Source organism: Polyangiaceae bacterium, assembly GCA_016715885.1.
Taxonomy (GTDB): Bacteria; Myxococcota_A; Polyangia; order Polyangiales; family Polyangiaceae; genus Polyangium.
Genome location: JADJXL010000001.1, coordinates 620,686 through 678,356, shown reverse-complemented (window position 1 = coordinate 678,356; position 57,671 = coordinate 620,686). Strand labels below are relative to the sequence as shown.

At 60.6% G+C, this 57,671-nt stretch carries 47 protein-coding genes and 1 pseudogene (2 of these 48 only partly in view); 27 read left to right on the top strand and 21 right to left on the bottom strand.

Features of this window, described 5'->3' with window-relative positions:
• From IPM54_02850 to IPM54_02825, 6 genes are all read right to left on the bottom strand, one after another.
• On the bottom strand, positions 1 to 967 hold the 5' portion of the coding sequence (locus IPM54_02850) for an OmpA family protein (GenBank protein ID MBK9258756.1). Its footprint begins 14 nt before the window's first position; 967 of the gene's 981 nt are visible here — the first part of the coding sequence; the start codon lies at positions 965 to 967; its stop codon lies off the left edge, out of view.
• Between the two features lie 88 nt (positions 968 to 1,055).
• Positions 1,056 to 1,721, bottom strand: a complete 666-nt coding sequence (locus IPM54_02845) for a hypothetical protein (GenBank protein ID MBK9258755.1) — start codon at positions 1,719 to 1,721, stop codon at positions 1,056 to 1,058.
• Positions 1,699 to 2,292 (bottom strand): IgGFc-binding protein, encoded by a 594-nt coding sequence (locus IPM54_02840; GenBank protein ID MBK9258754.1) that lies wholly within the window; start codon positions 2,290 to 2,292, stop codon positions 1,699 to 1,701. Before IPM54_02840 ends, IPM54_02845 begins: the two co-directional genes overlap by 23 nt.
• Positions 2,237 to 3,262 (bottom strand): IgGFc-binding protein, encoded by a 1,026-nt coding sequence (locus IPM54_02835; protein MBK9258753.1) that lies wholly within the window; start codon positions 3,260 to 3,262, stop codon positions 2,237 to 2,239. Before IPM54_02835 ends, IPM54_02840 begins: the two co-directional genes overlap by 56 nt.
• 146 nt (positions 3,263 to 3,408) lie before the next feature.
• On the bottom strand, positions 3,409 to 3,573 hold the full coding sequence (locus tag IPM54_02830) for a rubredoxin (protein MBK9258752.1): 165 nt from the start codon (positions 3,571 to 3,573) through the stop codon (positions 3,409 to 3,411).
• Positions 3,574 to 3,840: 267 nt separating this feature from the next.
• The gene (locus IPM54_02825) at positions 3,841 to 4,245 is read right to left on the bottom strand and encodes a hypothetical protein (protein MBK9258751.1); all 405 of its coding nucleotides are present in this window, start codon (positions 4,243 to 4,245) and stop codon (positions 3,841 to 3,843) included.
• Positions 4,246 to 4,378: 133 nt separating this feature from the next.
• Here IPM54_02825 and cysK point away from each other — a divergent pair, with 133 nt between their 5' ends.
• Positions 4,379 to 5,302 (top strand): cysteine synthase A, encoded by a 924-nt coding sequence (gene cysK, locus IPM54_02820; protein ID MBK9258750.1) that lies wholly within the window; start codon positions 4,379 to 4,381, stop codon positions 5,300 to 5,302.
• Position 5,303: 1 nt separating this feature from the next.
• Here cysK and IPM54_02815 read toward each other — a convergent pair whose 3' ends face one another.
• The 3 genes from IPM54_02815 to mazG are packed head-to-tail and all read right to left on the bottom strand — an operon-like array spanning position 5,304 to position 6,945.
• Positions 5,304 to 5,669, bottom strand: coding sequence for an enoyl-CoA hydratase/isomerase family protein (locus IPM54_02815; protein ID MBK9258749.1), 366 nt, complete (start codon positions 5,667 to 5,669; stop codon positions 5,304 to 5,306).
• A 5-nt stretch (positions 5,670 to 5,674) separates the two neighbouring features.
• On the bottom strand, positions 5,675 to 6,088 hold the full coding sequence (locus IPM54_02810; protein MBK9258748.1) for an enoyl-CoA hydratase/isomerase family protein: 414 nt from the start codon (positions 6,086 to 6,088) through the stop codon (positions 5,675 to 5,677).
• Between the two features lie 5 nt (positions 6,089 to 6,093).
• Positions 6,094 to 6,945, bottom strand: a complete 852-nt coding sequence (gene mazG, locus IPM54_02805) for a nucleoside triphosphate pyrophosphohydrolase (GenBank protein MBK9258747.1) — start codon at positions 6,943 to 6,945, stop codon at positions 6,094 to 6,096.
• Here mazG and IPM54_02800 point away from each other — a divergent pair.
• Positions 6,944 to 7,105 (top strand): hypothetical protein, encoded by a 162-nt coding sequence (locus IPM54_02800; GenBank protein ID MBK9258746.1) that lies wholly within the window; start codon positions 6,944 to 6,946, stop codon positions 7,103 to 7,105. The genes mazG and IPM54_02800 overlap by 2 nt on opposite strands.
• Positions 7,106 to 7,258: 153 nt before the next feature.
• On the opposite strand, the gene IPM54_02795 is transcribed toward IPM54_02800, so the two are convergent.
• Both IPM54_02795 and IPM54_02790 read right to left on the bottom strand, forming a co-directional pair.
• The gene (locus IPM54_02795) at positions 7,259 to 7,933 is read right to left on the bottom strand and encodes an NAD(P)H-dependent oxidoreductase (protein ID MBK9258745.1); all 675 of its coding nucleotides are present in this window, start codon (positions 7,931 to 7,933) and stop codon (positions 7,259 to 7,261) included.
• Positions 7,934 to 8,062: 129 nt separating this feature from the next.
• Entirely contained in the window at positions 8,063 to 8,668 is a 606-nt protein-coding gene (locus IPM54_02790) for a hypothetical protein (GenBank protein ID MBK9258744.1), read from the bottom strand.
• Positions 8,669 to 8,821: 153 nt separating this feature from the next.
• Between IPM54_02790 and rlmN the strand changes: the two are divergent.
• Positions 8,822 to 10,011, top strand: a pseudogene (rlmN, locus tag IPM54_02785) (23S rRNA (adenine(2503)-C(2))-methyltransferase RlmN).
• A 32-nt stretch (positions 10,012 to 10,043) separates the two neighbouring features.
• Complete coding sequence (locus IPM54_02780) at positions 10,044 to 11,435, top strand: ATP-grasp domain-containing protein (protein MBK9258743.1); 1,392 nt, start codon at positions 10,044 to 10,046, stop codon at positions 11,433 to 11,435.
• 10 nt (positions 11,436 to 11,445) lie between these two features.
• Here IPM54_02780 and IPM54_02775 read toward each other — a convergent pair whose 3' ends face one another.
• A complete protein-coding gene (locus tag IPM54_02775; protein MBK9258742.1) occupies positions 11,446 to 12,597 on the bottom strand; it encodes an acyl-CoA dehydrogenase family protein in 1,152 nt (383 codons plus the stop codon).
• Positions 12,598 to 12,947: 350 nt separating this feature from the next.
• Between IPM54_02775 and IPM54_02770 the strand changes: the two genes are divergently transcribed.
• The 4 genes from IPM54_02770 to IPM54_02755 all read left to right on the top strand — a co-directional run bounded on the left by IPM54_02770 (position 12,948) and on the right by IPM54_02755 (position 18,760).
• On the top strand, positions 12,948 to 14,750 hold the full coding sequence (locus IPM54_02770) for a phospho-sugar mutase (GenBank protein ID MBK9258741.1): 1,803 nt from the start codon (positions 12,948 to 12,950) through the stop codon (positions 14,748 to 14,750).
• Between the two features lie 110 nt (positions 14,751 to 14,860).
• On the top strand, positions 14,861 to 16,477 hold the full coding sequence (aceB, locus tag IPM54_02765) for a malate synthase A (GenBank protein MBK9258740.1): 1,617 nt from the start codon (positions 14,861 to 14,863) through the stop codon (positions 16,475 to 16,477).
• A 55-nt stretch (positions 16,478 to 16,532) separates the two neighbouring features.
• On the top strand, positions 16,533 to 17,828 hold the full coding sequence (gene aceA / locus IPM54_02760; GenBank protein ID MBK9258739.1) for an isocitrate lyase: 1,296 nt from the start codon (positions 16,533 to 16,535) through the stop codon (positions 17,826 to 17,828).
• Positions 17,829 to 18,100: 272 nt separating this feature from the next.
• Positions 18,101 to 18,760 carry a Uma2 family endonuclease gene (locus IPM54_02755; GenBank protein ID MBK9258738.1) on the top strand — a complete coding sequence of 220 codons (660 nt, stop codon included), beginning with the start codon at positions 18,101 to 18,103 and terminating at the stop codon, positions 18,758 to 18,760.
• A 14-nt stretch (positions 18,761 to 18,774) separates the two neighbouring features.
• Here the strand turns inward: IPM54_02755 and IPM54_02750 are convergent, their stop codons facing one another.
• A complete protein-coding gene (locus tag IPM54_02750; GenBank protein ID MBK9258737.1) occupies positions 18,775 to 19,608 on the bottom strand; it encodes a glutamate racemase in 834 nt (277 codons plus the stop codon).
• 88 nt (positions 19,609 to 19,696) lie between these two features.
• Here IPM54_02750 and IPM54_02745 point away from each other — a divergent pair, with 88 nt between their 5' ends.
• The 9 genes from IPM54_02745 (at position 19,697) to IPM54_02705 (ending at position 32,232) form a co-directional block, all read left to right on the top strand.
• On the top strand, positions 19,697 to 21,589 hold the full coding sequence (locus IPM54_02745) for a type VI secretion system contractile sheath large subunit (protein ID MBK9258736.1): 1,893 nt from the start codon (positions 19,697 to 19,699) through the stop codon (positions 21,587 to 21,589).
• A gap of 79 nt (positions 21,590 to 21,668) precedes the next feature.
• Positions 21,669 to 22,631, top strand: coding sequence for a hypothetical protein (locus tag IPM54_02740; protein MBK9258735.1), 963 nt, complete (start codon positions 21,669 to 21,671; stop codon positions 22,629 to 22,631).
• A gap of 63 nt (positions 22,632 to 22,694) precedes the next feature.
• Positions 22,695 to 23,402, top strand: a complete 708-nt coding sequence (locus tag IPM54_02735) for a class I SAM-dependent methyltransferase (GenBank protein MBK9258734.1) — start codon at positions 22,695 to 22,697, stop codon at positions 23,400 to 23,402.
• Positions 23,403 to 23,506: 104 nt separating this feature from the next.
• The gene (locus IPM54_02730) at positions 23,507 to 25,141 is read left to right on the top strand and encodes a hypothetical protein (protein MBK9258733.1); all 1,635 of its coding nucleotides are present in this window, start codon (positions 23,507 to 23,509) and stop codon (positions 25,139 to 25,141) included.
• 103 nt (positions 25,142 to 25,244) lie between these two features.
• Complete coding sequence (locus tag IPM54_02725; GenBank protein MBK9258732.1) at positions 25,245 to 28,838, top strand: DUF11 domain-containing protein; 3,594 nt, start codon at positions 25,245 to 25,247, stop codon at positions 28,836 to 28,838.
• A 77-nt stretch (positions 28,839 to 28,915) separates the two neighbouring features.
• Positions 28,916 to 29,449: a GNAT family N-acetyltransferase gene (locus tag IPM54_02720; GenBank protein MBK9258731.1), complete on the top strand. Its 534-nt coding sequence runs from the start codon at positions 28,916 to 28,918 to the stop codon at positions 29,447 to 29,449.
• Positions 29,446 to 30,873 carry a beta-lactamase family protein gene (locus IPM54_02715; GenBank protein MBK9258730.1) on the top strand — a complete coding sequence of 476 codons (1,428 nt, stop codon included), beginning with the start codon at positions 29,446 to 29,448 and terminating at the stop codon, positions 30,871 to 30,873. The genes IPM54_02720 and IPM54_02715 overlap by 4 nt, the downstream gene beginning before the upstream one ends.
• 506 nt (positions 30,874 to 31,379) lie before the next feature.
• Entirely contained in the window at positions 31,380 to 32,033 is a 654-nt protein-coding gene (locus IPM54_02710; GenBank protein ID MBK9258729.1) for a hypothetical protein, read from the top strand.
• A 4-nt stretch (positions 32,034 to 32,037) separates the two neighbouring features.
• Positions 32,038 to 32,232, top strand: coding sequence for a hypothetical protein (locus IPM54_02705; GenBank protein ID MBK9258728.1), 195 nt, complete (start codon positions 32,038 to 32,040; stop codon positions 32,230 to 32,232).
• A gap of 181 nt (positions 32,233 to 32,413) precedes the next feature.
• Here IPM54_02705 and IPM54_02700 read toward each other — a convergent pair whose 3' ends face one another.
• Together IPM54_02700 and IPM54_02695 are read right to left on the bottom strand one after the other, a co-directional pair.
• The gene (locus IPM54_02700) at positions 32,414 to 33,052 is read right to left on the bottom strand and encodes a hypothetical protein (GenBank protein ID MBK9258727.1); all 639 of its coding nucleotides are present in this window, start codon (positions 33,050 to 33,052) and stop codon (positions 32,414 to 32,416) included.
• Positions 33,053 to 33,505: 453 nt separating this feature from the next.
• Positions 33,506 to 34,891: a hypothetical protein gene (locus IPM54_02695; GenBank protein MBK9258726.1), complete on the bottom strand. Its 1,386-nt coding sequence runs from the start codon at positions 34,889 to 34,891 to the stop codon at positions 33,506 to 33,508.
• A gap of 111 nt (positions 34,892 to 35,002) precedes the next feature.
• On the opposite strand from IPM54_02695, the gene IPM54_02690 reads away from it, so the two are divergent.
• A complete protein-coding gene (locus IPM54_02690; GenBank protein MBK9258725.1) occupies positions 35,003 to 35,839 on the top strand; it encodes a DUF3365 domain-containing protein in 837 nt (278 codons plus the stop codon).
• Between the two features lie 157 nt (positions 35,840 to 35,996).
• Complete coding sequence (locus IPM54_02685; GenBank protein ID MBK9258724.1) at positions 35,997 to 37,358, top strand: hypothetical protein; 1,362 nt, start codon at positions 35,997 to 35,999, stop codon at positions 37,356 to 37,358.
• Positions 37,359 to 37,370: 12 nt separating this feature from the next.
• Here IPM54_02685 and IPM54_02680 read toward each other — a convergent pair whose 3' ends face one another.
• The 6 genes from IPM54_02680 to IPM54_02655 form a co-directional block, all read right to left on the bottom strand.
• A complete protein-coding gene (locus IPM54_02680; GenBank protein ID MBK9258723.1) occupies positions 37,371 to 37,985 on the bottom strand; it encodes a hypothetical protein in 615 nt (204 codons plus the stop codon).
• Between the two features lie 15 nt (positions 37,986 to 38,000).
• Positions 38,001 to 38,699 carry an AAA family ATPase gene (locus IPM54_02675; GenBank protein ID MBK9258722.1) on the bottom strand — a complete coding sequence of 233 codons (699 nt, stop codon included), beginning with the start codon at positions 38,697 to 38,699 and terminating at the stop codon, positions 38,001 to 38,003.
• 98 nt (positions 38,700 to 38,797) lie between these two features.
• Entirely contained in the window at positions 38,798 to 39,406 is a 609-nt protein-coding gene (locus IPM54_02670) for a hypothetical protein (GenBank protein ID MBK9258721.1), read from the bottom strand.
• Between the two features lie 173 nt (positions 39,407 to 39,579).
• On the bottom strand, positions 39,580 to 41,943 hold the full coding sequence (locus IPM54_02665) for a VCBS repeat-containing protein (protein ID MBK9258720.1): 2,364 nt from the start codon (positions 41,941 to 41,943) through the stop codon (positions 39,580 to 39,582).
• 151 nt (positions 41,944 to 42,094) lie between these two features.
• Entirely contained in the window at positions 42,095 to 44,266 is a 2,172-nt protein-coding gene (locus IPM54_02660; protein MBK9258719.1) for a hypothetical protein, read from the bottom strand.
• A 442-nt stretch (positions 44,267 to 44,708) separates the two neighbouring features.
• Positions 44,709 to 44,882 (bottom strand): hypothetical protein, encoded by a 174-nt coding sequence (locus IPM54_02655; protein MBK9258718.1) that lies wholly within the window; start codon positions 44,880 to 44,882, stop codon positions 44,709 to 44,711.
• Between the two features lie 147 nt (positions 44,883 to 45,029).
• Here IPM54_02655 and IPM54_02650 point away from each other — a divergent pair, with 147 nt between their 5' ends.
• The 8 genes in view from IPM54_02650 to IPM54_02615 are tightly spaced (at most 27 nt apart) and all read left to right on the top strand, a layout consistent with a single transcriptional unit that may run on beyond the window.
• The gene (locus tag IPM54_02650) at positions 45,030 to 46,658 is read left to right on the top strand and encodes a DUF2169 domain-containing protein (protein MBK9258717.1); all 1,629 of its coding nucleotides are present in this window, start codon (positions 45,030 to 45,032) and stop codon (positions 46,656 to 46,658) included.
• Positions 46,655 to 48,415: a hypothetical protein gene (locus IPM54_02645; protein ID MBK9258716.1), complete on the top strand. Its 1,761-nt coding sequence runs from the start codon at positions 46,655 to 46,657 to the stop codon at positions 48,413 to 48,415. The genes IPM54_02650 and IPM54_02645 overlap by 4 nt, the downstream gene beginning before the upstream one ends.
• A complete protein-coding gene (locus tag IPM54_02640) occupies positions 48,412 to 49,443 on the top strand; it encodes a DUF2169 domain-containing protein (GenBank protein MBK9258715.1) in 1,032 nt (343 codons plus the stop codon). The genes IPM54_02645 and IPM54_02640 overlap by 4 nt, the downstream gene beginning before the upstream one ends.
• A complete protein-coding gene (tssI, locus tag IPM54_02635; GenBank protein ID MBK9258714.1) occupies positions 49,440 to 51,884 on the top strand; it encodes a type VI secretion system tip protein VgrG in 2,445 nt (814 codons plus the stop codon). The genes IPM54_02640 and tssI (IPM54_02635) overlap by 4 nt, the downstream gene beginning before the upstream one ends.
• Positions 51,885 to 51,897: 13 nt before the next feature.
• Positions 51,898 to 54,084 carry a type VI secretion system tip protein VgrG gene (gene tssI, locus IPM54_02630; GenBank protein ID MBK9258713.1) on the top strand — a complete coding sequence of 729 codons (2,187 nt, stop codon included), beginning with the start codon at positions 51,898 to 51,900 and terminating at the stop codon, positions 54,082 to 54,084.
• 8 nt (positions 54,085 to 54,092) lie between these two features.
• On the top strand, positions 54,093 to 56,348 hold the full coding sequence (gene tssI / locus IPM54_02625) for a type VI secretion system tip protein VgrG (GenBank protein MBK9258712.1): 2,256 nt from the start codon (positions 54,093 to 54,095) through the stop codon (positions 56,346 to 56,348).
• Entirely contained in the window at positions 56,345 to 57,097 is a 753-nt protein-coding gene (locus IPM54_02620; GenBank protein ID MBK9258711.1) for a hypothetical protein, read from the top strand. Before tssI (IPM54_02625) ends, IPM54_02620 begins: the two co-directional genes overlap by 4 nt.
• A gap of 27 nt (positions 57,098 to 57,124) precedes the next feature.
• Positions 57,125 to 57,671, top strand: partial view of a hypothetical protein gene (locus IPM54_02615; GenBank protein ID MBK9258710.1) — the 5' end (the start) only. 1,493 nt of this gene lie beyond the right edge of the window; only the first 547 of its 2,040 coding nucleotides appear in the window; the start codon lies at positions 57,125 to 57,127; its stop codon lies off the right edge, out of view.

Below are 57,671 nucleotides of genomic sequence, written 5' to 3'. Positions count from 1 at the left end.
TGGCCTGCGTCACGATGTGGAACTCGACGCGCCGATTCTGCGCACGCCCTTCGTCGGTGTCGTTCGTCGCCTTTGGCTTGCGCGTTCCCCACCCCTTGGACACGAGCCGTTTCGGCGCGATGCCACCGCGGTTGACCAAGTACTGCACGACGGCTTCGGCCCGCATCGCCGAGAGCTTCTCGTTGTACTCGGGGATGCCCACGTTGTCCGTGTGCCCCTCGACGCTCAGCAGCTTGATCTCGGGGTTTGCCTTGAGCAACTTCACGACCTCGTCGAGGATCGGGTAACTCTTCGGCACGATCACCGCCTTGTCGAACTCGAAGTCCACCTGCTTCGTGATTTCGATCTCGCTCGAACCGCTGATGCGCCGGACGTACTGCGGACAGCCGTGCTTCGACGGATCCTCTTCGTTCGCTTCACCCGGCTCTTTCGGACACATGTCCTCGTTGTCCGGGATGCCGTCCTTGTCGGCATCATCCTCGGGACAACCATCGCGATCGTCGATGCCGTCCTTGTCTTCGGCCACGTTCACGCACTTGTCGCCGCCGTCCGGAATGCCGTCGTTGTCCGTGTCGGGCATGTTCGGACACCCGTCGTCGGGATTCGGCGGCTGCTTGTCCTCGGGGTCGAGCACGCACATGTCGATGTAGTCGGGGAAGCCGTCCTTGTCGGTGTCGACATCTTCCCTGAGCACGTACTTGGCTTCGCCTGAATTCGCATCGGTGTCCTTGAACGGGATGGCCCCGCCGAACACGGCAACGATGCGGAAATCGGGCGCATAACCGCCCGTCATGCGCGATCCTCCGGACAAACCGGCGAACATGCGCTTGCGTTTGTCGAGCGCGTAGCGAGCTCCGAGCGACCACTCGAGCGGCAAGGCGTCGAGGTCCCCGATCGTTTCGGGGAGCATGCCTGCGGAGCCGAAAATTTCGGCTCCGATGCGCAAGCGGTCCTCGAGAAGCGGCACGTACCCGCCGATGCCGTACGTGAGCTCGCGGCCCGTGATGAACTCGTGCAGTTGAGCGCGAGGGCGGAAGGTAAAACCACGTTGGCGGTCAGGAAAAACTTGCTGTGCGCGTACTCGGCGGCGACCGAAACATTGCCTCCGGCACTCCATCTCCGGCAAACGAAAACTCGTTTCCGTCGGAAGAAAAACCGCTCCGCGAGCGGCAACTTTGAAGGATTTCGATTCGGTTCAGAAAGAGGACGACGCGCCCATCGAGACGCAGGTCTCCGGGAGCAATGGGCTGCATGTCGACGTACTGAAAGAGCTGCACGTCGTTGTTGCCCGTGGAAAAACCAGACTGGTACGCGACGAGCGGGAACGTGAGCTGGATGCTCGCGCGCTCGAGGATGTCGGCACCGACCGTGAAGTACGTCGAGAAGTGATGCGCAACGGGCGGCCCGTCGAGCGTTTCGGCCTTCGTCAAGTCATCGACGTGATTGTCCGCGCGGAAGGCGTTGTTGGAGTAGCCGAAGCCAACCTGCCCGTAGACGCGCGAGACGCCCACGTCGGGACGCCAAATCGCCACACCGTCGATGGGACCACCGGCAATCATGAGGCGATCGAGGGAAAAGGTCTTGTCCTGCGCATGCACGATGTTCGGCACGAGCAGAGACAAACCCAACCCGAGACTCGCCAAGAGCGGCTTGCAGTGCGCTTCATGCGAGGTGGCAGAAACGAAGTTCGTCGAAGCATCACGTTGTGCACCCTGTAGCATCAAAGCGACGTAGCAAGCGAGAGCCAAGCGTGAAGCGTGCGCGCTGCGGGAATGCCCACAGCGCGCACCCTGATTCCGCGTCACTTCGGCGTAGGCGGAACTTTGATCTCGTTGAGCGGCTTGAACCCAGCGCCCGCAGGATACGCGTAGGACACACGGAGCGTCTGCTGCGTCGTGCCCGGTCTTGGGCCCGTACGACGAACGGCCCGGGATCCTCGAACTCGACCACTTCACCAAGGCCGATGCTCGTCGGCGCATTCGGCGGTTTCGACGGAGCCCACGTCAGCGTCGTGCCATCGACGACGCCGACCATACGCCAGCGCGCAGGCTCCTCCATCCCGACGGCGCGGCTCTTGTGACGCACGGCCACGTATTCGTTGCCAAGCGCGCCCACCGGCGGCAACTGTTGCTGCGCCGAATCGCAATCCGTTTGCGTCGTCGGAACTTGCATGCACGTCGATGCACCAAAGACTCCCACGGGTTTGTCCGATTCGAGAGGACTGCCGGTGAGCTCGTCAATTTGCGTGATCTGGAGGAATTGGCCGGCGTTCAAGGAGTACGTGACGGGCATGCCTGCCGGCGGCGGCAACTCCGGGACCACCTTTGATCGCAGCCTTCGGCAAAAGCGTCACCTTCGTATTGTTTTCCTTGGCCAGGACGGCGAGCGATGGGTAGCCGCCAAAGGGATCTTGCGGCAGAGGCGGATCGGGCACGGCCTTGTATGCGTTGACGGCGATGTAGTTGGTTCCCCAAGCACTCGTGGGGAGAAGCAACGTGGCGGACGTGACGGCGGCGGTCCCGCCGTTGAAGGGCACCATCTGATAGGCCGTAACGGGGTAGTCCGTCGTGATGTGAAAGGCTTTGCCAATGCCTGTACCGGAAAAACCGGTCTCGAGGCCCAGGGCGGCGGGCTTCGGGCAATCGATCACGCTGCCGCCCATCGAGTACCTGGAAAGGAAGAGGATAGCCACCGCGCCTGGGGGCAAACCAGCCACGGGATCGTACGGTGCGTAGTTGACGACGCCGCCGGCGCCGATCGTCGGAATGTAAGCAAACGCGGCGGGATCGAGGGCACTGCCGTCATAAGCGACGTTGATGTGCACCGACTTTTCCCATGTGTTGGCGACGAACGCGGCAAAACATGCACCCGACGTCGTAGACCGAAGCGCGGTCTTGAGCGCCCAGTAGTCGCAACCGGCGGAGCTCTTGGCTTCCTCAGCCGCTTTGCAAGGATTGTCAATGCACGCACCGTTCAGGCAGCCCTGATCCGCCGTACATGCGGTAATCACCATGTCATTGCAGCTATCGACGACCGACCGAAGATCGTTCGAGCAAACGTGCTCGCAAACGCTGCCGTCGGGATCGAACACCACTTCGCCACCAGAACCACCCATTCCACTGCTATTGCCACTGGCGCCATTCCCGGACGAGCTCGTGGTCGTGTCGGTTCGATACGAATCGTCACAACCCACGTAAGCCATGCCCAAGATGAGCGCGGAAAGCCCAAGCGGAATGCTCGTTACCCAGCTCGACCTGTTCACACGAACCTCCCTTTTTCCCATCAGGCCCTAAGCTACCACGACGGGCGCCTTCGGGCGCTAAGTCAAACCCTTACGCTCTTCCGCCCACGCTCTGTAAAAGCCAAGCGAAGAAACTCCGAACACTGCCGTCCCTTCGAGAGATCCGTTCAATCGTCGATGAGCTCGAAATCCGCTTTCGTCGCACCGCAGTCGGGACAAACCCAGCCATCCGGTATGCTCTCGAAAGACGTACCCGGGGCAATTCCACCTTCAGGGTCCCCGATGGCCGGATCGTACACATGACCACACACGATGCACCGATATTTCTTCATCATCCACCTCGAAGGAGCGCTTCCTATATCCGGGTCCGGCCGAAAAGGATACTCTCATGCGTACCCGCGCACCGAAAGCCGCGCGGCACGAAACCGGCTACTCGAACGAATGGCGATGGTTGCCAACCAGAAGGTCAATTCGACATTGGGATGCTTTGCCAAAAGCTTGCCCCATTACGTCGGTCGATTCGACCAAGATCAATCGTTTTACGTGGTGTAAGTATGGCAAATCCCGGTTCGACCGGACGAACCGATCCGCGGGCCATTTCAATCCAGCGACGACCGGATCACTTGATGATGATGTCGCCCGCTGCGTCTCCTGCCCCCTTCAGGTGCGCCCTTTTCGCGGTGAACACACAACCCCTGCTTGCAATACGCCTCGGGTGGCTCCTTGCATTGCATCTTGGGCTCCTCGCATTGACCCTGCTTGAATTTGTCCGCGAGCGGCTTTATCGACGCGTTCGTTTTTTCGTTCACCGCCCGCGCGCATCCCGGCCAAGTGCTCTGCGAGCAGTCCGCGTCGGTGCCGCAATGCTGAGCCGCGTTGATGAGATCGAACCCTTGGCCTCGAATGGTGTCGCACTCTTTGGGCTCGAGCTTGTTCGAGCATCCAAGCAGACAGCCGAGCGCAACGAAAACGACCGCTCCCAGACCGATGACGCGTGTGGACACAGCTTTCCTCCAGTCGTGACTGTGCGCTCGTATCATGATATCGCGCGCCCGTCTGCCACAACGAAGTCGCGCTCGTCCACGCGCTGAAATTCCTCCGTCCCGCGCACGAGCCAGATGACATAGACTCGCCGCCATGCCCGATGCCCATCGCTTCGGTGGCGTCGTCGCCGAAAACGCTCTCGATCTCGTCGGTCGCACCCCACTCTGCCGCCTCGGTCGAATCTCCCCCGAAGGCGGGGGCACCGTGTGGGGCAAGCTCGAATCGCAAAATCCCACGGGAAGCGTAAAGGATCGCGCCGCGCTCGGCATGGTACTCCAAGGCGAACGCGACGGCGCGCTCACCCAAGGCTCGACCATCGTCGAAGCAACGAGCGGCAACACGGGCATCAGCCTCGCGATGATCGCTGCGATGCGGGGATACCGCTGCATTGTCGTCATGCCCGAGGACATGAGCATCGAGCGAAGGCACATCCTGCGGGCGTACGGGGCGGAGATCGTGCTGACCAAAGCGGGCCTTGGCATGACGGGTGCCGTCGAAAAGGCGCTCGAGCTTGCAGGCAAAACGAAGGGCGCGTGGATGAGCCGTCAGTTCGAGAACCCTGCCAACCCCGACGCGCACGCCGAGACCACGGCGCTCGAGCTGCTCGAACAAACAAGCGGTGACATTGCTGCATTCGTTGCTGGCATCGGCACGGGAGGAACCCTGACGGGAGCTGGTCGAACGCTCCGCAAGACCCTTGGCGATCGCGTGCGCATCGTCGCGGTCGAGCCTGCGTCGAGCGCCGTTTTATCGGGCAAACCGCCAGGCATGCACGGCATTCAGGGCATCGGTGCTGGGTTTGTCCCGCCCATCGTCGATCGGAGCCTCATCGACGACATCGTCACCGTCACCGATGCCGCTGCCGAACGCATGACGCGCAAGCTCGCGCGCCAAGAAGGGCTCCTCGTCGGGCCGAGCTCGGGGGCGAACGTTCACGCTGCAGTCGAAGTCGCGCGGCGCGTTCACGGACGCGTCGTCACCATCTTGTGTGACGCCGGCGAACGTTACGTCGGCTGAATCATTTGCCCACAAACGATGCGTCGCGCTTCTGCATCCAGGCCATCACGCCCTCCATGCAGTCCGCCGATTGAAGCAACTTCGTCTGTCCCACGCGTTCGCGATCGAGCGCCTCGTCGATGGTGCTCGCCAAGCTCGCTCGCACGGCTCGCTTGATCTCGGCATACGCAAGCGGCGGGCCTTTCGACAGTTTGTCCGCGAGCTTCATCGTTTCTTCGCGCAGCTTCTCGCCGGCGATCACATGGTTCGCCAAACCGAGCGACAGGGCGTCTTCGGCCGAGATGCGATCGCCCGTGAGCATCAGCTCCATGGCGCGTCCAAGTCCCACGAGACGCGGCAACCAAAACGTGCCGCCTCCGTCCGGCATGAGTCCTATTTGACAAACCGCTCCTCGAAGTACGCGTCGGTCGCCACCATGCGGATGTCGCACGCGAGCGCCATATCGCATCCGAATCCGACGGCCGGACCTTCGATCATCGCAATGAAAGGTTTCGGCGCATTCACGATGGCGCGAATCACGCCGTGGTAGCGCGTCATCGTCGCATCGATGTTCTGAAAAGCTTCGGGATTCGCCATGGCGGCCTTCAAGTCGGCCCCCGAGCAAAACGCACCCCCAGCGCCCGTAAGCACGACCGTGCGCACGGACGCGTCATCGGCAAGCTTGGGCAACGTCTCGAGCAATGCCGTGAGCAGCTCAGGGCTCAGCGCGTTCTTCGCCTTGGGGCGGTTCATTGTCACGACCGCGACCGCGCCATGGCGTTCTTCCAAAAGTTCCTGTTCGGACATCACTGCTACTTATCAGATTGCTTGGCCTGCTCCCAATACCCGTCGAGCACTTCGAGCGGCAGCGGACCTCCCTGATTCTTGTCGGGAAAGCCACCGTGCTCGTCGCGCACCCGCGCTTCCACGTGCGCGAAACGCGCAGAGAACTTATCGATTGTGCGTCGCAGGGCGCCCTCGGCGTCGACGTGCACGTGACGCGCCAAGTTGACGAGCGCAAAAAGCACATCACCCAACTCGGCTTCAATTGCATCCGCATCGCCTTTTGCAATCGCTTCGTCCAGCTCTCCGAGCTCCTCGGTCACCTTTGCGCGCGACCCCTCGGGGTTTGGCCAGTCGAACCCGACGCGTGACACCTTTTCACCAATTCGTTGCGCGCGAACGAGCGCAGGCAAACTTCGAGGAACGCCGGACAGCATTCCCTTTTCAGCTTTGTCCGATTCGGCCCGCTCCTGCGCTTTGATCGCTTCCCAATTGCGGAGCACTTCATCGGCGTCTTCCACGGAGACATCGCCGAAGACGTGCGGATGCCGCCGAACGAGTTTGTCGCAAATGGCTGCCACGACATCGTCCGGGCCAAACGCTTGCTCGACACGACCGAGCTCGGCTTGAAAAACGATCTGGAGCATGAGGTCGCCAAGCTCGCTACGAAGCTCGGCCCGATCGCCCGAATCGATCGCATCGATCACTTCGCACGCTTCTTCGAGCACGTACTTGCGAAGCGTGGTGAACGACTGCTTTCGGTCCCAAGGGCATCCGTCCGGCGCGAGCAGGCGTTGCATGAGCTCGACGAGGCGTGGGAACGTTTGTCCGTTTTGTTCGGCAAGCGGCGGAACGACGACAGGAGCGAAAGGTTTCGGCATGACGCACGCGTGTAGCACGCATCGCGATGTCGATCCTCAATGCAACGCTGCTGTCGCTGCTCGCCTGCGGCTCGTCCCCAAGCTCGATCGTTTGCAATCGCTGAACTTGGTGATGTATCCACCAAGTTTGGTCGATAATCAGCCACCGCTACGTGAATGAAGGGCCACACGCACGTGATTCATCGGCCAGGCGTACTTGGTGGATCGGCCCAATGCACGTGCATGATCGGCCGAATGCGCTGCAATCCTTCGCACTACGAACCGTAATGATTCGGTTCCTTGGGGCGGTTGTTCGTCAATGGGAGATTGAGTTTTACGCGACGGTATCGGCAGGATCGACGATTTCGATCGTTTTGCCGAGCTCTTCGGCCTTTGCAATGGCAGCGGCCAGCGCGTCTTTGGCGACTTGCGGCCCGGCCATTGCCATCGGCTCGGCAATGACTTCGTGGAAAGGTCCGAGACCCAGCATCCCAAAAACCGTCTTCAAATAGGGAACCTGGAAGTCCATTGCCGCATAAGGCGAGCCCGGTGGATATGCACCATCACGCGTGACGAGCAGCACGACGGGGCGCCCGCCAAGCAATCCCTTGAATTCGCCCTTCTTGCGGTCGTAATCGAACGTCAACCGCGCCTGCACGACGGCGTCGATCCAACGCTTCAATTGCCAGGGAATCGAAAAGTTCCACATCGGCGTCGACACGACGACGAGGTTGGCCTGATGGAGATGATCGGTCCAGCGCGAAAGGGCGTTCCAGCGCGCAGCCATTTCTTCGTCGAGATTGCCTTCGCCATAAAGCATCTCGAACTTGGTCTGCACGTCCCATTCGTCCCATGCGGGCAGCTTCTCCGCATCTTTTGCGAGGTCGACCTCGATGCGCTGCATTCCCGGATTGTTGTCGAGGTACGACGCAAAAAACGCGTCTCGAAGCTTACGGGTGCGGGATCTTTGCGCCCGCGGAAGCGCATACAAATCGAGCACGATACCCATGACGATGATCTCCCCTTTTCATGCTGCGCACGTGCGCCGCTCGGATCTCAACCTCGAACGCGATACCCTCACGCGCTCGCGGTGTAAAGGATGGTTTTGCCTGGAACAGGAACGTTTTTCAGTCAGCCCTCACGCAGCGATGCCCCACTCGACGTCGAATTCGAGCTGCGAGCCTTGCGCTCCGGAAGTGCTGCGAAGGCCCCGCGCGAGGTTTCGGACGCCCGCGAGCAGCGGTTCATTCGAGGACGAGAGCCATGCGCCGCCGAGCGCCACCTGGCCGTCGATGTGTACGCGAAAGCTCACCTTTTCGCGCGCGGCCGCGATCTCGAACGTCCCCGCTCCTCGCGCCAATGCAAACCGCGCCAAGTCCGATACTGCCGACTGCAATAGCATGCCTCGGTTCCATTCCATCCCGAGGTAAACGCACAGGTATCGAACGTAGTTGCGGAGCGTGATGACCGAAATTTCGTCCTTGACCGTGATTGTTTTGGTGGGCCGTGGAACGGCGCCCATTTCACGAAGCAACTTGCGCTCGAGATCCGTTGCTTCCTCGACGCTGAGCTCGCGAAGATTACGAACGAGGAAGCTGATGAGGCCGGCCTTGCCCTCGGCGTCCAGGGCATCGACATGTTTTTCCGCACGCGGACCCAGCACCTCGAGCGCTGCGTCGAGCGACGCTGAATCCACGTACTTCGACGCGACACGGCGCGCCGCCTGGGAAAAACTCACACCCATGTGCACTCCCTAGGTACCCGGTTCGATTCGGGATTTCGACCAAACCTACGACACTTCGAGCAGCGCGTAAAGTTCCAGTTGCAGGGCCTGCCCGACTCGGCCGATGCGACCGCGCCTTGCCACACCGTCAAGCGCGCGTTAGGGACTCTGCCCGTGAAACCCCGCCCCCTTCACCCCATCGCTCGTTTGCCCGAAGAGTGGCAAAGCGTGCTCACTGCACAGGGAGAGCGGGCCTTCGTCGCTCGACAAGTGTTCTCGTGGATCCACAAACGCGGCATCTTCGATCCTTCCGCGATGACCAACTTGTCGACGGTTCTACGGGACAAACTCGCGAAGGAGGGACTCGGTCCCGTCGCCGAAGTCGCACACGTGCATCGCTCGGCCGATGGAACTCGCAAGATCGTGCTTCGTTTGAGCGATGGCGCGACCATCGAAACCGTTCTTCTCCCCGGCGTCAGCGGGCCGAATGCTCAGCTCGAGGTCGATGCCGATGCTGCTGCAGCCGATGATGACGGCGAGGATGAGGAAAGCGAAGGCCCGACCAACGCGCCACGCATCCGCGTCACGCAGTGTATTTCCACGCAAGTCGGCTGCGCGATGGGTTGCGTGTTTTGCGCAAGCGGCGTGGCTGGTTTGCAACGGCATCTCGGGCCAGAAGAAATCGTCGCTCAAGTTTTGATTGGCCGAGCGCTTTGCGACGAAGGCGAGCAGCTCCGCAACGTCGTGTTCATGGGCATGGGCGAACCGCTGCACAACTACGAGAGCACCGCGCGCGCGCTGCGCCTGCTCACGCACGTCGAGGGCATCGGTTTGTCCACGCGCCGCGTGACCGTGTCGACGTCGGGTCTCGTGCCGGAAATCGAGCGCCTCGGCAAAGACTTTCAAGGCCAAGTGGCCCTCGCGATTTCGCTTCATGCAACGAGCGACGAGAGCCGCTCGGCGCTCATGCCCATCAACCGCAAGTATCCGCTTGCCGAGCTGCTCGGCGCGTTGCGCAGCTATCCCCTCCCCCCGCGACGGCGCATCACGATCGAATACACCCTGGTGTCGGGAAAAACGACACTGCTCAAGAAGCGGTGCGTCTTTCCAAACTCCTTCGTGGACTGCCCGTCAAGATCAACTTGATCCCGATGAACCCCATCGAAGCTTCGACGCTCGGCCCGCCCGACATGTCCCGCGTGCTCGCGTTCCAGCAGGTGCTCGTCGACGCGGGCTACTCGTGCTTCATTCGCCGAAGGCGCGGCGACGACGTGTCGGCGGCGTGCGGCCAACTCGCGCTCCTCGGGCGTAAACCCAAAGTGAAAGGGTTTCGCCCCACCGATGCCGCCAAATCCACCTCTTGACGGCGGCGCGTCGAACGACCACATCCCGAGACGTGTTCGACAAGATCCTCATTGCCAATCGCGGCGAGATTGCTTGCCGTATCGCTCGTACTTGCAAACGCCTCGGCATCCGCACCGTCGCCGTCTACTCCGACGCCGATGCCGGTTCGCCTCATGTCCGCATGGCAGACGAAGCTGTGCGCATTGGGCCTCCGCCTGTCAAAGACAGCTACCTTTCGATGAGCGCCATCATCGATGCTGCACGATCGACGGGCGCCCAAGCGATCCACCCTGGCTACGGCCTCGTCAGTGAAAAAGAAGCGTTCTGCCGTGCCGTGATGGACGCGGGGATCGTGTTCATCGGTCCCCCGCCGCATGCGCTCGATGCATTCGGCGACAAGATCAAAGCGCGCGAAGTTGCCAAGGCCGTTGGCGTGAAGCCTCCTCCGGGCACCGATGGTCCGCTTGCAGCCGATGACGTCGAAGCTGCAACGCGTGAAGCTGAAAGGATCGGTGTACCGCTGCTCGTCAAAGCTGCCGGTGGTGGTGGTGGCATCGGCATGCAAATCGTCGAGGACATCAGCAAGCTTGCGCGTGCGTTGCAGGCTTGCTCCGATCGTGGAAAGAGCGCCTTTGGCGATGCTCGCGTGTACCTCGAGCGTTACTTGCGCGGACCGCGGCACATCGAAGTGCAGGTGCTGTGTGACACGCACGGCAATGCCGTCGCGCTTGGCGAACGCGAGTGCAGCGTGCAGCGAAGGCACCAGAAGATCATCGAAGAAACCCCGTCTCCTGCAGCATTTTTTCAAGGTGAAGCGGGTGAGGCCAAGCGACGCGAGCTCTTCGAGGAAGCCCTTCGCGTCGTGCGCCACGTGGGGTACGTCGGCGCGGGTACGGTCGAGTTTGTCGCATCGGGCGAGGGCGAACTTTTCTTCCTCGAAGTCAATGCCCGTCTGCAAGTCGAACACTGCGTGACGGAAATGGTCACGGGCATCGATCTCGTGGAGCAGCAAATTCGAGTTGCTGCGGGCGAGGTGCTGTCGCCCGAAATCCTGTCGCCGACGCGGTCGGGGCATTCGATCGAAGCGCGCGTGTATGCGGAAGATCCTGCCAAGCGCTTCGCGCCTCAACCGGGCAAAATCGCCAAACTCGTTTGGCCCGACGCAGCGGACGATCTGCGCATCGAAACGGGCGTGGAGCAGGGTTCGGAGGTCACGCCGTTCTACGATCCGATGATTGCCAAGGTCGTGGCGCACGGGAAAACCCGAGCCGACGCGATCGCTCGCCTGGATGCGGCACTGGGACAAACCACGCTCGAGCTCGTGGGCGCGGTGGGTCCTGCGGCAACGAACTTACAATTTTTGCGCCGAGTCCTCGCGACGGAAGCGTTTGCTACGGGCAACTACGACACGAACTTCGCCGAGGCGCTCGCAAAACAGAAGTGATGCGTCGTCATCACGTACCGACGCCCAAGAACCTTGCAATGATGTTGCGCTGCATGTCGGACGTCCCCGAATAAATCGTCCCGCCCACGGCGTCGCGCAAATCCCGCTCCACCTCGAATTCCGTTGCGTAGCCGTATCCCCCGTGGATGCGAATCGCATCGAGGCTCGATTGCACGAACACTTCGCTCAGGTGAAGTTTCGCCATGGCGGCTTCCAAGTGTGCGGGTTTGCCCATCTTTTTGAGCCAGGCAACTTTGTAGAGCAACAGCCGCGCCGTTTCGAGCCGTACTTTCATGTCGGCCAATCGATGCGATACGGCTTGGAATTGGCCGATGGGTTTGTCGAATTGATGGCGCGTGCGTGCGTATTCGACGCATGTTTCGAGTTGTCGCTCCATGGCGCCCACAGCGATTCCGAGAATGCATGCTCGTTCCCATTCCATGGACGAGCTGAACATGATGGATCCTTGCCCTTCGCGGCCAAGCCGATTTTCTTCGGGCACGAAGCAATTTTCAAGGGCGAGCTCGCCCATGGGTGACGTGCGCAGGCCCATTTTCGATATCGATTTCCCCGTGGAAAAACCGGGCATTCCTTTTTCCACGACGAACGCTGATATGCCGAAGCTACCGCGTGCAGGGTCCGTCACGGCAAACACCACGGCGAGGTCCGCCACCGGCGCGTTCGTGACGAACGTCTTGACTCCGTCGAGCACATATCCGTTGTCCTGACGAGTGGCGCGCGTACGCATGCGAAAAGCGTCCGATCCCGAATCGGCTTCGGTCATTCCGTGCGCGCCGATGATTTCGCCTTGGATGAGGCGCCCGAGCCAGCGTTCTTTTTGCGCCGTCGTACCGAATGTCGCAATGGGGTGCTGAACGGCCCACATTTGAGCGTTCACGGCAAACAGGAGCCCATTGTCGCGTCCACCGTAACCAAGCCCCTCCATGACGAGCATGGTCGACAGAATGTCCGCTCCGCTGCCGCCGTATTCCGTAGGAAATGGCAATCCGAGCAGGCCAAAATCGGCGCAGCTCGTCCACAATGCCCGCGAAAAACTTTGGTTCTCGTCGCGCGACGTCACGTCCTGGGTGAGGTGCTCACGAGCGAACGCGACGGCCCGAGCTCGAAGCTCGGTAGCGGATTCATCGAAGGAGAAGTCCATGACCCGCTACATTTAGTACGCCGGGCCAAAAGTGGTTGGCACCTTTTCTTAATTGCAAATCAGATCACATCTTGTAGGAGGGAGATGCCCATGATTTTTCGCCGCTCGCGAGGGGGCCGCTGTTCGAGCCCTCGAAACGGCCGCGCAACTTGTCGGAGAAGAGAGATGCCCTATTTTTCCGCCGCTCGTGGTGGTTCCTGCTGTTTGAGCCCGCGTAGCGGGCGAGTTCAGGGGGACCGCGAGTGGCGGAAAAAAGGGCATCTCTCGGGCTTTGACTTGAACTGCCGACGGATTCTGGAAGATCGCTAGAGTATCGAATGTGGCACGACCGGTGATACAAGGGGCACGACATGACCGACCTACTCGACCGCGCCAGAGCATGGATCGCTGCCGATCCCGACCCGAACACCCGCGACGAGCTCGCCCAGCTCGTGAGCGACGCATCGAGCAACGCTGACCCAGCCCGACATGCAAAGGCCCTGCACGACCTCGGCGAACGCTTCGCCGGGCCGCTCGAATTCGGCACGGCCGGCCTCCGCGGCATCATGGGCGCCGGCGAGACGCGAATGAATCGCGCCGTCGTGCTGCGAACGACCGCCGGCCTCGCGCGGTACTTACTGACAAACCCAGACAACGACGCACCAAAACGTGGCGTCGTCATCGGTTACGACGGAAGACACCATAGCTTCGAGTTTGCGCAGGACACGGCTTGCGTGCTCGCCGCCGCCGGCATCCCTTCGTTTCTTTCGCCACACGCATGCCCCACGCCCATTGCCGCGTTCGCCGTATCGCATCTCGGAGCCGCCGCAGGCGTCATGATCACGGCAAGTCACAACCCGCCGGAATACAACGGATACAAGGCCTATTGGAGCAACGGCGCGCAAATCATTCCGCCGCATGACAAGGGCATTGCCGCAGCCATCGATGCATCACCGGCAGCCAAGGACGTGCCGCGCATGGAACTTGGCGCGGCACGCGACGCCGGCCTCGTCAAGTTTTTCCCGGCCGACCTCGTCGACATCTACTTCGACAAAGTCGACGCATTGCTACTTCGACCCCGCCAAACTCGTCCGATCCGCATCGTATACACGCCCATGCATGGCGTCGGCGAGCGCTACGTGCGCATTGCAATGACGCGAGCCGGCTTCGGTGGTTACACCACGGTCGCCGAACAGGCCGAACCAGACGGCGATTTTCCCACCGTTGCATTTCCGAATCCCGAAGAAAAAGGTGCAATGGATCTCGCCTTCGCACTCGCCGAAAGGCAACGTGCCGAGCTCGTCTTGGCCAACGATCCCGACGTCGATCGCCTTGCCGTTGCGGTGCCCCGCCCAAGCGGCGGCTATGTGCAGCTCACGGGCAATCAAGTCGGAACGCTGCTCGGACACTACCTGCTCACGGGTTCGCCTGCGAGTTTGTCCGAGGCAACGCCGGTCGAAAATGCCGCCAAGAAACTCGTCATCGCGTCGATCGTTTCGTCCCCGATGCTCGGCGCAATCGCCCGAGCGCTCGGCGTGCGTTACGAAGAAACGCTGACGGGCTTCAAGTGGATTGCCAATCGTGCAATGGAGCTTGAACGGACCGAAGGCTCGACCTTCGTTTTTGGTTACGAAGAAGCGCTTGGCTACACCGTAGGCAGCCTCGTGCGCGACAAAGACGGAATCAGTGCGGCGGTCGTTTTTTCCGAGCTTGCATCCGCGCTCGCGGCGGAAGGTCGCACCATTCTGGATGAGCTCGAGAGTTTGTCGCGGCGGTATGGCCATTATGCAAGTGGACAGCGATCGGTCACGCTGCCGGGTGCCGATGGAATGGTTCAGATGAAGGCCGTGATGGATCGGTTACGTGCGGCGCGTCCGGCTCGCGTCGGCCCGCTCGGCGTGCTTTCCCAATCGGACTTCCAAACGCGGCTTCGCACGCATTCCGATGGGCGAGCGGAAGCATTGACGCTCCCTGCAACGAACATGATTGCGCTCGACCTCGAGGGTGGCAGTCGCATCATCGCGCGTCCGAGCGGAACAGAGCCCAAAATCAAATTTTATTTTGACGTTCGCGAGCCCATGTCGGCAGGCGAGACCGTGCAGGCAGCGGACGCGCGAGCCAATGCGCTGCTCGAGGAATTGAAGAAAGCGTTTGGCGCCATCGTGGGGGTGTAATAAAAGGACGAACGGTCGATCTCGTCCTGGTTCTACAGGAAAAACTTTGCTCCCATTGACGATTCAGGGTCCAAGCCGAACACTCGCTCTTGCGGACGTGGAGTGTCGGCATGCAAAATCTCGGTTCAGCCATAACGATTCTCGGTCCAGAAGTTCCCGCCAAAGATGAAGTCCTCACGCTCGAAGCGCTCACGTTCGTCGCGGAGTTGACGCGTCTTTTCCGCGATCGAATCGAGGATCTTCTCGGGAGGCGAAGAGAGCGTCAAACGTCTTTCGACAGCGGCGGAACGCCGGCTTTCATGCCTCATACGGCCGAATTGCGCGCAGCGGATTGGACGGTCGCGTCCATTCCTGACGATTTACACGACCGGCGCGTGGAAATCACCGGCCCCGTCGAGCGCAAAATGATCATCAATGCGCTCAATTCCGGCGCGAACGTATTCATGGCGGACTTCGAGGATGCGACGAGTCCGACGTGGGCAAACCTCGTGACTGGCCAGAAAAATCTCATGGATGCCGTGCGAGGCACCATCGATCACGTTGATCCCGTCTCGGGCAAATCGTATGCGCTTGGACCGAATCCCGCGATTCTTTTCGTACGCCCGCGAGGCATTCACCTCGTGGAAAAACACATTCTCGTGGATGGAAAGCCCGTTCCTGGTTGTCTTTTCGACTTTGGGCTTTATTTTTACCACAATGTTCACGCGCTGATCGGGCGCGGCAAACGCCCCTACTTCTACATTCCGAAACTCGAACGGGACCTCGAAGCTCGGCTTTGGAACGATATTTTCGCATTTTCCGAGCGAAATCGCAAAATTCCGAAAGGGACCATTCGAGCCACCGTACTCATCGAGACGTTGCCCGCGGCATTCGAGATGGACGAGATCCTGTACGAGCTGAAGGACCATTCCGTCGGGCTCAATTGCGGGCGCTGGGATTACATATTCAGTTTCATCAAGACGCTGCGGACGCACCCCCGCGCCATCATGCCGGATCGTGCGCTGATTACGATGGATCAGCCCTTCATGCAGGCGTACGCGAGTTTGCTCGTCAAGACGTGTCACCGGCGTGGTACATTTGCGATGGGGGGCATGGCGGCGCAGATTCCCATCAAAGGCGATGAAGAACGAAATCGCGTCGCTCTGGAAAAAGTTCGCAAAGACAAGGAGCGTGAGGTCCGCGCCGGGCATGATGGGACCTGGGTCGCGCACCCGGGACTCGTGCCGATTGCTCGTGAAGTGTTCGATCGGTGGATGTCCGGGCCAAACCAAATTCACGTCAAACGTGAGGACGTCGAGGTGACTTCGACGGACTTGCTGCGCGTACCCGAAGGTCCACGAACGGAGGCAGGCCTTTTGCACGACATCGATGTCGGCCTGCAATATATCGAGGCGTGGCTTCGCGGGATTGGGTGTGTGCCCTTGTACGATTTGATGGAGGATACGGCTACCGCGGAAATCTGCCGAGCCCAAGTGTGGCAATGGGTTCGTCACGGCGTAAGCGTCGACGACAAACTCTTGGATCCGCCACGGCTGAAGCAATTCATCGATCAGCGCTTCAACCTGCTCTGCGCCGAGCGTCACGATATGGCTCACCGTCTCGCGGACGCGCGGGAAATCTTCGACAAGCTCGTTTTTTCTCGAGACTTCGAGCCATTTCTCACGACTGCTGCATACGATCGACTGTTGGCACAACCTGCGGAGGAAGCACCGGCAAACGCGGCGTGAAACGCAGCCAATGCGTCATCACGCAAGAGTACGGAATTTCGAGAGGAGTCATCACATGGCCGTCGCGCGTGTCTTACCAATTCAGCCCATCCAAAAGTCGACACTATCGGAAAATGGTGTTGTCACGAATCGCTTTCACGGGATTGTTCGTCCCTATAGCGCCGAGGATGTGGCGCGTTTGCGCGGGTCGTTTCCAATCGAATACACGATTGCCAGACTCGGTGCCGAGCGCTTGTGGAATCTTTTGCACACCGAGGATTATGTCCCGGCACTTGGGGCTTTGACGGGCAATCAAGCCATGCAGCAAGTGCGCGCTGGGCTTTCTGCGATTTACGTAAGTGGCTGGCAAGTCGCCGCCGATGCGAATCTCGCTGGCGAAATGTATCCTGATCAGAGCCTTTATCCGCAAAACAGCGTTCCTACCGTCGTGCGCCGCATCAATCACGCGTTGCTCCGAGCGGATCAAATCGACCATGCGGAAGGAAAGTCCGAACGATATTGGCTCGCGCCCATCATCGCCGACGCGGAAGCTGGTTTCGGAGGTCCGCTCAATGCCTTCGAACTGATGAAAGCGATGATTGAAGCAGGCGCGGCGGGTGTTCACTTCGAAGATCAACTCGCGTCGGAAAAGAAGTGCGGACACATGGGAGGCAAAGTATTGGTGCCTGCGAGCCAGTTTGTCCGGACGCTCGTTGCGGCCCGTCTTGCAGCCGATATCATGAACGTCCCCACGCTCGTCGTGGCTCGCACCGATGCCGATAGTGGGAAACTTTTGACGAGCGACATCGATCCGCGCGACAGGCTGTTCCTCACCGGGGAACGTTCGCCCGAGGGATTTTATTATTGGAAAGGCGGCGTCGAATCGGCCATTGCAAGGGCACGAGCATACGCACCGTATGCCGACCTCTTGTGGTGCGAGACGAGCAAGCCCGACTTGAAGGAAGCCAAGCGGTTTGCCGAAGGAGTATTCCAACAATTTCCGGACAAACTGCTCGCCTACAACTGCTCGCCATCATTCAATTGGAAGAAAAACTTGGACGATGGCACGATTGCGAAGTTTCAGCGCGAGCTCGGCGCCATGGGGTACAAATTCCAATTCGTTACCCTCGCAGGCTTCCACGCGCTCAACTATGCAATGTACAACCTTGCCCGCGACTACCGTGCTCGCGGCATGAGCGCCTATTCGGATTTGCAGCAGGCCGAATTTGCAGCGGAAAAAAACGGCTATACGGCGACCAGGCACCAGCGTGAAGTGGGCACCGGATACTTCGACCAAGTCGCCAGCGTCTTGTCGTCGGGTTTCTCGTCGACGCTCGCGCTGCAAGATTCGACCGAAGCGCGCCAGTTCTAGACGCGTCTTTGCAATCGTTCCCAATGGCTACGCCCCCTTCCAGACGACGTCCATCGCGCAGGTTCGTCACTCCGACAAACCAAAATAGTTCCAATTCCACACATTCCCCTTCTCTCACCCCATCCACATGCTATCCTAACGACATGTCGCACGCGCACGCATCCAAACATCCCCCGCCGAAGCTCCGCGAACGCCGGGACGTGCGCCTACAGCAAGAATTTCCCTCGGAACTTCCCCTGGATGAGCATGTGGCCGAGACCAAACGCCACCTGATGGCGCGCACTTTGTTGTTCCTTGTCGTGGAAGAAGCATTTCCAAACATGTCGGTCGGCTGCGACCAATTCGTGTACTTCGACAAGGACGATCCGAAACGGTGTCTCGCGCCTGACCTGTTCGTCAAGACAGACACGCACGTGGCCGACTTCGATTCGTGGAAAACGTGGGAGCTTGGCACGCCGCAACTTGCCGTCGAAGTCGTGAGCGATTGGGACCGATTGAAGCTCACGTGGGAAGAAAAGTTCGAGCGCTACGAGGCTCTCGGCATCCGCGAGCTCGTGCGCTTCGATGCCCGCGCCAAGCAATCGATCACGGTTTGGGATCGCGTCGGTAACGCTTTGGTGAAGCGCGCCGTCACCGCGCTTCACGCATCCGAGTGCCGGACGCTCGAGCTGCACTGGACCATCGAGCTGTCTGCGGAATTCGGCAAGCAGTTGCGCCTTTCGCGCGATCGCGCCGGCAAGGAATTGCTCGCGACGCCGAGCGAGAAAGCGCTGGAATTGGCGCAGCAGCTCGCGGACGAGCGGCATGCGCGAGCGGATGCCGAGCACGCGCGGATGCTCGCCGAGCAGAAGCAACGCGAGGCCGAAGTAGCCTACGCTGCTGCACTCCGCGAGATCGACCGCTTGCGCATCATGCTGAAGCGGCAGCGCTGACTCGACGCCTGCGGTTACAAATCGATCTGGTGCACGTCGCCTACGGACTCGCCCAAGAACCGCTCGGCCACCATCGAAAAACTTTTCGGTAGGTCCGTCACGAACATCTCCAAGCTTCCACGCCGCGTTCGTCGGGACAATTGATCGCGTTCTTCAAGAAAAACCGCGACATCTTCGGCGGTGGCGACGCCGCTGTCCACAATCGGAATCGGTCGTCCAGCAAGTGCCATCGATTCGGCTTCGATGTGCTGGCGCAGCAGCGGATAGTGCGTGCATCCCAGCACGATGCATTGAACGCCGGCCTTCACGAGCGGCTCGACGTAACGACGCACCGCGAGTCTGGGGACTTCACCATCGAGCCACCCTTCCTCGACGAGCGGAACGAGCAGCGGCGCGGCTTGCCCGAGCACTTCGTTGCGTGTCGATATCGATGCAACGGCACGCGGATACGCGCCCGATGCAATCGTGCCCATCGTGCCGAGCACGCCCACGGCGCCACCATTCGCCGCAGCCACCGCCGCACGCGCTCCTGGCACGATGACGCCGAGCACCGGCCGATCGAGCTCGACACGCAACATGTCGAGCGCCACGGCACTCACCGTGTTGCACGCCACGACGATCGCTTTGACGCCGCGTCGCAAGAGCACTTTCGCACACCCGAGCGCGTAACGAAGCACCGTTTCGGGCGAGCGCGTGCCGTACGGAACGCGCGCCGTGTCGCCGAGATATACGATGTCTTCGTGCGGACATCGAAGACGAAGCGCGCGCACGACGGATAAACCACCGAGCCCCGAGTCGAAGACGCCGAGCGGCGCTTCGGGATCGAGCACGGATTGAGCGGTTTCCATAGGGTCGCGGAGCTTAGCAGGGCGTGCTCCGAAAAACAGGCAACGGTTGACACTTCACCCGTGGCCCAAGCGCTCCTATCCTCGGCGCATGTCGGGCGAAATGAAGGGTTTTATCAAGGGTGGGATGAGCTTCAACGTGGGTGACGACGTGCCGGCTGCACAAACCGAAGGACCGGTTTTGCCGCTGCGCATGCTGATCGTTACCGACCTCTTGCCGCGGGACGAGTTCAACGCGGGGGCGAACGCACCGGATTTGGCGATCCGCGTCGATCCTCTCGCTTTCGATGATCTCTTCACGCGCCTGCGTCCACGCATCGCACTCGATGTGCCCAGTGTGCTCGCCGAAGGGCGCCCTACGCGCATCGATCTGCCGCTCACGAGCATGAAGAGCTTCCGGCCGGACGGCCTCTGCGAAGCGATTCCTCTTTTGCGATCGCTCATCGATGGAAAGTTGCTGCTCGAACGATTGCGCGACGGCTCGATCGATCGCGACAAGGCGCGTGAAGAGCTCGATCGCATCTGGAAGTCCTCGCCGTTCGTCTTCGAAGTGTTGCGCCTCGTGCCCGACGCGAGCAGCGCGGTGCAACCCCTTGCACCTCCAACGAAAGCCGCGACGGATGCATCCATCGCGTCGATCCTCGACATGGTCGACACGGAAGGAACGGGCGGCGGCGAGCTTCCCGTCGCACCGCCTCCGCAGCCAGCATCCTCGTCGGGTCGGTTCGGCGCGTTCATCGCGGCCGTCGCGATGAGTGGAAAGCCTGGCGGAAGGTTCAGTCCGCAAGAAGCCATTCAGCGCGTGGAGAAAGCACTTGGCGCTCAGATCGGCGCCATCTTGCAACATCCCGAAGTTCGTCGTCTCGAACAAACATGGCGCGGGTTGCAACTGCTCGTCGATCGATCGAAGGGCATCAAAGCGCTCAAGCTGGATGTCGTTTGTTGCCGAAGTGAATTCAGTGCGATGACGCTCGAGCGCGTCATTCGCCAAAGCGCAGGTGCAGACGCGCCCGTGTCGTGCGCGATCGTCGACATCACGGTGACGGGATCGACGCCGAGTTTGTCGCAACTGGACGAGCTCGCCCGGCTAGCAGAAGCTCAAACGGTCCCGATCATCATGAACGCATCGGCATCGCTGCTCGGTCTCGACAGCTTGTCGGACCTCGAGCGCATCGATCACAAGATGGGGTTGTTCTCGGCCCCCGAGCAGCTTCGCTGGCAGTCGGCGGCGAAGCGTCCTGCGATGCGTTGGGTGACGATGGCGATGAACGGGCTGCTCGGCCGCATGGCATACGACAAGGCGACGTCGCGCATGCGTGAGGTCGTCGTGAAGGAAGAACCCGCTGACGAGGGAGCGACGGTGTGGATTCCGCCCGCGTATGCCGTGGCAGCGCTCATCACGCAGAGCTTCAAGGAAACGGCGTGGCCGTGTCGCATCGTCGGAGGCAAGGTCGGCGGCACGCTCGGAAACCTGACGGTGCACGAAGTTCGCGGACACGTAGACGACGCCGAAGCCGTTGCGATTCCAACGCAAGCGTTTGTCTCGACAGACTCGCAGCGAGAGATGTCGAAAGCAGGTTTGTTGCTCTTGGCATCCGCACCGAACAGCGATGCGATCTACTTGATGTCGGCCCCCACGGCGTACGTGCCTCCACCGAAGCGCACCTACGACAGCGCGTCGACCGAGCCGGAAGAACGCTACGAGCGCGTATCGTTGGTGGACCAACTGTTCGTCGCGCGCCTCGTTCAGTTCTTGCGCGTGCTGTGTTCGCGACTCCCGTCGAACGCGGCGCCGTCGGAAGCCAAGTCGGTCATCGAGCGAGCGATCTGGACGCTCTTCGAAGACGCGAAGCCGGGAAGTTTGGAGATTGCCGTGGCAGCTCGTTCGGCGGATGACGGGACGTACGCGACCTTGGCCATTCGTCCGCGTCGATTCTTGGGCGTGGCGCTCGAGGAGTTCTCGCTCGAGATGCCGCTCGGCTGAACGTATCCGCTGGAAATACCTGCCTGCCTCGTTCAAAAACCTCGATACGCCCAAATCCGAAGCCTGAGGTTTTCCCTATATGCTCGTTCATCCTTTACGAAAATGCCTCGGCGACGCCACCGCTCGTTCCTTCCAGCTCATGGGCGAAGACCTGGCGCTGCTCTCCGGAGCGCAATTACGTGAGGCCGCAATGGTCTACGAGGCAGCGCTTTCGGCCTCGGTGCCAGAAAGGTTGCGCACGGCCTTCGAGCAAGAGCAAGCCGCTGCGCTCGCAGAAGCTCATCAATTCTTGCGCCGCCACAACAAAAGCTTGCGCAAAAGAATCCGCGGATACCTCCGACTTGGGCAAATGTTGCAATTCGAGTATCCCTGGCCAGTCGTGGCCATTCTGGGCCTTTGCCAAGTGCTCGATGCCATGACGAAGTCGCGCGTGTACGGGCTGGTCGGCGAAGCGGCACGTCGCGTAGGAATCTCCGCTTTCGACGAGCTTGCGAGCAATCTCGACGATACTTTGTTGCGCACCAATCGAGCCATCTTCGCAGACTCGATTCCCACCGTCCTCTACGCCCTGCGTTGCCATACGATTCGCCAACGAGGCCAAGAGGAGCTCGCCGAAACCTTGCTTTCGGGGCCTTTGCCGGTCATTTTCGACGAAGAATGCCGCACCGTGTGCCGATCTCTCGTCGCGGGGCTCGGTGAAGCGGACCCAGAAAAACGGTTTCGAGCGCTCGCGCAGCTCACGCTCACGCAATTTGCTCGGGAACAAAGTATTTTTTCATATCACCTGGGCCGCGATACGCAGCGACGCCCGGGTTTGCTCGAAAAATTGGGCCGCATGCGCCAAGTGCCCGCACCCGTGGTCATCGTGCAGCGCGGCGTCCGGAAAGTCTCGTTCCAGCCATTCGCGCTCCCGGCGGACTTCGAAATTCGCGACCACGATGCGCGCGTAAAATGGTTTGGCAAAGCATTCGTGGAGGCTGTGACACGCGACATCGCGGACTACCAAGCAGCCAGAGAGCACGTGCTCCATCGATTCGGTTAGGCAGATGCGGTAGATCTCTTCACGAGGAGGTGGTAGAGCGGGCGGGTCCAGGTAAAACGTACGATGAAAGCACCCGACAACCGGCCCACCGACGCTCCCCCGATCGTCGTCGAAGAGCATGAATCGCGCAGCGCCGTTACGCGCATCGCCATGGCCCTGCCACCCATCGAACGGGCCTACGCCATGGTGCGGTTTACCATCCTGCGCCAAAAGCTGCTCGCCATCCTCAACCTGCTACTGCCCGAATCGGGCCGCATTCTCGACGTCGGCTGCGGCTTCGGCCTCTTCAGCGCCTACTTCTCGCTCGTGTCCCCCAATCGATCCATCGTCGGCGTGGATCTTTCGGAAAAGCGAGTGCGCATCGCACACAACGTCAAAGAAAAGCTCGGACTCGTCAACAACGAATACCTCGTCGGTACCGTCGAAACCGCCAACCCAACAGGCCCATTCGATGGCATCTTCATGCTCGACGTCTTGCACCACGTCCACCCGGCCGAGCAGCGCAAATTGCTCGAGCAGCTTCGAGGGCTCTTATCGCCGCGCGGCGTGCTCATCATCAAAGACGTCACCACCGACTCGCCCTTCCAACTTCGGTTCACCGAAGTGCTCGATCGCGTGATGGTCGGCCCATGGGCGCCCCTTGCATATCGGCATCATCGGGAATGGGTGGAAGAGCTGCGCTCGCTCGATTTGTCCGTGCGTGTCGTCCGCGTCCCCGACATTCTGCCCTATCCCCACGTCGTTTTCGTCGCGCGTCCTCGAGAACCCTGATTCGACGTCCAATGACCCCTGCAATCGAAACCTCGTCGAAGGCGGCCCCCTCGTGGCTGCACCGCCTCCTCCGATTCCTTCCTCTACTTATCGTCCTCCCTTGCGTGCCGTGGTTCTTGCAAGCCGTGCACGTTGCCGCGCTGTCGCCATTCGGCCGTGATCAAGGTATTTTTCATTATGTAGCGTGGGCCATTCTTCGCGGTGAAACGCTGTATCACGACGTGCGCGACGTCAATGGCCCGCTCACGGCCATGGTGCACCTCGTATTCATGCTCCTCGGGGGCACCGACGAGCACCGCTTTCGAGTGCTCGATTTGCTGGTGAACGGCGCCGTATTCGCCTTCGTCGGTGCGTGTCTTCCCGGTCTTTGGAATCACCCAAAGCGCCCATCGCTGTGGGAACGAGCAGCCTTCGGGCTCGTCGGTCTCGTGGTGCTCGGTGCTCAGTATTTGTCGTACGTTTATTGGCATTCGGCGCAACGCGAAAGCTTCTTCGATTGGTTCATGCTCTCGTCGGTCGCCCTGCAATTCTCGGCGCAAGCTCGATTCGAAGGCGATTCCGAAAAGCGCGCGATGCTGCGTCACCGGAATCTGCTCTTCGTCGCGGGCGCGCTTGGAGCCATGCCCTGGCTCGGCAAACCCACCTATGCCGCCTTTACATTTCTCCAAATGGCAGCGCTGCTTTTGGACAAAGAAATGGCCATTGGCGTCCGCACGAGGGTGCTCTGGTTTTTGGCGGGAACTGCTGCCGGGGCCATGATACCGCTTGGTTTCATGCTCATTCATGGCGACGTCGGGGCTTATTTGCGGGTCACGTTTCAGGACGTACCGGCCATGTATCGGTTCATTTGGCCGAGGTCCGTGAAGGATCTCGTCTTTCCGAAGTTCCAAAGCGGCAGCGGCGAAGTATTCTTTGGCCTCGCCGGTGCGATCGTGCTCTCGGTGCTCATTTTTGCCGGCAAGCTTCCTCGTCGAGCGCTTGCCATTGCGCTCCTGCCGCTCGCGGGGATAGCCAACATCATTGCGCAGCGAAAAGGGTTCGAATACCATTATCATCCCTTGTCGGCGGCGGTTCGATTGCAATTGCTCTTGCTCCTCGTTTGCGCCGTGGAATGGGCTCGAGCCACGCTGGCGAGGCGACCCCTGGCGCGTATGCTGCCTTTTGCGCTCGCCATATTCACGTCGGTCGTGGCAGCGCACGAGCTCTACACATCGCCACACCGACACCGATTGTGGCTGCCGAATCACGTGGCGCAGGCAAAAACGCGCGAGACGCAAGAATACTTTGCGGCATTTCCGGAATGGGATTTCTTCCCCTGGGATCTGCGGCGCGCGGCGCAGTGGATCGAGGAACATACGACGCCCGATGATCGCGTGCAGACCTATGGAATGGATCCATATCTGCTTTTTCTCGCAAAGCGACTGTCCGCGACCCCGTACATTTATGCGTACGACCTGAGCCCAGGCGCGCCGCTCGCAGGAGGCGAAGGCGCTCGTCCGAACGAAGCCCAAAAGCAAAAGATCCTCGACATCCGCAATGCGCATGAGCGTGATTTATTGGAGCGACTCGAAAAGGTGCCACCTGCTGCATTCGTATTCATGGATAAAGCTCCCTTGTTGAGCTTCGTCGATGCGCTCGAGGATTTTGCCTGGTATTGCCCGGATAGCCATGCATGGTTCAGCGAACGTTATGAAGAAAAAGCTCGCTTCGGAACAGTCCGTATCTTCATGCGTCGCTGATCTCCCTCCCCGTGCTCGTTGCCTGTTTACATTTACAGAAGCCTCGTGTACAGGCGCCACACACTAGCCTCGTCTACAGCCAACCATGAGGAATCGTGAAGCGATGAGAAAGCGGCCTGGCCTTGCAGCCATTGGGAGTCTGGTTCTGCTAACGGGATTGGCCAGCGACGCCATCGCCGCCCCCATGCTGCGTTTGCAAGTCGTACAAAGAGGCGACTTCGTGCTCTTCGGCAATACGCTCGGGTACGAGTGCGCTCCAGGCGGAGCGCTGCCGATCGTGGGCACCGTCGGCACGTGCGGCACGAACACGACCGATTCGGCGCCCGACATTTACTGGCGTGCCGATGCGCCTGGCATGGGACAAGCTCAGGCCGATCTAAGCGTTACACGTGCCAATGCCCGAAGCACCGCCATGCTCGCTCTGCCGGCGGGCGCCACGATTACGCATGCGTACTTGTATTGGGGTGCCGGCAGTCTCCTAACAGGACCGGACACCGCAGTCACCTTGGAGCGTAATGGCGTATTCAGCACGAACGTCTCGGCGATGATGATGTATCCCGGTACGAATCAATATCAATCCGTCGCCGATGTGACCTCCATTCTTCAAACGCATGGTCCCGGTGCGTACCGCGTGGGTGGCATCGATGGGCCTACTCTCGCGAACGTGAACAACAACGTTTCTTATGCAGGCTGGTGGATGGCGGTCTTCTACGAGAACTCGACCGAGCGGATGCGAAGCCTCTCTCTTTACGAAGGCCTGGAAGACGTCGGTGTCGGATTGCCCCTGAGTGCGCTTCTGTCGGGTTTCCTCGTCCCCAGTGCGCAATTCGACGCAAAGCTCGGCGTGATTGCCTACGAGGGCGATGCCGCTATCACGGGTGATCAATTCTTCCTCAACGGCTTCGCCATCTCGGATGCGCAAAATCCGGCAATGAATTTCTTCAATAGCACGCGCTCGACGCTCGGGATTGCGACGCATTTGGCGGGCGATCTCCCCGAAATGCCGGGCACCCCAAACAGCCTGGCCGGCTTGGACCTCGACGTGGTCGACATCGCCCCCTACCTCGCTCCGGGCCAGACATCGGCGCAGGCCCAGCTCGTCACAACCGGTGATGTCATTCAATGGGGAGGCTTCGTGACGTCGGTCTCGACCCTCGCGCCCGATTTCAGCACGTCGACGAAGACAGCCGTGGACGTGAATGGGAGCGTCGTCCTGCCCGGCGACACCGTTGAATACACGATCACGGTGACGAATATGGGGGAGGATACCGGGACGAATGTCATGCTGACCGATGTCATTCCGGCAGGCCTCTCGTACGTGCCGAATTCGCTCGTCATCACGCAAGGCGCCAATGCAGGCCTCTTGTCGGACGCGCCCTTCGACGATCAGGGCGAATACGACTTCATGTCGAAAACGCTCACCGTGAGGCTCGGTGCCGGTGCGACCGCGAGCATGGGCGGAAACATGGCCCCAAGCGACACGACGACGGTGGTTTTTCACGTGACCGTGGATCCGGTTGCATTGGGCCCGATTCAAAATCAGGCGACGATCAATGCAGCGGGACAATCCGGGTTTGCACCCATGGATACCCTGACGGACGGCAATGGCCCCGCACCGGGCAGACCGCCGACGGTCATCACGGTCGTCGAATGCGCGACGAATGCGCAATGCACGACGCCGGCCCCGTATTGCGCAGCATCGAACGAATGCGTGGAGTGCCTCTTCAATGCGCACTGTTCGCCCCTCTTGCCGACCTGCGAACCGATCACCAATACATGCGTTTGCATGCCGTCGGGCGCCGAAACCTGCGACGGCATCGACAACGACTGCAATGGGCAGCTCGACGACGGTTTTAATGTTGGCGCAGCCTGCTCCGCGGGTATCGGCGCGTGCCAATCGAGCGGCACCATCGTTTGCACTGGCAATGACACTTCCGCTTGCAATGCCGTGCCGGGTACGCCTGTCACCGAAACGTGCGACGGCATCGACAACGACTGCGACGGCACGAGCGACGAAGGTTTTGGCATTGGAGCGGCGTGCTCCGCGGGCGTCGGCGCTTGCCAGGCGAGCGGCACCATCGTTTGCGACGGCAATGGCGGCACCGCTTGCAATGCCGTGCTGGGCACCCCCGTCGCCGAAAGCTGCGACGGCATCGACAACGATTGCAATGGCCAAATCGACAACGGCCTCAACCTTGGTGCAGCGTGCTCCGCCGGCATCGGAGCATGCCAGGCGAGCGGCACCATCGTTTGCGACGGCAATGGCACCGCTGTTTGCAATGCCATGCCGGGCACCCCCGTCGCCGAAACGTGCGACGCCATCGACAACGACTGCGACGGCACTGTCGACGACGGCCTCAACCTTGGTGCAGCGTGCTCCGCCGGCGTCGGCGCGTGCCAAGCAAGCGGCACCATTGCGTGCGACGGCAATGGGGGCACCGCGTGCAATGCCGTGCCGGGAACCCCCGTCGCCGAAACCTGTGACGGTATCGACAACGATTGCAACGGGCAAATCGACAACGGTTTTAGCGTTGGAACGGCCTGCTCCGCGGGCGTCGGCGCTTGCCAGGCCAGCGGCACCATCGTTTGCGACGGCAATGGCGGTGCCGCTTGCAATGCCGTGCCCGGAACGCCCGTCGCCGAAACCTGCGATGGCATCGACAACGATTGCGACGGCACGGTCGACGACGGCTTTAGCGTTGGAACGGCATGCTCCGCGGGCATCGGCGCATGCCAAGCAACCGGCACCATCGTTTGCGATGGCAATGGCGGTGCCGCTTGCAACGCCGTGCCCGGCACCCCCGTCGCCGAAACCTGCGACGGCATCGACAACGATTGCGACAGCACCGTCGACAACAGTTTTAGCATTGGTGCAGCGTGCTCCACGGGCGTCGGTGCATGCCAAGCGAGCGGCATGATCGTATGCGACGGCAATGGCGGTACCGCTTGCAATGCCGTGCCCGGCACGCCCGTCGCCGAAACCTGCGATGGCATCGACAACGACTGCGACAGCACGGTCGACAACGGTTTTGACATCGGAACGGCATGCTCCGCGGGCGTTGGCGCGTGCCAAGCGAACGGCATCATCGTATGCGACGGCAATGGCGCTGCCGCTTGCAATGCCGTCACGGGCATGCCCGTCGCCGAAAGCTGCGACGGCATCGACAACGATTGCGACGGCACCGTCGACAACGGTTTTGATATTGGAACGGCATGCTCCGCGGGCGTCGGCGCTTGCGAAACGAACGGCGTCGTCATTTGTGACGGCAATGGCGGCGCGTCCTGCAATGCCGTACCGGGAACGCCCGTCGACGAAATCTGCGACGGCGCGGACAACGATTGCGACGGCACCGTCGACAACGGTTTTGACATTGGAAAGCCGTGCGCCGCGGGTGTCGGCACCTGCCAAGCGAGCGGCGTCATGGTCTGCAGCGCCACCGGCGGCACGACCTGCGATGCCGTACCGGGAATGCCCGTCGACGAAGTCTGCGACGACGGCAGCGACAACGATTGCGACGGCACCGTGGACGAAGGCTGCACGACGCAGCCACCGCCGCCGGATGACCCGGCGACCGATGGCGGCTGCGCTTGTACTGTGGCATCGGCGAACAACCGCTTCGGCGCATCCATGTGGTTGTTCGGGGCAGCCGCATTGATGTCGCTGGCACGTCGCAAACTGCGTCGCGCCGTCGGCTAAAGCCCCTCCCCTGCCCTCACGCGCGCGCCTACGCATTCTTCTCGCGGCACGCAAAAGTGTGCTACGAGTCCCCCACAATGCAAAATCTCGACAACGAGCCCATTTGCGTCCGCCCTGCGTCGAAGGGAGACTTGCCGCAAGTCGCCCGCCTCGCCGCGCAGCTCGTGAGGCTCCATCATGCGCTGGATCCTGCACGGTTTTTCCTCGTCGAGCCCATCGAAGACGGATACCAATGGTTTCTCGGCAAGGAAATCGAGCGCAAAGAATCGATCGTTTTCGTTGCAGAGCGCGTCATCGACGACGACAAAAGCATCGTAGGATATGCATGGGGACGCCTCGAACCTCGCGATTGGATGGAGCTTCGTGACGAATGCGGGCGCCTGCACGAAGTGTTCGTGGAGCTTTCGATGCGGCGATCAGGCATTGGCAAGCGGCTCGTCGAGGAAACCTTGCAATGGCTCGAAGCGCACGGGGCGCCGCAGATCGTATTGACCAGTGCGTGGAAAAACGAGGGCGCGCACCGATTCTTCGAATCGATCGGATTTCGTCGGACGATGGTGGAAATGACGCGGGATCGAGCGGGCCAATCATCGGCCACCGGAAGCCCGTGAATAACATCCGCCGCGCTTTGTTCTTCTTGCTCTGCACCGTCATGGCCGCATTCCTGACCGGTTGCGCGCCACGCGAGCTCGAGCTGCGTCCAATCACCGGACATACGTTCTCGGCACTTCATACCCCACCCGACGAACCTACCTACGGGCCGCTCGATGCGCAGAACGACGAGCAGCGCTTCCGCATCCTCACATCACGCTGGCACGATCGACTTCGAGCACGCGGGGTCCCTGGTGGAGCGATCGCCGTCGTGCTCGACGGAAAACTTCGCTTCTCGGCTGGTGTGGGGGTGCGTCGCGTGGATCAGAATGCACCGGTGACGGCTACGACACGCTTCCGAGTGGCCTCCGTGAGCAAAATGGTCGTTGCGGCGACGGTCCTCTCGCTTGCGGAGAGCGGGCGCTTCGAGCTCGATGGTCCTCTTCGGGCGATCGTGCCTGACTTTTCGGCTCCCCCGCGTTCCGAAGCGGACATCGGGGCCGTGACCATTGCCTCGCTCATGACGCACACGGCGGCCATCCCGGACCTTGCGTGTCTGGACCCTACCGAACCGCTCGACAAAAGCGTCCGCAATTGGGCGTCGTGGCCATTCTGGGGACCTCCGGGCAAGTTCCACAATTATTCGAACTTTGGCTACACGCTTTTGGCAACGGCCATCGAGCGCGTCGAGCACGAGGATTTTCGCGACGTCATTGGGCGTCGCATATTCATCCCTGCGGGCATGACGACCGCCAGCTACGTCGTGAACGAGCGCGATGGCGATGTGGCCGCGGGGCATGTCGCAGGCCGAGTGATCTGGGAAGCGCCTGCCGATTGCGAGGCATCTCAGGCTGCAGGGGGCGTCGTCGCCAGCGCGGTCGACTTCGCGCACTTCGCCGAGGTGCTCCTTGGGGGTGGGGGCAAGCTATTAACAAAAACTTCCGTCGATGCGATGCTTCGAGGTCGAGTATTGATTGATGAACCGCCACGGCGCACGTATGGCTTTGGCATCGTCGAATTCGAGCGTGCGGGTATGCGCGTGCTCGAGCATGGAGGTTTCGCGGCGGGCTTTGCGACGCTCGTTCGACTGGTCCCCGAGCGCGGTTTTGCGGTCATTGCATTCGTGAACGCGGCTGCGCCAATCCCCACCGCGGTGGCCGATGCTGCAATGAGTTCTTTCTTGGGTGTTCGCCCTGAAAAGCCACTACGCGAACGTCCGTCTCCCGGCACGTTCGGTGGATATGCCGGCTTGTGGGAAGACACGGCAGGGGCGCTCGGCAAGTTCGTGATTGTCGCGAAGAATGACCATTTGATCGTTCGCGCTGTGGGGGATGATCCGCTGCCGCGGGGCTTGACGGGGACGTTTGTGCTCGACTCGAAAGGTCGAGCCGAATACTTCGTCACGCGGGTTGGCGTTGCTCGACGTGTGGCCAATCGCGAATGAATGAAATTGCCTACGCCTACGTCTTCTTCTTGCGCCGAGGTTTTGCGAAGGAGCGGACTCGTTTCAGCGTGAATGGCATGAGATCCGCCCGCGAATCTTCCAAGCTATGCCACCTACCCCATCGAATCGATCCTCGAACCGCCCCGACAACACGTTCGACCACTGAAACGCGTCGCCCGACCGTTCGCCCGATGCTTCGTCGGCATCCAAAACTTCTCTCCGAACGTTCCGACGATTGTTCTCACCTCACCGAACGTGTGCTCGATGCAGGCCGACGATGCTTTGGACACGCCGATCGCCGCGCCAGACCATCCGGAAAGCCCATTTGACCTACCGAGTCCTCTTCTACGAACGCTCGGAACCGACGCCTCACTATGCCGGAAGCACACCCGGCTTCGTCGGATCGGTCATCTGTGTATCCCAGATACTTGCCCCGCACGGAGTTTACGGGGGATCGCGACAAGGACAACAGGCTCGCCGACGTGCCCGCATGTACGAGCACTGTTTTGATTGGTGCAAAAAGAGCAACCCCAAAAACCCGGCGGCTCGTGGCAGGTGCCAACAAGATTGTTCTGATAAAATACGGAATGCATGAAGAAGATCGAGAGCAACCCACCCAAGAAGGACGATTGGTGATGATGATCCTGACGACCCGAACCTTGCACCGCCGACAAGAGGACGGGGGTGACGCCGAGGTCGTCTTGACGATCTTTGAGCCGGAGCAGCATGAGGCGGACGATTGGCGCTGCGTTTTCGATTTCGATCCACCCATCAAGCCACGAAACGTGGCAGGTCGAGGGATGGACTGGATTGACGCGTTTGTTCACAGTTTGGCCTATGCCCGCTTGTACTTCGAATCCCAATGGTCGAAGACCGGGCATTGGCAGGGAATGAGCCATCTGGGATTGCCGGAGACGGCTGAGACGCCACGCCATGACACGCCAAGGCCTCCCCCGTTGGAAGCAAGGGGTGAATCCCTTCCGGTGTTGACAACGCGTCGATTTGGTATTCCAAGTGGAAATGGCAGCATCCGCGAGATCAGTCTGATGCTTTATTCGCCATTTTCAACGCAGCCGGGATTGTGGAAGTGCGCATTTTCATTCGATCCGATGGATGGATGGGGGTTCAATACGATACGGAGTCGGTGCCGACTTCATTGAATCGATGCTCGATGCCCTTTCAGGAGCGAAAGCCGTCTATGACTCGATGATTCCCCCCGGCTGGACCGGGCTCGGGGATTTACTCGATTGCGCCTACATTCCCTACAAGGTTGGGCGGGCATTCTATACGGATCGCGTCGAGTACCACAACCCCGACATGCCTGACTTTACGCCGTCCTGGATGCGCGACGGCAAGTAATCGAATCACGCAACACCGAACGGTTTGTTCTTCCACGGCTCGACCAGCTCGCCGTACCAAACCGACACGACAACCACCAACGACCACAGCGGCGCGCGAGGTTTGCGTGACACGTTCGCCGTGCGCGTCTCCCGCGCCAACGTCGCTGTGAGGTTTGCAGGGCTGCGCCATCGGAGGAGGATCACTCGACGCGCAAGCTGCACCCAAGCTCGCTGGATCCCCCTTCGCCTTGATACGACGGTTTACGCATCGGCAGCACGATCGTCTCGTCGCAGCCTGGCGCCGCAAGGAACGCATCGCAGGCGCCCGCCGTCGGACACCCTGTACCCGCTGCGTTGCCCTCGATCATATTGAGCACACAGCCGGTCAGCTCTTCCACGGTCGCCTCGCACCACGTATTGAGGATGTTCTGCACGCAATGATCGATCGTGGGGTGCACCAGACATGCGCCTGCAGGCCACGGGCTCGCATAGCAGTACATGGCGCCGTACCACCCTGCCGCGTAGCCGTCTATCACGGGGGCGGACGGAGGTTCGCCATTGACATCCGCGTTCGGGTACGCCGTCAGGACGTACCACTGGCACCATGCGAGTGCCTCTTCTGGGCTCATCATCGGTGGACCGCTTGGGTTCGCGCCGCCAGCGCCACCCGTCCCGCCAGCGCCACCCGCCCCGCCAGCGCAGCTACCGTTGGCCCTCAGCTCGGCATTGCCTCTGCCGAACGGGTCGCCCACGATCGGATCGCACGCGCCCGCTCCCACAAAGGCCACCGCGACCAAGCAGAAATACGCCCAAACGTTGCCACCCGAGTTCTTCGTCATCGTCCTCATGCGGATGGAGACCTCGAGCTCGCCAGAATCGGCTCAACATTCGTCCGCCGGGTGATCAGGGACGTGCATCGAGGCGCGTTGCCAGCGGATCCCTGCACGCAGGGACGTGTGCAAACGGTCGTTGAAAAGCTTCCCCGCATGCGGGGACGTGCGCGAAGGGTCGTCGGCGACGTTCCCTGCATGCGGGGATGAGCGCGAAGGGTCGTCGGCGACGACCTCTGCATGCGGGGATGAGCGCGAAGGGTCGTCGGCGACGACCTCTGCATGCGGGGATGAGCGCGACGGGTCGTCGGCGACGACCTCTGCATGCGGGAACGAGCGCGAAGGGTCGTCGGCGACGACCTCTGCATGCGGGGATGCCTTGGGAGGATGTTCGGCGACGAGCGCAGCATGCGGGGATGGCTGTGGACGACGTGTTTCAATCTCCTGCGTTCGCCCTCGTCGTCAGTTGCCGTAGCTGACCACCGCGACGGTCTCCCCGTAGTGCGTGCCGTCGTCCGCCTCTTGCTCCTGCACGCGCACGTTGACGCTGCTCGTCGAGACGCTCTGCTGGCGCGTCACCACCGACGCCGGGCCATTGACCGTCTGCGTCTGGCTCAACACCACCGGTGTCGCGCTATGGCTCGCCGGAAACGAGACCGATTGCATGACATGGTCGATCGTTCGCGTCGTGGCCTGAAGCAATGCACCATTCGGGAGACGGTGGGATCCGGCTTCCACGATCATGTACGCGACCATTTCTGTCCCATGGGTGCCGTCCAGGTAGTCCCACTCTTCGAGCTGGTACGAGAAGGAACTGCTGGTGACGTTCTTCAGACGGATGTGGCCGGCATGGCTGCCGTTTACGCTGTTGGTCATCATGATGACGACCGGGGACGTGTAGTTGCCCAGGTAGCCGTTCAGCGTAAACCATGCACCCGCGTCGTCCTGGGTAAGGCTCAACGTGCCGACTTCGCCGATGGTGTATCCATTTTCGTCAATGATGGCTCCGGGCTCGAGCGCCATGAAACCGATGGCTTCAGCAGCGTGCGCGACCTCGGCGTCTCGGGATTGTTCCTCTTGAACGAACACGCCAAAGCTCGATGTGCCGACGGGACCGAGCCTCGTGTCGGCAGGATCGGACCCGTTGAAGGTCTGCATTGCGGCGAATACGGCGGGCGTCGCGGCAAAGCTGCTCGAGAAATTCACGGTGGTGACGTTCTCGTTCACATTGGAGACCATTCCGTCGACGAAGAGAGGCGGCGCGTCGCGGTAGTCGATGAGGGCCGAGATCTGGGGCCAGTTGGCCGCGGTGCATTCGCCGGAATGGACGATATCGAGCAGGTAGTCGTCGTCGTGCATCGCGCTGAAAGCGGAGGTGTCGCAGGTGAGATACATCTCGGTCCAGTGGCTCCAATCGCAGTCATTGAGCGATACGAATTGGGACACGCAATCCAGAGACTCGGTCACGGTTTGCGGCGCTGAATCGCGGTATTCGATGATGGCCGAATACGCGGGCCAATTGGCCGCGGTGCATTCGCCGGAATGGACGATGTCGAGCAGGTAGTCGTCGTCATCCATTGCGCCGAAGGCGTGGGTGCTGCAGGTGAGGTACATCTCGGTCCAATGGCTCCAGTCGCAAGTATTGGACATGGCGTAGCTCTCGACACAGCTCAGAGCTTCGGCCAGGGACTGCACGGCTTGGCTGGTGGAGGCGATATTGTTCTGGCTGTCGTCGAGGAGTTGATCCTGTGGTTCCGCGGCGCAGGCGGCCATCGACGCCGCGATGGTGATGCTGGCGAGGCTTTGGAGGAGGCGAAGGGCGAGCGGGGATTGGGATCGGGTTCTCATCGGTCGTGCTCCCTGGATCTGGATTGTTGAGGGGTCGCTCGACGAGGTTTCCTGTCGAGCAAGTGCCGGCCTGCGGCGCCAGGCTGACGGGCAGCGTGGAGTGCAACGGCCGTGCCGCTATCGCGAGCGGCCCTGCCCGCGGCGGCATTGCGTGGTTTTGCGCGGAAACACGCGGATTTCCGCGTCTGGCCGCGGCGTCGAGTGCCTCGGCATGATGGAGGTTGGGGCCTCCATCTGAAGGCGGGGGGCTCCATCGGGGTCCGTGTTTGCGGCGCCAAAGATGTTGCTGGCTCTCGTGGACCGATTGGGGCATGTTCGGCATGCATGCGTATCTTGTTGTTTTTCGTCATGTTGCCGTGCACCTTCGCGATAGCGTGCGCGAAGTCCGAAAAGAGCAGCGAAAGCGCTCCTGCTGCGAGCGCGCCTGTCGTGAACGCGCCTGCGGATCAGGCCGCGCTCGACAATGCGAAGGCGGCCGCGAGCAAGCTCGGTGGAGCGACACGGACGCGGTTGATGGAGACGATGACTCGGGGCGGTTTCAAGGAAGGTGTCGAGGTTTGCTCGGTCGAGGCCCAAGACATTGCGCGCAAGGTGCGAGAAGAGACGGGCGCGCGCGTGGGACGGTCATCGAATCGATTACGCAATTCGAAAAACGCGCCTCCGTCTTGGGTCGCCGATTGGCTGAAAACCCAAGGCGAACGTAAAGCCCAAGGTGTCGCCGTCATGAGCCAGGTCGTCGATACGCCCCAGGGGCGCGTGGCGCGATTCATCAAGCCGATCGAAATCGAAGCGCCCTGCTTGGGGTGCCACGGAGATCCGGCGTCCATCCAGACCGATGTAAAGGCGATTCTCGCTGAAAAATATCCAGGCGATCAGGCGACGGGGTATTCATTGGGTGATTTGCGCGGGGCTCTCTGGGCCGAAGTGGACGTCAAAGCCGCACAGTGAAGGCGAAAGCGTGGTGCGACGGCTCGTGTCTCCAGCGGCCGCTGCATCTGCATCCGCGTCCGTGGTGGCTGCTCCAGCTCGCGCTTTGAGCGTACGCTTTGTGCTTGCATCGAGCGTCGACTTCCTTTGGTATCCTGGGCAAAAAGGAGCCGTGTCCATGAGGTATTCGATTTGCCGCGCAGCCATCTTGACGTTCGTTGCGCAAGCCGCTTTGTCGAGCGTCGCGTGCAGCGATGACCCGAAGCCTGCAACGAGCAGTTCGACGAGCAGCTCGAGCGGCGGTGGTGCCGGTGGCGAAGCTGGCGGAGGCGCTGGCGGCGTGGCTGGCATGGGCGGCGGCGGCGCTGGCGGAAGTGGCGGCGCTGGCGGAAGTGGCGGCGCTGGCGGAGGTGGCGGCGCTGGCGGAAGTGGCGGCGCTGGCGGGAGTGGTGGCATGGGAGGAGGCGGCGCGGGTGGCGGGGGTTCGATGGCGTCGTCGTCGCTAGCGCTCGGGTGGGATCATAGCTGCGTGGCGATGGTGCCGAATGGCAATGTGCGGTGCTGGGGCGCGAATGACGACGGTCAGCTCGGCAATGGGAACAATACCAATTCGCTTGCTCCGGTCGACGTGACGTCAATCGCCAATGCGCAAGCGGCTGCAGGGGGCTATTTCCATTCTTGTGTCATCGTTGATGGCGGAGCAAAGTGCTGGGGCAGGAACACGGACGGGCAGCTCGGGGATGGTAGCAAGAGCAATTCGAATGTGGCGAAAGACGTGATTGGCCTCGACATGGCCATTGCGATCGATGGAGGTTCGAGCCATTCGTGTGCATTGCGCAGCGACGGGACGGTTCGCTGTTGGGGTTCGAATGCGTATGGTCAGCTCGGGGATGGCACGACGGTGGACAAGAGCGCGGCTGTTGCGGTGATGGGTTTGATTGGCGCGACGTCGATATCGACGGGCGGGGTTCATACGTGCGCGGCGATGCTGGATGGAACGGCGAAGTGTTGGGGGCGCAATCAATATGGCGAGGTTGGAGACGGCACGAAGACACAAAGGACGGCGCCCACGTCGGTGAGCGGCATCGTGAATGCCAAGGCTGTGGCGGTGGGGCTTCAGCATTCGTGTGCATTGCTGGGCAATGGCAACGTCGTTTGTTGGGGTCGCAATGATCACGGACAGCTCGGCAATGCGACGAATGTGGACAGCTCGACGCCGGTCGACGTGATTGGGCTGGACAATGTGAAGCAGCTCGTTGCGGGGGTGCGGCACAATTGCGCGGTGCGCATGGACGGGAGCGTGCGTTGCTGGGGGCAGAACGCGAATGCGCAATTGGGAGACGGCACGCTCAATGATAAGAGCGCGCCTGGAGCGGTATCGGGTCTTGGTAGCATCGCGGCGCTAGGCGCGGGGACGCACCACACGTGCGCGGTGAGCAACGATGGACAGGTGTATTGCTGGGGCAATGGCACATCGGGTCAGCTTGGCAATGGGATGGCGATGACGCAGAACGTGCCGGTGATGGTGGTGGGGCTTTAGCGGGCCCTGCAGCTACACGCAAAAGTGGCTCAGGGGGTATTCTTTACCTGCGGGATAATAGGCAAACTTCAGATCGGACAACCCGCCGGCGAAGGGCGGCGTGTATCGACAGCGTTTCTCTTGAAGGTTGCCTTTGGGCACATACAAGCCCGGTTTGTTGCAGAAGACCAAACCACGGTGCTCGACGGTCGAGAGTGCATGCATCGGCCGGTGATGTTTCGCCATGGTCACGATGTAGTCGGCGAGCAATTTACCATTCTCGATCTGCTTTCGTGACCCCTGGGGACTGGTCGACTTCATCTCGCAGTGCAGGATGAACAGCCGGTTTTCATCTCGGGTGAGGTCGTGACAGAAAACGATGTAGTCGCACATGGCGCCGATGTCGGGCAAGTCGACGCGAAAGAGCGGAAAGAGCCGATCAGGTGCGGAAAGCGAGCGACTGCAATCGACGCGAGGGCAGATGCCGCCGGCAGATCGATCCGGTCGGACCATGAAGGCTTGCCCGCTCTTGTGCAAGGTAATCGCCTTGCATGTGCTTTTCGCGTCGGTTTCTTCGAGCAACAGCGGACCACGCTCGATGAGGTTCGGGCGTAAGATGTCACTGATGGCTTGCAGAAGCGTCATCATGTGCGCCGAACCTGATTACCCCAAGAGCCGAGCGTAAAGGCGCTGTTCGTCGGCATTGAGCCGGTCGACGACGTCATCGATGGTTTTGATGGAGAAGCCGGTTTCTTCGATGGGAACGGGTTTGGCGGTGTGCTCGTCGAAGAGGTAGACGCCGATGCGATCCGGCGCAATGGCCCACATGGGATCATAGCCCATGTCTTTGGCTTCGTCTTCGGGCAATTTGCTGAGCATGATGAGGTGATTGAGCTCGCGCAGGACGTAGTCGCTGTGGGTGCTCATCATGATTTTGATTCCGCGCCGCGCGGCTTTGGCGAGAATGCGAGTGATGATGCGCTGGTTGTCCGGGTGCAGATTCAGCTCGGGCTCGTCGATGATGATGAAGTCGCGCGGATTGGCGAGGTGGCGGAAGTAAAAGACGACGCTCGACAAGGATTTCACGACCGAGGCGGTCAGGTGCATTTCGAGCTGCGCGTCCTTGTTGTCATTTGGGGCAAACCGCAATTCACCCGTATCGGCAACGCTGATGGTTCCGTGAAGGACGCTCGATTCGAGTTCGTCAGCGAGATCAGCGAACGGGCTCTTTTGCCTTTTCAAATTGGCGAGGTCATTGGCAGTTCGGAGACTGTCGCGAATGGGCCATGGGTATCTGCCGGCTTTGCGCCGTATCAACTCGAGCGGATCCTTGATGCGTCCATCGATGTCCGCGTCGACCATTTCGTCGACGAGCTTGGTGCGTTCCAGAGCGAGTTCTTTGGCGAAGATGTTGACGGCAATGCGTTCGGCGGGGAAGAGGGTGCACTCTCAGAAAAGGTTTAGGGCCTAGGGCCAGCTAGATGAATGAAATTTTGCTTCGCGGCTATCGCCCGCTCTTTCACGGACATAGCCGCAACCATCGTGGTCGTGACGGCCTGCGCTTCAGGCGTGCGAAATCCTTTCTGCAGGATTGCCTTGGCATCGATTTCACGATAGCTCGGTTCGAGAACCCAGTATAGCCGCCGGTCGTGCACATCCAGGGTGAGACTGCGACCATCCGCGAGCATCCCGGTCGCCGCGATGCGGAGAATTTCCTCCGACGTTACCCCGTAAATGCCGATGCTCGCGCCAGCGAACCGACTTTCATCTGCGGCAAAACAAAGGTGCAACTTCCCTTGATACTGCTTCGTGATGCTCGCGATGATCTTGTCATTTTCGGCGGCGAAAAACTCCGCAATGTCAATCGAATGGTCCGGTGACTCGATAAGCTGCTTCACCCAGCGGGTCAAGTCCACTTGCGGCTGCGGACGCATGCGGTGCAGTCCGTACACGCTCCACGCCAAATACGTTTTTCCTGAATTGTTCGGCCCCGCCAAGACGATGATGTCCTTGGACAAGTCGACTTCCGCTTCGCGAAGAGGGCCGAGATTTTGAACTCGAAACAACATGCGTGGATCCGGACCGTCTGGCAACAATCGCGCCGCGGCACGGGCACGCTACCCGAAGGGCAACGCAAGGGCAAGTTCTTCGTAGAGTTGGCTCGTCCCCTCTCACGCCCCCGGCAGACGGCGGCTGGACGCTTCTCCACTTGCCGCCGCCCTACCCCACGCAACGCTCGACACTAAAATCGCAGGTTGCGCACGACCGCCACGACCATGCGATTGCTATACGAATACGTGTACGTGAGGTCGAGGTCGCCGTCGTGATCGACGTCGTACGGATCCATTCCGCGCGGCGCCTCGTAATCGAAAAGATGCGTGACCGTCCCCTCGCTGGTGAAACGGTGTACGCCGGTCTTCTTCTGGTTGTTCGGCACCACGAGCTCGATGGCCCCGTCCGCGTCGAAGTCGCCAACGCTGTAGTGGCCAACCGCATCGATGTTGTCGAGCAACGTCGAGCGCGTAAAGTTGCCCGTGCCGTCGTTGAGGAAGACCTCGAGCCGCACGCTGTTGGTCACCACCGCTCCGAGGACGTCCTGGTCGCCATCGCCATCGACGTCGAGCGCCTTCGGGTTGCGCAACTCTTCGTTCACGCTCCAAGTGAATTGCTGACCCTGACTGTAATGGTGACCGGCGTCGGCCATCCAAAAGGTGAGCGACTGCGTGAGGTTGTCGAAGCACGCGAGATCGACGGTCGCATCGCCATTGAAGTCCGCAGCAGGGGCAACGTAACACCGAGTCGTGTTCGCCGTGTTGACAGGCGGACCGAACGAGCCCGGCGCCGTCGCCAGCGCAACCTCGATTTGCTTGCTCGGCGCATACACCGCGTCGAGCAATGCATCGCCATCGAGGTCGACCCATTGCATGTTCCACGCGTTTTGCAATGGCATGAGCTCACTGCCGAACGTGCAACCACCAGCCCCAAGCCATAACCGAAGCGTGCCGTTGGCAACGACGTACGCATCGGGATGGCCGTCACCGGTCACGTCACGCACGACGCGATCCGCCGCCGTACCGGCGCCCGTGCACAGCTCGGGCGCACCGAGACGCAAACCCGCGTCGAATGCGTATTTCTCGAGCGGACCGTTGTTCTGCGCGATGACGAACTCGGGCTTCGCGTCGCCATCGAAGTCGACCCAATTCAACGTGTCGCCCCCGTCTTCCCCGTCGTACACGACGGATAGCGGCGGCGCCTTCAGCTCGCGATTGCCTTTGTTGAGCGCAACATGCGTCGCGGCAAGGACGACATCGGTCAACCCGTCACCGTCCACGTCCCTCAGATGCGAAACGGTCGAGCCCTGGGTGTTCCAGAAACCGCGACGATCCCCGAGGCCGCCGAGGCCATCGCCATAAAATATTTCAACGAGATCATTGGAGGTAACTGCCATGGGCTGACTCACGAGCACCACGTCGTCGTAGCCGTCGCCATCCATGTCGGCGACGTCGAGGTCCTGTGGCAAGCGCGTGGGGTATTGCGAGCCGTGGACGAGCTGCCCGGAGGCTTCACCGAGCATGACCAGGACGAGGCCGCCCAAAAAATCCTTGACGCCGAAAACCACGTCGTCGCGACCGTCTGCGTTGAAATCCGCGATGGCCATCGTCGTCACGGAGGTCCATTGCGATCCGTCGTCGATTTCGATGGACGCAGCAATTTGGCCGGTACCATCATTCGGGAGAACATAAATGCCCCCGGTCCAGTTCACGCCAACGACGTCGCGGTCTCCGTCACCATCGATATCCGCGAGCACGGCCAGGTCCAAATCGCGCACTTGTTTGGAATGCAGCACGAACGAGCCATCGGGCTGCGCAAGGTGCACACGCACCTCGTTGTTGTACGTATCGACCTCGACGACGTCGTCGCGTTGATCGCCGTTCATGTCGCCAAAGGCGCCCCAACGTATGTCGACCGGCACGGGGGCATCGAAGACGCCATCGCCGTGACCGAGCAGCAGGTAACGGGGAATTCCCGCGGCAATGAACAAATCGACATGGCCATCGCCATTGAAGTCGCCCACGTGACTGATCGACGCGGACGACGTGCCCGAAAACGCCACTTCATGCGTTTGGTTGAACGTGCCATCCATTTGCGCAATGGCGAACCGAAAGACGACGTGGTTCTGCATGATGTGCGGACTGCTCAGGTAAGCATCCACGCGTCCATCGCCGTTGAGGTCACTCAGCAGCCTCAAATTCCCTGGCAACCCTGGCCAGCGCTCGGGCAATTCGAAGCGGAATTCCCCGCCACTCATGCCGCCACCCATTCCGCCAGCACCGCCGCCACCCATTCCGCCAGCACCACCGCCACCCATGCCGCCAGTGCCGCCAGCACCACCGCCACCCAATCCGCCAGCACCGCCGCCACCCATTCCGCCAGCACCGCCGCCACCCATGCCGCCGCCGCCGGTGCCCGACGTGTCACCTCCAGCAGCGCCTGTCGAGCTGGGCGAGGTGCTGGGCTCGCTTCCGCAACCGGTAATGCTCGCAAGGGCGAGGGTCGTAACGACGGACACGAAGGGAACGATTCGGAACCAGCGAGAGCTTTGCATGAGGTACCTCCACGAACCGAGGCAACGCCGAAGGTGCAGTGTGCCCTCCCGATGGTTGCCGGAAAAGCGGTCGAACCAGGATACGGTCCAAGGGGCGGAGGTTATGCGAGCGGCCAAACGCTGTCAACGGTGTGCACGATCGCCGTTCGGTTCACGTCACGGTTCCGTCGCTCTTCACGGTGAACCCGAGCCGCGCGCTGTATGCCCAAAGTTTGTCCCAGTATTGCTCGCGAAATGCTTTGATGGCCTCCGCCCCTTCGATGACGAAGCTGAATTCCGACAGCGGTGACGGGTACATGTTGTCCGATCCGATGAGCACGAGGCCGGTTGCATCGTCGTCACCTTCGGACACGAAGAGCACCTTGGAGTGGTTGCCGGGCCCGAACTTGAGCTCCGCTTTGTCCTTCTTGTTCCAGAATCGACCGCTCGTGTAAATCCTTTCCATCTTATACTTGGCGTCAGGCCACACGTAACTGCCGCGATCACGCGTCGTGCCGCGCGCTTCGCAGAATGCAAGCGGTGCTATCGTGCAAAAGCTCGGATCCTCTGGGGATTCGATGCCGTGGACCTGGGCGGACCCGATGGACTTGGAGAGGTCGAGGACCTCGAGGCGTGCCGGCAAGTTCGACGTGGATGAAGACGCTTGGCGGGCTCGCACGGCGGCGTCGGAAATGCGTTCCGCTGCCTCGCGCGGGCCGTCGCCGTAGCTGTAGGCCAAACCTTCGGAGTTTTGCGTAAACCGTGCCGAGACGATGATTTGAATGGCAGTGCCCTTGGGCGTGGCCCTCAATCTCCGACCAAGCATCTCGCAAATGGTATGTTCGCTGGGCTGCCGTCCGCCGAAGAAACCCGCATTGATCAGGTCCTGCTGGGACATTCGAATCACCGTGTTCTTTCGGTCGACGATCATGAGGCGCTTGACAACGTCAGCCGCGTACTGGCACGCCTGCTCCTCCGAGAGCCCCGTCGTGACCGAATGGATTTTCAGCCCCGCGGTGCAGTCGATGCCGAAAACTTTGGTATCACCCCATCGCCCAACACCCATGATCGCGGTCGCTGGCACGGACCCCTCGGGCGGCGCGCATTTCGCCTTCGCCGGCAAGGTTTCCATGGGGTAATACCAATATTGATTCTTGAGGACGTTCGGGACTTCTTTTTGCGTACCAAGCTCGTACGCCCACCAATTCTTTGGAGCCCATAGCTTGGTGGCCGCGGTCGAGAGGTCGTCGAAACTTTTTTTCTGCCAGTTGAATCGATAGATCCAGAGGCGGCCGCTTTCTGCCGCCTTGAGCCAAAGGCTGCCCGCAAAGGCGTTCGCGGATTTGGCGCCAGGTCCGGTCACTTCCGCGGTGATGTCATGGATGACCGGCGCCTTGTTGGAGCTCACTTCTTCGCACATGTTGTGCCCACCCACGACCGCGTATTGTCCATCCCCTGCGACGATCTTGGAATGGTTGAAGGTGGAAATCATCCGGCCCATGTCCGAACCGTAGAGCACGATGGGCTTCGATGCGGCGCCACTTTGGGAGATGCTGTCGCTGAACGGCTTGAGCGTGTTTTGGAGCTGGTAATAGAATTCGTTCCAATAGGTATTCGCTCCGGTGCCGTACATGTTGGCGGCGGTCATGCCGAAGAGAATCCGAATCATCAGCGCGGGCGCCGTTTCCGGGCTTTTGCTCGCGGCGGCGACCCATTTCTCCAAACATTTGGATATACCCGCGCATATGCCGAGTTGCGCTTCACTGCCCGTAACGGGGGGGCTCAGCGACGTGATGTCGACCAAATAGCGCGATTGCGCGATGACGGCCTTCCATCGATTCACGAGGCCCGACCATGCACCTACTTGGTCCATCTTCGTTTGCACGGCATGTGTCGTCGCAACCTCGCTCCACGGGTCCTCGTTCCCGCCAAGGACACCGTTCCAATTCATACCGGAGTGGTGCTTCAAGTACGCCTGGACGCGCTCGGTCTCCTTTTCGCTCAGGCCCCCATCCAAGGAAATCCCGAGCACGCCGCATGCGTGCGCGATTGCGTTGTAGATTCCCGCACCCATCCCAAACCGCTCGTCACCGAAGCCCCACAAGCTTGGCGTGTCATAAAACTTCACGTAGTTTTCGGCCCGCGGATTGTCTTTGCTCGCTTTCGTCCACCGCGGCACGTTTTCGAGGACGTTGCCAGATGCCAACAGCCCCTGCTCGAGCGGCGGCTTTCCCGAGACCGACACACCCCACACGCCCATGTTGTAGGCGCCAAGGAAACCGGCATGCGACGATATGGGACCGTCGAACAACCGATTCATGTAGTCCTCGATCCGCGTCGTCATCGTCGTCTACCCTTTCCTAGGTACCGAAGCTGCGAGAAGCATGATCGCCCTGTCGAAGCGCGATCGCAAGTATTTAACTCAGCACGATTGCGAAATGGGCAGCCCCGCTTCGCTCGTGCGTGGAGGTCGTCGTTGACGCACACGCGGCGCTGACGTAAGCGACGAGCTCGAAAATGCGCACTGCACCCTTGCCAACGAAGCTCGCAGCCGCCGTACTGGTCCTGTTTTTCGCTCATGCAGGTTGCGAACGAACCACAGGTCCCGGTGCTGGCACCGCCCCCTACGACGCCGATTGCAGTGTCGATGCAGAATGCACTGTCACGAACGACCCCGGAGGTGGTTGTTGTGCCAATTGTAGGTGCCTTGGCGAACCCGTCGGCATCAACAAGGAGCAATATGATGCGCGCAAAGCCAGGTGCGCGGTTCAAGGAGCGTGCCCCTGTCAAACCGAAGAAATTTGCCCCAAAGTAGAGCCTGCGAGCGCATTCGTTGCGCGATGCCGAAGCGGAAAGTGTACTGCGGAGCGACGCTGATGCCCGTCGCGCGGACAGATTGAAATGTCCAAAGGCTCCATGAGGTTTGTCGTGCCAATCATGCCGAACGCATTCTTGGCCACGCCCAAGAACCTCGATTTGCAATCACAATGTAAAATAATTCACCAAAAACCTCCTTGTACGCAAACGTGGACATAGCATAACATCGGTCGGCGCCGTTCGTTGCCGAGCAGGGCCGCGTGCGGGCGAATGTACCGAGAAAGCTTGACATGGATCTCATAGCGCAAGGGACAATCCCCGTTGCAAAGGTCATTTGGCGACCGGGGCATGGCGGGTTTGCTTTTACCGTCGTTTGCAAAGCGACTTTCGACCTCCAGCCAAGCGTGTCGCCTCTTGCCCAGCAGCAAGAACCCGTCATCGAGGCAGACGAATGGACCGAGACGGGAAGCCTCTTGCGCTCGACCGATCTCGTGCCTTTCAAAAAACGCCCCGAGGTTCTTCTCGTGGGCGACGCGTATGCGCCCGAGGGTCGGCCGGTGACGTCCGTCGTCACGCGGCTCGTCGTGGGGGACATCGACAAGTCGATCCTGGTGGTGGGAGATCGGTACGTGACCGCCGATGGGCGAGTGGGCGAACCGGCTACGTTCGTGCGAATGCCGCTCGTTTGGGAACGTGCCGTGGGAGGGCAGGACAATCCCGTGGGCAAACCGTTCGGCGGGGCAGCTCGCACGACGTCGTCGGAATGGGCCCTTGCACCCAACCTGTATCCGCCAGGGTTCGAATTGCCGCGCCCCGGCGCATCGATCGCTCCCGTGGGGTATGCGCCCATTTCGCCGCTATGGCCATCGCGTTTCGGATGCTTGCAACAGCACGCGGCCGGCTGGGATCCGCAGCGTTGGCACGAGCGTCCGCTGCCAAGCGACATCGACCTTGCGTACATGAATGCAGCACCAGCCGATCAGCAGCGATCGGCGGCCTTTGCCGACGAGGTCCTGTATCTCGAAAATCTGCACCCGGATCTCGCGCGATTGTCCACGCGTCTCGCCGCCGTGACGCCTTCCGCAACCGTCGATCAAGGCGCCGGCCCCGAGCCGCTCAAGCTGCGGTGCGATACGCTCGTCATCGACACGAATCGGGGGCTCGCCATGCTCGTGTGGCGAGGTCTCGTGGTGATGGACCGTCCCGATCGCCCTGGGCGCGTCGTCGTCACGTGCCCGGAATTGTCGGAGCCGTCCACGCCCGCTTGGATGAGTGACGACTTCGATTCGACGACCACGATGATCCCAGGCATTACGGGGCGTGCTCCAACGGCACTGCCGTTCTCGAAATCCGCGTCCCCATCTGCCTTTCCGCCGGCATCTTCGATCAGCTCGAGGAGAGAAATGAACGACAGGGTGGCCGTCGGGGATGGCACCCATACGCTGATCCCGGGGCTCAACGTCCAGAATGCCCCCGTGTTGCCATTCGCAGGTGGACCGCGCGAACAAGCGCTGACACGCGCCGAACCGCCTCCGTTCAAGCCCCCCACGGATACGCCCGCCCCCACGGGCCTCGCCGCATGGATGCAACTCGGCGCCGACAGCCCCACGCCAAGCACACGGGCCGTGCCATTGCCGTCAGCCCCGCCAGCACCAAGCCCGCCAGTCATGGCACCGCCCGTCATGGCGCCGCCAGCAGTGGCGCCGCCCGTCGTGGCGCCGCCAGCAACCACGCCGCAAGCCATCCAAGAAACCAAGCGCTCGCCCGAACCCGACTCCACGGAAGCTCGCTTGCGCCTCATTCAGCGAGCCATCTGGAAAGGTGAGCGGCCCATTCAGCAAATCCTCGCCGAACACGGGCTCACCGAGCTCGAATGGCGCGCCGCTAAACGAGCCTCCGCTCGAAAGAGCAGCGTATGAGCGATCTGGCGGCGAGTGGTGACGGTCACGCGCATGACCTCGCCGATCGAATGAGCCACGACGAACGCGTGGTGCGCGAACGCCTCGGTGTCGTGCGAGATCTGCTGCAAGCCCAGCGTGCTCGACGCTCCCTCGCGGCCGATGCGACCGCACCCCTGCGCTCAGCGCTCGCGTCGTTCGTCGATGACGCCCGAACCGAAGGGTGGACGCGCGCATTCGATACCCTGATCGCCGCGGCACGCGAAACCACATCAACTGTATCCACAAGCACAAATCATCGCGCCGAGCTTGCCAAAATCGTTGAGTACATCACCGAAATCGAGCCACATGTCGTGCGGCTTGCGCAGACGAGGCGAGGTCCGACCGCACGTGAAACAGCGGCGGCGCCAGCGCATCCGTTTCTGCGTGCGTCGATGGGTGGCGTCCCCGCGCTGCATCGGATACCGGGGTTCGTCGTGCCAAACACGTCGGAAACCTGGACGGCGAACTTCGTCGAGCCGGGCGCGCAGACGCATCTGCGTGCGCTTTCACGCGACGTGCTCGACGAGCTCGCGTCGCTCGCGCTGTTGCGTGCGCCTGCACCGGACGAACCTTGGACCATCGGCGCCGGCTTCGAGGATCGGCTGCTTCAACTGCTCGACGCCGCCGTTACGTTGAGTCGCGGACCGATTCGCTTGGACATCGTGCGCGCAGCACGCGCGCGCGCCGAGGAATCACCGGTGGCGGAACCTTGGCGATGGTTTGTCCCGGCGTTCCTGCTCGCGTGTACCGAGGGCGAACGCGCGATGGACGCGATGCGCGAGGTGCTCATCGAGGCGCCGGATGGAATGCGTGAAGGATTGGTCGATGCGGTTTGTCTTGGCTCGAATCCCGATCGAGCGGCCATCGCGCTGTCGCTGCTCGACGAGGACGACCGTCCCGAGCTTCTTTGTACCGCGCTCGATATCTTGGTTCGCCTCGGAAAACCCATCGAGGGGCGTTTTCTGGAGCTCGTCGAGCATCCCCATGCGGACGTGGCCACGCGCGCAGTGACGGCTGCGTCCGTCCTTTCGGATGCGCCGAGCGTCGTCCGTGTGCTTCAGCCGCTGCTCGCGGAAGACGCGATCTCAGCGCACGTGGCGTGCGTCTTGACAACCTTAGCGCCCGAAGTCGGAGCGCCGCACCTGCGTGAAGTGGTTCGGCGGGGCACGAAGGATGGCGCGTCCGAGGTCGACACGGAGCGCGCAGCCCGCGCAGCCGAGGCGCTTGCAGCGCTGGGACAAACGCGCGACACGCAGCAGCTCATCGCGCTGGCGGCCGTGACGGACGGCGCATTGGCAGCGCTCGCGACGTTGGGAACGCCGGAAGCGCTCGCCTTTCTGCGCGAGGAATACACGCGGCGCAGCTCGTCGCCATGGCGAGCGGACGCGTGCGTCGCGCCGATCGAGCGCATCACGGGCATTCGTGAACAAGACGAACCGACGCCGGAAGGCCGCGTGCGTGCGCGTGAAGAATGGTTGAAAGGCGTGCACGCGTTCGACGTTCCGAAAGGTGCGAGCCGGGTTCGTCAGGGCCAACCATTTCAACCGTCGGCCATCGTCGACGAGTTGCAACACCCCGAAACGCTGATGCGCACACGGGAAAACCTGGTGTTCGAGGCGCGCATTCTCGGTGCACGTGCGATACCGATCGACCTCGAAGGCTGGCTCGCTCCGCAGCGCGAGTGGCTCGAGCTTGCAAAACGAGCCGGTTGGCCCGCACCGACGAGGCGGTCATGAGTTTTTCCCACCTCGTAAAAAGTTCCACATCGACGGTGGTCGACGCCGTGGATCGAATGGCGGACGATGGCCATGACGTGCTCATCGTCGCATCCAAACTATCGCTTCGATTCGATATGGCAGGCGCGCTTCGTTTGACGGCGCGACCTCTTCGGCATTACGACGTGGGCGATGGCGTCGGCGGCGTGCGTTTTCCGCATGACTTTCCGCTCGATCGGCCGGGCACCGACGTGCTCCTCGTGGGGACGTGTTTGCCCGGACGCGTGCCTGCGACGACGCGGATCGTGTCGTTTTCGGTGGGCCCGATGAAAAAGTCGATTCGAGTGTACGGCCCGCGTGTTTACATGAAATCGCCGCTCGGTGTAAAGCCGGGCCCCGCGGCCGCAATCGTTGCGACGCCGCTGCGATTCGATCATGTCTTCGGCGGTCGAGACGGTGACGAATACGAAGCGAGAAATCCGATCGGCTGTGGATTTTCCAAACACCCGGAAGCATTGGTGGGCAAGGAGGCGTATCGTCTGGAGCCCGCTGATTTAACGACGTTCGCGCTGACCAGCGGGTGCTTTGCCCCCATCGATTGCGGTTGGGAGCCGCGACGATCGCTCGTTGGAACGTACGACAAGGATTGGCGCGACAATCGATCGCCCATTCCGCCACGGGATCGCGATCCGCTGTTTCACTCCGACGCATTGCCCGAGCAGCGTTCGCCGCGACCGCTGATGACGCCGTTCGTCATTGAAATGGCCGGCTTGTACGGTGAAGAGGCCGTACGTTTGCAAGTGCCCGAATACAGGGTCGTCGTGACGACCCACGTCGAGCGTCAGGATCCGGTGATGTCCGAAGCGAGCCTCGTGCGGGTTTTCGTCGATGCCGATGCGCGTATCGTCGAGCTATTGTATGTCGCTCGCCGGAAACTCCCGCGTAAATGGGAGGCGCTCACGGCCATTCGCGTCACGACGCCGAGCTCGTTGCCGGACGAAATCAAGTTTCACGAAGGGCCGTCTAGCTTATTGGAGGGAGGATCATGAGCAATCTCGACATGAGGGCAATGCGGCTCGAAACGGGCGCGGGAGCATTCCCTGTACGCCATGCGATCATCCGCGAAGAATTGAGCACCCCGACGTGGGCGACGGTCGAATTACGCGTTGCATCGGATCCTGGGTTCGGCTCGATGGTCGATAGCGATGCTCGATTGGTCTTCACGGTCGGCGGCAGAGCGGTTCGCGACGTGTCATTGCGGGTGCGTTCGTCGAAGTTTCTCGGGCACCGCGAAGGGCTTCTCGCGTTCGAGCTCGATTTGCGCGCGGCGATGTGGTTTCTAAGGCTCTCCAAGAATACGCGCAAGTTTCGCGATCAATCGACACGGGAGATCGTTTCGCAGGTGATTGGCGGCCGAGTGCCTTTCCGATTCGAAATCGTCCGGGAGCCGTGGTCGTTACCGTATGTCGTGCAATATGAAGAGATCGATTTCGACTTCGTTTCTCGGTTGCTCGAAAAGGAAGGTATTTATTATGCCATCGAAGACGACGGCACGGTCGTCTTCGCCGATCAATCGTCGGCGGCCGATCCTTTCGGTCCTCACGGGTCGCTCGCGCTGATTACGGCGCAAGATGCCCTGACGCACGGCGAAGAGGCGCTTTTTGCATTGGGTCGAGGCACGCGCGTGGGCACCGGGCGTGCGACGGTCAACGATTATCATTGGAAAACACCGGACCTCGATTTGATTCAATCGGTCGCCGGGGCTCGGGACACGGCGCTCGAAAACTACGATTATCCCACGGGTTATCGCCTGCCCGATCAAGGCAAAACCCTGGCGCGTCTCCGCGTCGAATCGTTCGAAGCGCGCAAGCGGTACGTTTCCGGAGAGACGTCGTTCATCATGCTCCGCACGAATCGATCGATTTCGATCGCGCACGCCGATGGTATTTCGTTCGCGGGCGACTATTTTCTCGTGTCGGTGACGCACGAATTTCGTCATGCCAGCGACGATGTAACGACGCTGAAGAATCGATTCGAGGCCACTCCGCTTTCCATTCCATTTCGCCCCGAAATTCGCACGCCAAGGCCCGAAGTCGGCGGGTATGACACGGCCATGGTTCGTGGGCCGATTGGCGAAGAAATTCATACCGACGTCTACGGGCGCTGCAAAGTGCAATTTCATTGGGATCGCGAAGCCAAAGGGACCGACGAGGATTCGCGGTGGCTACGCGTTTTGCAAGAGACATCGAGCTCGATGACGCTGGCGCGTATCGGCTGGGAGGTCGCGATCCAGTATCTGCATTCGGATCCCGATCGTCCCATCGTGATTGCCCGGATGATCAATGGGCAAATGATTCCCATTTACGGGCAACCTGCGCATCAGAACGTGATGGTCATCCGCACCGAAAGTTATCCGGGGAAAAACGGGTACAACGAAATCAAGATCGACGATACGAGTGGCGCGCAGAAAATTTACATGAGGGCCCAGCACCAACATCTCATCGTCGTCGAGCACGATAAGCGAGAATGGGTTGGTCACGATGAAACGTACACGATCGAGGACAATACGTCGCGGCGCGTGGACAAGCACCAGACGATGCATGTGGGGGATGATCACAAGGTTCGCATTGGCGTAGATGAAGGGCTCACGGTCGAATCGAACCGCACCGAGACGATTGGCGGCAATGAAACGGTGACCGTCGGTGGCGCGATCGGGCTCGACGTGACCAAAAACGAACAGGAAATCGTGGGCGCATTGCGCATGACGATCGCGGGAGGCATTACGCCTCCGAAGCCGCCCAATCCACTCGATGCGTTGAAAAGCGCGCTTCCTTCCGCGCCGAAAAAGCCCGATCTGAAAGAGCTCGGGCAACAAGCCTTGCAAAACCCGGCAGGGGCAAAAGAATCGCTCGGATCGAGTCTGAAACAATCCATACCCACGCCGGCTTCCTTGAAAGAATCCGCGACGTCATCATTGAAAAAGGCGGTCCAACCACCTTCACTCAAGAGCCTTCTTTCGGGGCAAATCACGCGTGCGGTCAGCGGAACCCTGAAAAAAACGGTGGGGGGAGCCATGATCACCCTCGCAGGCGAAGGCGTCTCCGAAAACGTGCAAAAAATGTTGGCCGAGGTCATCGGGGGTCTTCGCGTCCTCATCGGAAAGAACGGTGACGTGGCGAATACGAGCGCGGGGAGCTTCACGCGCTTGATTGGCGGAATGGTCCTGAAAAAAGCAGGCAAAGACGTGGCTCATTCAGCCGAAGAATCCAACGTTACAATCGCAGGTAATGCGGAGATGACGGCGGCAGAGAAGCTCGAAGTGCGCGGGCAAACCATTACCATCGAAGCAAAAAAGCGAGCGCACCTGAAAAAGGGCGACCTTTCGATCGAATTGACGCCGAGCAAAATCAACATCGAGGGATCTCTCAAGCTGACCTCGAAAGATCGTATCCGGATCAAAGGCGCTCCGGACAACGTGACCCGAGACTAGGAGGAGGGACGTCATGCGAAATGCAGCAAGTCATGCAACCTTCGAGGTATCGGGATCGAGCTTGGAGGTATTCGCGGTCGAAGGATCGGAAGGCGTATCGACGCTGTTCACGTACGAAATCGGCTGTTCGGCGACATTGCCATTGCCGAGCGCGTCTTCGGTCATCGGTGCGGAAGGGACGCTCGTGCTGGTGGACGTCGACGGGCGTTCGCGCAGCATTCGAGGGTTCATCGAGCGGGCGCGTGCAAAAGCCTACGACAATGAGCAAGGCGAAATTCGCATCGTGCTTCGACCGGTGATTTTCGATCTCACGTTGGGCAAAGCGTCGCGGACATTTCAATCGTCGACGATTCTCGACATCTTGCAGACCGTTCTCGGCCGGCACGCAGGCTCGACGCGGTTTGCTTTTCCAAACGGCGGGACGATCGCCTATCGTGTGCAGCGAGACGAGAGCGATTGGGACTTCATTGCACGTACGCTTGCCGATGCGGGGCTCATGTATTGGTTCGATCATGCGCGCGGAGGCTCGCTCGTCATTGCGGATGGGTTTTCCGCGGCCGATCCGCTCGAAGGAGACGCCATTCCGGTGCTGACCGAGTCGTTCATCGGCGGGGTCGACGAAGGAATCGTGGAGCTCGGGTCGGGCAATGCGGCTGGTTTCACGGCGCACGCGGCCAAGGGGTTTCGCTGGGGAAAACCAGCGCTCGACGTCTCCGAAAAGGCAGGGCAAGGCGGATACGAGTCGTACGAATACGTCCTCGAAGTGCCGGGATTGAAAAGCGTCGGCGGTAGCCTCATGAAGCAGGCGCAAGGACGAGCGGATGCGCAAAGAATCACCGGCGTCGTTCGATCGGTTCGATTTGCGCCTGGCATTTCATTACCCATCGACGATGGCGGCGACATTGCGGGCAAATACGTCATCCAATCCGTTTCGGTCAGCGCCGAACGTTCCGACGACGCCGGGTCGCGCTTCAATTCGTTCACCTTTGGCTTTGCGGCTGCGAGCGGTTCGAGCGCGCCGCAGCCGGAGCCTCCGAAAGCGCGCCGATCCCACAATGGTTTGTCGCATGCCATCGTCACGGCCGGCGCCGGTGACGAGGTTTTTCCTGACGAATCAGCTCAGGTCCGCGCGCAATTGCATTGGGATCGCGGTGGTGCCTTCAATGCATCGTCGGGCACGTGGTTACGCGCCACCCAGCGTCTCGCGCCCGCCAGCATGATGATTCCGCGAACTGGCTGGGTGCTCGCGACCATCGGTCAACGCGGCTCGGCGGATATGCCCATCGGGCTTGGCCGAATTTTCGACGGCGAGCATGTGCCGCCGTATGGATTGCCAGAAACCAAGACGCGTGTCGTCTACAAAACCGCCACGGTGCCCGGCGGCGGTTCGTTCAACGAAATTCATTTCGAGGACAAAAAGGGCGCCGAAGTCATGTTCATCCACGCCTCGAAAGACACCGAGATCCTCACGCGATATTCGAAGAGCGAGATCATCCACAACGATGCTCGGCATTTCGTCGACGGTCAGCAAACCATCACCGTGAATCAGGGGAAAAACAGCAATGTCAAGCTGACCCAGACCACGGTGATCGGCCGTGACGAAATCATCGAAGTCGATGGTGACATGAGCAAATCGGTCCATGAAAATGAAACGATCACCATTGGCGGTGGACGAACCATCCGTGGGAAAATGGGGCATTCCACGACCGTCGGGAAAGATCGCAAGCTAAAAGTGGGGGCGGCGCTCATCGACATATCGCTCGGGCAGATCAGCCGCGAGGCGAAAAACGCATTGACGCTCGTCGGGGGTGTCTTGTTGCGAATTGCCGGGCAATCCGTCAGCCGCCGGGTAGGCCCTGTCTGGCTCGAAACGGTCGGCGGCATGAAATACGTGAAATCGGGTTACAGCATCACCGACAGCTCCGCGAAAAACACCACCGAAATGATTGGGGGTTCAGTCATGCTCGAAGCAGGGACGACCATCAACGAGGATTCCAGCAAAAAGGGCACCTGGACGGTCGTCGGAAAGCTCAGCGGTGACGCGAAAGAAGGCTTGATCGAGGCGCACGATAAAATCGAAATTCGCTGCGGTAAAAGTGTCCTCACCGTCGAGCCGGATGGCCTCACGTTTTCATCTCCACAAATTGAGCTCGAAGGCAAAGAGCTGGAGCTCATCACCGCGGTCATCGAGCACAATTGAGGTATCCCGTGGCGCAGCATCACGAAATTCGATACATCGTCACGTTGCAAGGTCGAAGGCTCGAAGCGCGAACGGTTCGAGGGCGCGAAGCGTTGTCGGAGCCGAGTCGCTTTCGCTTGACCGTGAATCTACCGATTGAAGACGATATCGATCCGGACGACCTTGCCGGCGGTGACGTGCAATTGCACATCGAGCGTCATGGCGTGGACGTGCGGACGATTGCATTCGTCGTCATGCGGGCCGAACGAGCGGCGGCTGCAATGGCACCTGGCGTCGTGCAAACCGTGCTGGAGCTCGATGTCACGAGCCGCCTCGCATTGGCGGAATATCGCGTCGATTCGAGGGTTTTTCGCGACATGGACGTGCCCGATATCGTCACGAAGGTGCTGGCGACGTTTGGCATTGGCGTAAAGAAGCATCTTTCGAGCTCATATCAAGTACGGCCTTATACGGTTCAATACAACGAGTCGGATTTTGCATTCGTGAGCCGGTTGCTCGAGGACGAGGGCATTTTTTATACGGACCGGGGCACGGGCGACACGCTCGTGCTCGGCGATGCCCCTTCATCGTACGATCATTCGGGGACGAAGCTTGGATTCGTCCCGACGTCGGGGTTTTTCACGACCGAGTCGGCATTGACCGATGTTGGATATGCGGGTTCTGCTGCGCCGTCGAAAGTGACGATGCGCGACTTCGACTTTAAAAAGCCGAAGCTCGATGTCGTCGGTACGGCCGAAGTTCCTGCTCGTGCGGCTGCAGGTGGTGGCGAATGGTACGAATATCCCGCGGGTAGGACGGATCCCGGTGGTGCGGCGCAAAAAGCTCAAAAAACGGCCGAAGCCTTTGCGGCTGCGCAGAATCGATTCGCAGGCCGGGCAACCGAGCTCTCCCTTGCGCCCAATATGGTCATTCGAGCCGACGGGCTTCCGGCGGGATTCGAAGACGGTGAATTCGCTGTCGTCCAGGCGGAACATGAATGGGAGCTTTATCGCACGCAATTCGCGATTTCATTCGAAGCGCTCGAAGCGAACCGCACCTTCCGACCGATGCCGCGTACGCCGCGCCCATCGCTTGTCGGTGGAATGCTCGGAAAAATCACGGGGCCTGCAGGCGCGGACATTCATTGCGACGAATGGGGCCGAACGAAGGTGCATTTCCCTTGGGATCGCATTCAACCCAAAGACGACAATTGTTCGGATTGGATTCCCACGCTGCAAGACAATACGGGCAGCTCGATGGGCATTCCACGTGTGGGGTGGGAAGTCATCGTGCAGCACCTGGAAGGCGACGTCGATCGCCCCGTCATTTTGGGCCGCACGTACAACACAGCCGATACATTTTATTCCAAGCTGCCAGCCAACCGAATGTGGACGACCCTTCGATCGTTGACTTCGCCGCGGTCTCCCGATGGCTCCACAGGTGACAACTTGATCCAAATCAACGACAACGCGGGGCTCGAGCACATCTATTTTCATGCCCAGCGTGATCAAGAAGTGCAAACGGAGAACGACAAGACCGAAACGACGCTTTCGACGGATTCGCGGATCGTCGATGGAAACGAAGCGATCAAAGTGGGTCGGACGAGGAAAATTTCAGTGGCGAAGACGCGGAATTCGAGCGTCGGTGGTGATCAGGTGGTGACGATTGGTCGCAATCGAACGGTGAAAGTAAAAGGTGCGCACACGGAGACCGTCACGGAGAATCGGAAGCTCACCATTGGGACCAAGCACATGCGTCGATTCGATACGATGGACGAGCTGCGGGTCCAGAAAAACGCGACCGAAAAGATTGGCGCGCTCGATCTCGAAATGTGCCCGGAAAACAACGAAAGCTCGACGCGAATCGCCGAAGCGAGGCTCGTTGGAGGTGCGATGATCGAAATGGCGAAACAAGGGATCGCGCAGACGGTCGAGAAAGCCCGCGTGGAGATCGTCGGCGCATTGCTTTTCGAGCAAGCGAAGGAACGTATTGGCCAGCGAGCCTCAAAAAACCGCACGACCACGATTGGCGGCAATTACATCGCGAATGCGGCGACCGACATCCTCGTCTCGGGACTCGAATCGCTCCAAATGACCGTGGGCGAGCTCGTGCTGTCCGCGAAAGAAAAGCTGACGCTCAAGGTGCAGGATACGACGCTGATCCTCGAGGGCGAGCGATCGGTGATCGACAGTCCGAGCCACATCACGGCCAAGGCGGACGGGAAAAACGATTTTTCGGCGGGCCAAACCGGGCAGAATGATCGGGGCCGCGGAGGCTCGAAATGAAAACGGTATATTGTCTTCAAGTCGACCACACGCACCACACGGCGATGATGGTTTGTCTCAATGGTATTCCGGTGTATGATCGCGCCGTAGGAAACGAGACGATCAGCACCACGAGCGCCCCTGATCAATGGCTCGTTCCAGGGCAAAACACCATGTCCCTCACGATGAAACGCGGCGAGGTGGGGCCCACGACGGCCATTGCGGTGTTCATGCGAGACATGCGGACGAATACGAAGCTTGCTAGCATTCAGTGGCCAGCAGACTTCGCGACGCCGACGGATCCGGCGCCGCTCGGTACGCGCGTCGCGTCCTTCGATGTCGATTCGACGCACGAGCGGCCCGTATTCATGGACGCGCCGCGCACCATCATTCCTCCCGAAGGCAACGAAATGGCCTACGCACAGCTCGAAGCCATGGTGCGAGCATTTCGATCAGCGGATCCGGATGGTGTGTATGAAGCCATTCGATTGAAGACCGAAGAGCACCATCGATTTCATGGCGTCCAAGCAAGCGCACCGGAGACCGTCCGGCGGCTCGTCGCGGAGCGGGTCAAAGAACCTTATTGGATGCAGCCGCTCGATCGGGACCAATTGTTCTTCGAGCCTTGCGCCGACGGCAGACTTCATCGGGTCACGAGACGCGACGGCAACCCCGTGATTTACGGATATCCAGCGACCGCGAAGGCACCGGCATACAAGATCAACCCATTCTTGATTCTGATGGGCGACGGGTACCGTATCCTTTTTTGATGCAGCTTACTTTTTGCGAGCGTGACCATGACCAAGGCGACGAATCAGAAAAAAGGAATCGTGACCCGAGGCTCGGGCCATATCGCGGAGAGTAGCGGCGTGTCGCTGCCGTACTTCGAGGTGCTGCTCACGGGCCTCGTGATGGATGACAACCACATCGAAACGTCGAAATGCTCGGTCGCACAATCGGCCAAGCGCACGTTCATCGAGGGCCACAACGTCCTGCACCATGAATCCAAGATTGGGATTCCTTTCGGCGGCGGCCCTTCGACGTACGACAAGCCGCACAGTTTCGCCAAGAATACGCCTCCCGCATTCAAATTTTTTGCCGAACCCACGGAAAAATCGCCCGACACGAAGGTCGAGGGCAAATGGATCGTCCGCACGTTCGACAAGACCGTGCAAGATGGCCGCAATGGACCGGGCCAATTTTCGCCGGCGCCCAATGCGACGGAAATCATCGACGAAGACGAGCTGCTTTTTCAGCAATGCGCCGTCGAAAAAATCAAACTCGAATGCTCGCACGGCCGATCGACCTTGGATGGCGAGCTGCACGTCTACATCGGCGACGTCG

Excerpts from the sequence above, each read along its gene's own strand:
- IPM54_02845 (MBK9258755.1), bottom strand. The coding sequence starts at position 1,721 with ATGCTACAGGGTGCACAACGTGATGCTTCGACGAACTTCGTTTCTGCC.
- IPM54_02840 (MBK9258754.1), bottom strand. The coding sequence starts at position 2,292 with ATGCCCGTCACGTACTCCTTGAACGCCGGCCAATTCCTCCAGATCACG.
- IPM54_02830 (MBK9258752.1), bottom strand. The coding sequence starts at position 3,573 with ATGAAGAAATATCGGTGCATCGTGTGTGGTCATGTGTACGATCCGGCC.
- cysK (MBK9258750.1), top strand. The coding sequence starts at position 4,379 with ATGCCCGATGCCCATCGCTTCGGTGGCGTCGTCGCCGAAAACGCTCTC.
- IPM54_02815 (MBK9258749.1), bottom strand. The coding sequence starts at position 5,669 with ATGCCGGACGGAGGCGGCACGTTTTGGTTGCCGCGTCTCGTGGGACTT.
- IPM54_02810 (MBK9258748.1), bottom strand. The coding sequence starts at position 6,088 with ATGTCCGAACAGGAACTTTTGGAAGAACGCCATGGCGCGGTCGCGGTC.
- IPM54_02800 (MBK9258746.1), top strand. The coding sequence starts at position 6,944 with ATGACGCACGCGTGTAGCACGCATCGCGATGTCGATCCTCAATGCAAC.
- mazG (MBK9258747.1), bottom strand. The coding sequence starts at position 6,945 with ATGCCGAAACCTTTCGCTCCTGTCGTCGTTCCGCCGCTTGCCGAACAA.
- IPM54_02795 (MBK9258745.1), bottom strand. The coding sequence starts at position 7,933 with ATGGGTATCGTGCTCGATTTGTATGCGCTTCCGCGGGCGCAAAGATCC.
- IPM54_02790 (MBK9258744.1), bottom strand. The coding sequence starts at position 8,668 with ATGGGTGTGAGTTTTTCCCAGGCGGCGCGCCGTGTCGCGTCGAAGTAC.
- IPM54_02775 (MBK9258742.1), bottom strand. The coding sequence starts at position 12,597 with ATGGACTTCTCCTTCGATGAATCCGCTACCGAGCTTCGAGCTCGGGCC.
- IPM54_02770 (MBK9258741.1), top strand. The coding sequence starts at position 12,948 with ATGACCGACCTACTCGACCGCGCCAGAGCATGGATCGCTGCCGATCCC.
- aceB (MBK9258740.1), top strand. The coding sequence starts at position 14,861 with ATGCAAAATCTCGGTTCAGCCATAACGATTCTCGGTCCAGAAGTTCCC.
- aceA (MBK9258739.1), top strand. The coding sequence starts at position 16,533 with ATGGCCGTCGCGCGTGTCTTACCAATTCAGCCCATCCAAAAGTCGACA.
- IPM54_02755 (MBK9258738.1), top strand. The coding sequence starts at position 18,101 with ATGGCGCGCACTTTGTTGTTCCTTGTCGTGGAAGAAGCATTTCCAAAC.
- IPM54_02750 (MBK9258737.1), bottom strand. The coding sequence starts at position 19,608 with ATGGAAACCGCTCAATCCGTGCTCGATCCCGAAGCGCCGCTCGGCGTC.
- IPM54_02745 (MBK9258736.1), top strand. The coding sequence starts at position 19,697 with ATGTCGGGCGAAATGAAGGGTTTTATCAAGGGTGGGATGAGCTTCAAC.
- IPM54_02740 (MBK9258735.1), top strand. The coding sequence starts at position 21,669 with ATGCTCGTTCATCCTTTACGAAAATGCCTCGGCGACGCCACCGCTCGT.
- IPM54_02735 (MBK9258734.1), top strand. The coding sequence starts at position 22,695 with ATGAAAGCACCCGACAACCGGCCCACCGACGCTCCCCCGATCGTCGTC.
- IPM54_02725 (MBK9258732.1), top strand. The coding sequence starts at position 25,245 with ATGAGAAAGCGGCCTGGCCTTGCAGCCATTGGGAGTCTGGTTCTGCTA.
- IPM54_02720 (MBK9258731.1), top strand. The coding sequence starts at position 28,916 with ATGCAAAATCTCGACAACGAGCCCATTTGCGTCCGCCCTGCGTCGAAG.
- IPM54_02705 (MBK9258728.1), top strand. The coding sequence starts at position 32,038 with ATGCTCGATGCCCTTTCAGGAGCGAAAGCCGTCTATGACTCGATGATT.
- IPM54_02700 (MBK9258727.1), bottom strand. The coding sequence starts at position 33,052 with ATGACGAAGAACTCGGGTGGCAACGTTTGGGCGTATTTCTGCTTGGTC.
- IPM54_02695 (MBK9258726.1), bottom strand. The coding sequence starts at position 34,891 with ATGAGAACCCGATCCCAATCCCCGCTCGCCCTTCGCCTCCTCCAAAGC.
- IPM54_02685 (MBK9258724.1), top strand. The coding sequence starts at position 35,997 with ATGAGGTATTCGATTTGCCGCGCAGCCATCTTGACGTTCGTTGCGCAA.
- IPM54_02680 (MBK9258723.1), bottom strand. The coding sequence starts at position 37,985 with ATGATGACGCTTCTGCAAGCCATCAGTGACATCTTACGCCCGAACCTC.
- IPM54_02675 (MBK9258722.1), bottom strand. The coding sequence starts at position 38,699 with ATGGTCGACGCGGACATCGATGGACGCATCAAGGATCCGCTCGAGTTG.
- IPM54_02670 (MBK9258721.1), bottom strand. The coding sequence starts at position 39,406 with ATGTTGTTTCGAGTTCAAAATCTCGGCCCTCTTCGCGAAGCGGAAGTC.
- IPM54_02665 (MBK9258720.1), bottom strand. The coding sequence starts at position 41,943 with ATGCAAAGCTCTCGCTGGTTCCGAATCGTTCCCTTCGTGTCCGTCGTT.
- IPM54_02660 (MBK9258719.1), bottom strand. The coding sequence starts at position 44,266 with ATGACGACGCGGATCGAGGACTACATGAATCGGTTGTTCGACGGTCCC.
- IPM54_02650 (MBK9258717.1), top strand. The coding sequence starts at position 45,030 with ATGGATCTCATAGCGCAAGGGACAATCCCCGTTGCAAAGGTCATTTGG.
- IPM54_02645 (MBK9258716.1), top strand. The coding sequence starts at position 46,655 with ATGAGCGATCTGGCGGCGAGTGGTGACGGTCACGCGCATGACCTCGCC.
- IPM54_02640 (MBK9258715.1), top strand. The coding sequence starts at position 48,412 with ATGAGTTTTTCCCACCTCGTAAAAAGTTCCACATCGACGGTGGTCGAC.
- tssI (MBK9258714.1), top strand. The coding sequence starts at position 49,440 with ATGAGCAATCTCGACATGAGGGCAATGCGGCTCGAAACGGGCGCGGGA.
- tssI (MBK9258713.1), top strand. The coding sequence starts at position 51,898 with ATGCGAAATGCAGCAAGTCATGCAACCTTCGAGGTATCGGGATCGAGC.
- IPM54_02620 (MBK9258711.1), top strand. The coding sequence starts at position 56,345 with ATGAAAACGGTATATTGTCTTCAAGTCGACCACACGCACCACACGGCG.